Below are 57,671 nucleotides of genomic sequence, written 5' to 3'. Positions count from 1 at the left end.
TATGGCGCAATAATGATCTGTTAGCGCGAATCGATAAAGACTATGGCGTGACTGTTAAAGAAGCAGAAACATTCGCCCGTAGCCTGACAAAACGTGCCGGATTGCGCTCTAAATATTTAGTACCCGCCTACGAGGATACTCTCTACTATTTATGGCGAGAGCAGTCTTTGCCGACTAATGTCGATCCGCGTAAAGTGGATCTTAAAGATGATCTTGAGCGGCAGAAACTCGCTAAAGTATTAACTCAGGGTTTGGGCGATCCGATAGGATACTGCCTGCCTATTGGTTGGAATTATTCGACTAATCACTGGCTTTCCAGTCCGTGGCCATTACGCAGTGAAACGTTAGCGCTGATTCCTGGTGATTCGCCTATGGGCTTTCGCTTACCATTGGATTCTTTGCCACGTGTGGCGGCCGACGAGCGTGATGACCCGCAGCCACGTGATCCGTTCGAACCTGTCGATGCATTAGCCGATGCTGGTGAAAGCGTTAAACAGGCACGTCCGGATAAAAGTGAATCCAAGTCTACTATTGATGTTGAGGTTGTTCGTACCACGTTATGTATTGAACCCCGGGATGGCCGGCTTTACTTGTTTATGCCGCCTACAGAATATCTGGAACACTATGTAGCGTTGATCGAGTTGATTGAAGATACCGCAGCAGAGATGAATCTGCCGGTGGTGATTGAAGGATATGAGCCGCCTAAAGACAGTCGTATGAACTGCTTTAAGGTTACACCCGATCCAGGTGTTATCGAAGTTAATATCCATCCGGCGGCAAACTGGAATGATTTGGTCGAAAATACTGAAATCATCTACGAAGAAGCCCGTCAGGCACGTTTATGCGCTGAGAAATTCATGATCGATGGTCGCCATACCGGAACAGGCGGTGGTAACCATATTACGTTGGGTGCGGTGACTCCTACGGATAGCCCCTTCCTGCGTCGACCAGATTTGTTGCGTAGTTTCGTTACTTATTGGCAGCATCACCCCGGTCTTTCTTACCTATTCTCAGGCATGTTTATTGGCCCGACAAGCCAGTCGCCACGCGTAGATGAAGGCCGTGATGAGATGTTGTATGAATTGGAAGTGGCTTTTTCACAGATGCCAGAGGGCGAAGTGTGTGAGCCATGGTTGGTCGACCGGCTAATGCGAAATTTGTTGGTGGATATTACCGGTAATACGCATCGTTCAGAATTCTGTATCGATAAGCTGTTTGCGCCGGGCTCTGCATCGGGTCGTCAGGGTCTGTTAGAGTTCCGCGGTTTTGAAATGCCGCCGCATGCTCGCATGTCTTTGGTGCAAGCGTTGTTAATCCGCTGCTTAATTGTACGCTTCTGGAAAGATCCGTATCACAAACCACTGGTACGTTGGGGCACTGAGTTGCATGACCGTTTCATGCTGCCTCATTACGTATGGGAAGATCTGCGTGAAGTTGTAACTGACTTGCAAGAACACGGATTTCCTTTCCAGCTTGATTGGTTGGCGCCTTTCGAGGAGTTTCGCTTCCCGCATTATGGGCGCGCGCAGATTGATGATACGAGTATTGAATTACGTTGGGCAATTGAACCCTGGCATGTGCTTGGAGAAGAGGTGAGCAGCTTCGGTACGTCCCGTTATGTAGATTCATCTATGGAACGCTTGCAGGTTAAAGTGGGCGGGTTAACACCAGGGCGTTATGTGTTGGCGTGTAATGGTCGTCGTATACCATTGCGCTCTACCGGTCGGCATGGTGAGTATGTTGCCGGGGTTCGTTATCGTGCCTGGCATCCGCCAACAGCATTGCATCCTATGATTGGTGTGCATTCGCCGTTAGTGTTTGATCTGTTTGATACCTGGAACGGTAAATCGATCGGCGGGTGTACCTATCATGTTGTTCATCCGGGTGGGCGTAGTTATGAAACACTTCCTGTGAATGCATTTGAAGCGGAATCGCGACGTATTAATCGATTCTGGGACTTTGGGCATACGCCAATCAGCCATGAACCACAGCCTGAATTCAATGACATCTGGGAGTTTTTTGTCAATGAGGAACCTCCTCGTGCGATGGAGCCGCCGATGGAAATTCCTTCTGACGAATTCCCGCATACCTTGGATTTACGCAGGCATATTCAAAAATAATCTTAGAATAGCGTAAAAAGGAAGTAGGGCCCCATGTATAATGCAGCACTTAGTTTTAGCCTTGGGGCCCTTTTTTGATGGAAACACCCTCTGTAAAAATGCTTGAAACCTTTGATTATCCGCACTCGGACGATAGATATGATGAGGTATATGGCAACCAGTCAATAATGAACGATCATTGGCAGCACTTGCTTAATGGTTTGAAAACGCTGGGTGTTCAGGGAATTCAAGAACGTCACCTTAAAGCCGAACGTATTTTAAGAGATGATGGTGCTACGTATAACAGTAGTTCTACTCAACTTTCGACTACTTGGCAGTTAGACCCCGTTCCTGTTTTATTGGGAAGTGAAGAGTGGAGTGTTATTGAAGACGGCCTGCTTGAACGTTCAGAGCTGTTTAATCTGATTTTAAAAGACCTCTATGGTGAACGTGAACTCATTCGCCATGGTGTCATTCCCCCTGAGTTAGTGTTCAGTCATCCCGGATTTTTAAGAGCGTGTCATGGGGTTGTCCTGCCTGGTGAGCACCAGCTTATTCTGCATGCTGCGGATATGGTTCGCGATGCTGACGGGAATATGCAAGTCATCTCTGATCGTACGCAAGCACCTAGTGGCGCCGGTTATGCATTAGAAAATCGCACCGTTATGTCTCGTGTATTGCCCTCACTGTTTCGCGATAGCCATGTGCACAGACTGTCACTTTTTTTTCAGACGTTGCGTATTAAATTAAATAATCTGGCTCGACATATAACAACAGACCAGCCTCGGGTAGTGATCCTCACACCCGGTTCGTATAGCGAAACCTATTTTGAACATGCTTATCTTGCAAATTATCTGGGATACCCATTGGTACAAGGTAGTGATCTGCGGGTAAGCAATGGTTACCTTTGGATGAAATCTTTGGGTGAGATGGAGCGGGTTGATGTGGTGTTGCGCCGCATTGATGATGTCTTTGCAGATCCCGTTGAACTGAGAAGTGACTCAAGTCTGGGTGTCCCGGGGTTGCTGGAAGTGGTTCGTTCCGGGAAGGTGATTATTGCCAACCCATTGGGTTCCGGCATACTGGAAAACCCCGTACTACTGCGCTACTTGCCTGACATTGGTATGCACTTTCTGGGTCGAAAGCCACAATTAGCATCCGTTAAAACATACTGGTGCGGTGATCCCCAGGATTTGACTTACGTGCTTGATAACATAAAGAACTTGGTTATTAAGCCTCATTTTCATAAGTCGGGAACACAAAGTATTTTTGGTTCACGCTTGGATGAAAAACAGCAATTGGCCCTTCAGCATCAATTAAAAACATCGCCGTTAAGCTTTGTCGCTCAGGAATATGTCCGACCATCAACTACACCTACATGGAGTGGTAATGAGTTGGTGCCACGGCCTACTGTACTGCGGAGTTTCTCTGTCGCGAGTGAATCCGCGTACCGTATAATGCCCGGCGGATTGACGCGAGTCGGTAATAGCGCCACCAGTGTCAGCCTGAGCAATCAACAAGGCGCTTTTAGTAAAGACACCTGGATTCTCGCTTCCGAAACAGAGAAACAGTCAAAACCTTTGCGTGTAGCTCAACCATGGACGCCTCCGGCAACCAAGCAGCCGCGTGCAGTTTTTCCTTGTCGTGTAGTTGAGAATCTTTTCTGGATGGGGCGTTATGCTGAGCGTGCTGAGTCTGCTTTACGCCTGTTAAGAACGGTATTTGTGCAGTTTAACAGTACCTATCATATGCCGGATCAAACCAGGCAGTTGTTGTTACGAACAGTGACTCAGGTAACAACCACCTATCCTGGTTTTACCGGTGTTGATCCAGAGCTATTCGCCGAGCCTGAATCAGAACTCCTGGCAGTCATTCTTGATACAGAGCGTAACGGTAGTGTCTGCAGTAATCTTAACGCCTTAATCACCTGTTCAGACCAGGCGAGAGATTTATTATCAGCTGATACTCAGCGTGTTATTAATGATCTGCGTGATGAGATGGCTGCTTTGACCGGTGAGTTGCAAGCTGGCCTGAATGCAGCGCCGGAAGAAGCTCTGGACCCGTTAGTGACGACCCTGTTAGCACTGGCAGGTTTGTGGCAAGAAAGCATGGTTCGTGGTTTGGGCTGGCGTTTTATGGATATGGGGCGTCGCGTAGAAAAGGCGATACAAGCGGTCCGTCTGTTGCGTTCGGCGCTGGTACAAGTGTTACCGGAAGATGAGCAATTAAGGGTTCTTGAAGCGGTCTTACTCAGCTCTGAAACCCTCATTACTTTCCGTCGTCGTGACAATTACGATAGCGATATGGAACGTGGCCTTGAACTCTTATTAAATGACAGTAGCAATCCTCGCTCCGTATTTTATCAGGTAGAACTGCTTCGTCAGCATTTGTCTGAATTACGCTCTACCGCTCACGGACCCGGACTTGAGAAGGAAGATCGTTATCTGCTCGAAGCGTCTTCCGTTATCCAGCTTAGCACCTTAGAGGAGCTTGTTATGCACGATGATAATCAGGCCATCCGGGGCGGGCTTGATCAACTGCTGGGGCGTCTTGAGCATCTGCTGCAGGAAACGTCCTCGCAGATAAGCAGTAAATACTTTGATCAGGTTAAGGTTCACCAACAGTTTGTGCGTGCCAATTGGGATGAAGAGTTATGATTTACACTGTTCGGCATGTCACCCATTATGAATATCAAAAGCCGGTATCGCTGTGTTATAACCTCGCACATCTGTTACTCAGAGATACAGATTATCAAAGTTGTCTCAATAGTACGGTGCAGGTTACTCCGTTCCAGACGACGGGGCATCGGCGTATTGACTACTTCGGTAATCAGGCTTATTACTTTTCACTTGAGCAACCGCATCGTGAATTGATCGTTGATGTCCAAACGGAGATCCGCATACATGAATCAAAATACGCTCATGAAATGGACTTAAATCTGGACCTTGGTACTACCTGTGGTGAAGCGTTGGTTTCGCTGCAGCAAAGCCGTGATATGGCTGTGCTGGAAGCCCGTGAATTTATTCTTGACTCACCGATGATACGTGCCTCAGCATCACTGCGTGAATATGCGCGAGCCTCCTTTAGCAGAGACAGGCCTCTGTTATCCGCCGTGCGAGAATTGACACACAGAATCTACGAAGAATTTACATACGACCCTGCGTCTACCAGTATTGCTACACCATTGGCTGAAGTCTTACGGCAAAAAAGAGGCGTTTGTCAGGATTTCGCGCATCTTGCCATTGGCTGTCTGCGTTCACTTGGGTTTCCTGCTCGCTACATCAGTGGATATCTGGAAACGTTACCGCCTCCTGGGGAAGTTAAACTAGTGGGTAGTGATGCATCACATGCATGGTTCTCTGTTTTTTCGCCCGGTGAAGGCTGGTTCGAATTTGATCCTACCAATGATAATATGCCTGCGGAGCATCATATCACAACGGCCTGGGGGAGGGACTATGGTGACGTGTCTCCTATTAAAGGGGTGTTTTTTGATGGAGGGAAAAGCCAGAAATTAAAAGTATCGGTTGATGTAAACCGAATAGAAACGAGTAAATTTTCGAATCCGGTATCGAATACTCGTGGTTAATGCATACAGCATGTCGCAGCGATGATTCGCTGTGATGCTGCTGTGGAAGGACAATAGATAGGAATGTCTATCTCCAGTTATTTTTGAAAACGATTTTATTTTAAGCAGGACGTTTATTAATGAGTACGATTCATTTTATTGGTGGCGAAAAAGGTGGTGTGGGTAAATCAGTTTTGTCCAGGCTTATGTCTCAGTATAGTCTGGAAAATGCGTTGGCATTTAACGGCTTCGATGCTGACCAGTCACATGCAACATTGTCGCGTTTCTATCCGGATTTTACCCAGCCTGTAGATTTAGATGTCTTTGAAAGTACAGATAAAATTATGGAACTGGCACTGGAGACGGATGGGCACGTAATCGTTGATCTTCCTGCCCAGAGTGAGCGTTTTCTCGATCGATGGATTGGAGAAAATGACGTGTTAGACATGTGTGAAGAGATGAAGGTTTCTATCGTTTACTGGTATGTTGTTGATGACGGATTAGATTCGGCTAATCTGCTGGATAATTTTTTACATAAATATAATAATTCACTTGATTTCGTTGTCGTAAAAAACCAAGGTCGAGGCGGTAATTTTTCTGCGATTGATTCGGTACTTGAAAAACATACGGGCAGCACGAAAAAAATAAATCTTCAGCAAGCAGTGTTACCTGGTTTGCACCAGGAAACCATGAGAAAAATAGATAAGTTAAGCTTTAGTTTCTGGGGAGCCAGTAATATAAAAGGCAATGGTATTATGCACTTAAGTTTAATGGAAAGACAAAGAACTAAAGTCTGGCTGAAAAAATCCTACCATATGATGGATTGTATATTTAAAGCTGTAAAAAAATAAATTATGAAAAAAATGCAGTAAAAAAGTAAACGGGGTGCTTAATAAAGCCGTCATAATATTGATTATATAATATGACGGCTTTATTGTTCTTTAGTATGCTATAATTCACCTTCATTGGACATTGTAGATATTAATATATCGCGCTTTACGCTCAGCTTCACCAACGCTAAACGTATTTCACCTGCCACGATAGGACAGTACTCCATAACTGAAACACATTTTATAGAGCTTACAAAGCTTAAAGAGAGAGTACCATGCAACAACTTACCCCCGCAGGCCAAAATCTTGTCAATGATATCGCTTCCCGATATAACCTCAGCACTGATTCTGTTATTAATATGCTGATCGCAGTTAATAATGGTGGCGGTTCTATGGCTCAGTTTAATTGTCCGGAACTCGGTGGTTCAGGTCAATGGATGAGAGGCGGTATGACCATGGTTGGCGATATGTTTAATAATGGTTTGAAAAACACCGTCGACAATTTATGTAATGAGCTTGCGAATGCATTGGCTAATATGGAAGTCTTTCCTAAGGCTCCTGCTGGCACAAGAGGCAGCAACCAATGGTGGCCTTCAGATTTAGGCGTTCCCTTTAGCAGCGGCGCTCAGAATAATCTTCGATACGCTATTTTTCCTAACAGACTTGCGGTTGACATTAATGGTCAGGTTACCGTTTACGACACACTCGATAATAATATCAGTGGTGTAAGTCAGCAGCAGGGCGGCAATACATCGCTTACGTTTAGTAGCCAGTACGGTACTATTTCAGTATCTAGTCTTCCTATTGTTTCAGGTCCGGGTTTTTCACCAGCGCCTGCACCGCAGACAAACTTCCTTGAGCCTCTGCCTCCGGTAAATACGCCTGAGCCAGTTAAACAAAATTTGAATACGCCATCGGCGCCATCAACCTCAGGGAGCATGAATCTGAATTCATCATCAAGTAATGAAATTATACAGCTGATCGAAAAGCTGTCTCAGTTGCGTGATGCTGGGGCGTTAACAGATGACGAATATAATACCAAGAAAACTGATTTATTAAACAGGCTATAAGATTTTTTTATTTAACTTGTTAATATAATCAATATATTACCCCTTGTGTTTAAACGCTGCTAAATAAGCGTTTTAAATATAAGGGGTATTTTTCCTCTGATAAGAATGCCTCGTAGATCTTTATCTATTCAAGATTAAATGTGTATTAATGATGCTTTTTCAGAAAATCTTCATTCGTGAAAACAAAATCATTCTGTGCTGCGACTGAGTGACAACCACTACAAAAAGCATTACTTTCCTCGAGTTTCTCATTATATCCAGCAACCCAACCCCAGTTCTTTGCATCGGGAGAGGTTGAATCTCTTAGCTTAACCATGATCGTCAAATCTGTTGGTTTTTGCGCTTTGAAGGCCGCCAGATCATCAAATTGTTCTTTAACGATAACCGTTCCGGCAGGGTAGTTATAGGGCGCGGTTCCTTGAATGGTCGCCAATCCAGTATCGTTAACATAAACATCCCGATAGCCGTCACGACCTTTATGCACGCCGCTAACCAATCCGGTAGGATCACCGGTACTCGTTCGGTTCTCAGTGATTTTTGTCCAGTTTTTGAAGTTAGCCCAACGGCTGTCTGTATTTCCTGAATAATTAGGCGCTGACGCACATGCTACGATCACACCACTAATTGATAAGATTATGCCTGATTTTATGATGCTTTTGGGTTTCATATTATTATTCCCCGTATTGTTAGATTACAAATGAGATGCTTGTTAAGTATAGCTCTGATTAACAGACTACTATTTTAAGCATAATATTTGTAAATGAATTAAAACTGAAAATTACTGGTTTACGCCGTCGTGCTGATTTTGTGCTGATTGCTGCTCTCTTAGATAGGTAGCCGTTGCCGGAGCGACACCATAGTCGTTAATGGCCCGCCAACCTAATACTTTTGCTAATGTCACCATGAGTGCTAAGTGGTGGATAGTGTGATTTGAGGCAAAGAACAGTTCGCGTCCAAATGAGGTTTGAAATATCGCACTGTGCTTTTCAGAGATGGCGACCTCTGTACTAATACTCACGGAGCGGTTCATATCGTCTGGTGTTAACTGCGTTAGCCATTGGCGGATAGTGTTGAGCGTGATGATAGCGTCACGTCTATTGCTTTCAAGCGGAATACCGCGTAGACGAATATCATAATCAATAATGGTGTCCTGTTTGTTTCTAATAAGAGCCTGGTAAATATCCAGAATATGGCGCAAATGCTGACCAATATTGCTGTCAAATAAAGGGCGTGAATGTGTTTGATAGATATCATCATCGATACTGTCAATGAAACTGATGAGCTGATCGAATACCTCAAGACTACTGTCTATTACTTTTTGCATATTTTTCTGTACCGGTCAGCTTAGTTTGAAAAATTTTTTAAACTTATGTTATGGATGTTTTTAGTCGACTCGCCGTTGCGGTGTTCGATACCAGTGCCGTGACAGGAGCAGGTTCTGTGGGGTTCGTATAGACAAGGTAGATCAAAGCTACAGGGGTGAGTAGCAGATAAAGCATGGATAATGACGCTTGCATATCTGAAAAATAAGCTGCCAGTAGTGCAACACCGCTATAAAAAATGACGATCCCCAATTGTGATAAATAGCTTTTAATCAGCAAGTATTGCAGCGGATTATGCTCTTTAGCATGATCAAAAAAACGCTTATTGAAACTTAAGCGGAAGAAGGTCGTTAAAAAAGCGATCAATAAGATAGCCGGGTAGATCAGGGCGTCCGGTAATTCCGGGTTGAGTACACTTCTCAATACCCATGACGACGCATACAATATCACGGCACTGATATAGACCGTATTGCTATCAAGACTATCAATCCTGTTTTTTAACAGGTAAAAAATGAGGGATAAAAAGACGGTCAATAATACAATAATAATTCCTAACTCTTTGATGCTTTGCCGGGCAATCAGAAACAGTGAAATTACCCAAAAATAGCTTTCCAGGAAAAGGAATATACCGTCCAGGTAAAACACCACAGCAGAGTTTTTCTTATCTTTGAAGCGAAATAGAGGGGTGTTGGAGGCCGGGTTACTGTTAGCCCCCGTCAGCATGATGCTATTAGAAACGGCGAATGAACGCGTTTTTACGGGCCGACAAAACCACATAATAGCGCTAAAAGTGATCAGTGTACTGGCAATCAATAAGAGCCCAAGTGCCTCTTTTTCAAGCAGGAAGGCGCCGATAATAATTCCGAGTTTTAGTAGTACCACGACTAAGATCTGGAAATTACCAAATTGCCTTCCCGTCTGAGTGGCTGTTAAATGAAGAGTTTTTTCTGGCGTTTTCGTTGTCGTTGCAGGTGTAAGTGCCGAAGCAGATACAGGCGCCGTCATTGTGCTGAAGAGCACCCGCTGAGTGCTCCAGTAAAAACAGTTATAGGCACCATTGAGAAGCGCAGATAGAATCAGCAGCCAGTAATTGTCTGAAAATAATAAAGCGATTACCAGCAACAACTCAGCAATAAAAGAAGTGCCGATGATTAGGCGCCAGTTTTGCTGCTTGTAAAGTTTTTCCCATATTTTTAGCGAAAAAATAAACCCTAATCCCGTTAGTCCAATAAACAGGGCTATGCCTTGTATGGACTCACCACGCTGCAATAAAAGCACCGGTATGAAAAAGGGTAGCATCCCAATCAGAAAAGAATGGACACCTGCAAACTGAAAGAAAGAGGCTGAAACAGTTTTCATTAAAAGGTATCTGCGTTGCTTATATCGAGTTGGTTCAGCTTGTCAAAATAGGGCGAAAGATCTTCTTTCTCACCGTAACGAGGATAATCATGCATTTTCAGGTAAGGGCGGGAGTTCACTTCAAGGAAGATACATTTTTGGTCTTTGTAAGAGTGCTCGATCCCTTTTTCGAAAATCACGTCAATGCCTAGTATGTTGGCATCGAACATATCCAGGACATCCAGAAATAACTGTTTGTTGATCTCTGGAATCGTCTCTTTATCTATTGTCCTGACCGTTCCGCCAGGTGCCAGGGAGATGCGATAAAAGAGTATGACGTCTTCATCTTTAGCGGGAATTGTGTCCAGCGTGTAGTTGCGTTTTTTCAGGAAATTGATGGTCTGTTCGTTTTTTTGTATCGGGTAGATGCATGGATGCAGGTGCATCTTTTTGCGGATCTGGTTTTCTTCATCAATCAGCTCGCTGATACTCCGGGTTCCATCGCCTGTTACTGTGGGAGGGTATCTTTCAATCACCGACATCAGCTCACCTTTAATAGCGACTACGCGGTAGTTAGAGCCTTTTAGATATTGTTCTACTACTGTCGTTGGCCACCATATTTTGGCTAACAATATGGCTTTCCATAATTCAAAAAAATTATTAATCGGAAAATAGCTTCCTCTGGAATATCCGCTGACATTGGGTTTTATGACCAAAGGAAAACCGTGCTGTTTTGCAAATCGATGTGCACTGAGTGGATTTAAGAAAATAAGCCCTTTTGCATGCGGAACATTACCCTGGTTAAAAACCGCCCGGGCTTGTTCTTTAGAACGGCAGCTTTTTCTCACTTCAAGATTATTGTAGCTGCTGCAACCATTCATATAACGCTGGCTGATCCAGCTGTAAATAATTTTTTTGATATCTTTCATTGATAGTGCCTAGTCTATGCGCTTGGTGCGTTGAATAAAGCCAAGTTTTTTTAAGAATATAAGCGGCTCATTCTGTTGGTTGGGTATAGTTTTCGTTATTCTGGCAAGTAACCAAGTGCATTGGATGGCTAAATTCAACTTGCGGGTAGTTGCTGTGTTATAGCTCAATAGCACTAAAGGCATGGGGACAAATAAGTTGATTTCAATTACCTTGAATTCACCGGCCAGCAGAGACTCTATCGAATCTGCACGCACGCCAAAACGGGAAATCCTGAACCCACCTATGGTTTTGATATACCCCCATAAGGCATCCATGTTTTCGTTGGTAAGCTGAGGGGTAATATCCAGGTATGCAGTTTGCTGGTTGTAAATGCCGTTGATAGGGAAGGGGTCACCACTGTGATTAATCACCTGTGTCACTGATAGCATCGCATACTGATCGGGTGATGTGGCAGATGGGATGACGAATATTTCAAACTCAATCTTACCTTTCGCCGCGTCCTGAATAAGGTAGTGGACAGGAGCGCGACTGCGCTGTGCACGGATACATTCAAGCTCTGCAAAATTATCGGCTCGCTGAATGCCTTTCGAGTTCTGCCCCCATTCTGGTTTTACAAATACAGGGTAGCTATCAGGCTGAAAATCATGACTATCAATTTGTTGATTTAAGCGCCATTTATCAGGGATAAGATCATTGATATCCTGCTTCGAATAGATGCCTTTACTTTTATTGAAATAGCCTGCGTTCAACTGAAAGTAACGCCACGGCATGACTCCCAGTCTGATACACGACACTATATATGAGCTTACCAGCAGTATTCGAATCATCATAAATATCAGGTCGTCAAAAATTACAAGGTGGTATTTACATTGGCGTGCTTTGAGCGCAAATGTGTGAAGTTTACCAAAGCCATGATTATACCCAGTACTGCTATTGATAGAGCGGCATAAAATAATGAACCATGATCACTTTGGCCGTTGTGCAGCACTACGATACCCAAGGGTGTTGCCAGGTGAAAAAAAGCAGCGCCTGTCATAATGCCAGCGGCTAGTATGCCACCAATGCTATGAATCAGCGCACGTTCTGGTGCATGGCCGATAATATTTAGTTTTTTAAGGAGGAAGAAGACAATAGGCAGCAGTAAAAAAATGGAAACCAGCAGTTCGGCACTGCCGACAGCATAGGCAGCGTATTCAGCAAACCAGATACCTAACCCATTGGAAAGGGTACTGCTCATCCAGGCGCCAATCGTTGAAAATATATGCTGGGTATCCGGGTGTCCGGAAAACTTATAAGGAAGTGAGCTCAAAAAAACTTTACATGTCCAGGCAACCACGACCCAGCTAAATATTGAGATAATTCGGGGCTTCATGCTCGATCCTTAAGATTATTATTAATTTTATGAATTAAATTAAGGGTTTACTTAAAAGTTAAATTATTGGATAACACCCGGCCAGTTTTTGTCAGCAGAGTTGATAAAGCCTTCTTTATCTTTTAACCATTTAGCTTGTATGTCTGTATCGTAGTTAAGGTAAAGTTTGCCATCGTGAACGGTCCACTGATGCGGGTCGCCTTTCGCCGTATCATTCATCGCGACCGCCCATGCACAATAGCCGCCGTATTGCGGCGAGTATTTTTCAGGGTCAGCTTTAAACATTGCTAAATTATCAGCACTCTTAAAACGCCATTCAGCCCCTTTGTATTCTGTGACAAAACGTTTATTGCCTTTTACTGGCTTGTGTTCGGTAAAATAAGCCACTGTATCGTAACCGGCCACGGCCAGGTCACTAAAAAAAGTCGTGTAAATGGGTGGCTTTGCGCTGGCATGTAGAGAAACAATCATCAACATGGCTGCAATAACCGAACCGCATGCTTTTTTATAGTGAAGTAAATTATTCATTGGTCTGCCCTCTATATCTATGCGTTCGTCTTGATCGTTTGATTGCAGTGAATTGAATCGTTTAACAGCAAAAGTAAACTAATCATATATTTTGAAAATGAAATCAAACTGAAATAATTATCCGGACATAGAGAAAAGGCTATATTAATTGAAGAGATACCTCATTCACCACCAATGATTGTTCCTGAGGTGGTTATTTATAAGATATGTATTCCTGGTTGAAATAAAAATTACTGACAATTCATAATCATCAGGTTAAAGCGCTACCAGCCTTTAAATTGTCTGTTAAATCAATATCAGAGATGCATTCGAAAACAGTCGAAGAAAGTGTAAATGTTGATCCAGTGTATTGAAAATAGCTTTATAGATGGTTTTTCATGCGCTAAAAACACAAATCAGCTAATAAAACCCAGGATTGTCGACAATCTGCTTTTTATTACTTTATATTATTCTAGTAAAAACAGCCATATATTGCCTTTTTTGGACATATTCGCCTTATGTCTTAGTTAAATTAAGGTTTATTTTCGTTAAAGTACTTAGATCTTGTAGGCCGACTGTCAACAATAATTAAAACGGCTCACATTGACGTAGTCCTGAATATTAACCTAAAAGCAACAAGGGCCCGCGCTATGTCCTACCAAGCAGAATATAATAAATCGATCGAAACTCCAGAGCTATTCTGGGGTGAAAAAGCAGAAGACATTCACTGGTATAAAAAGCCACAAAAGATTCTGAGTGAAGATGAGAACGGTATCAGTCGTTGGTTCGCTGATGGAGAATTAAATACCGCTTACCTGGCTTTGGATTTCCACGTTGAAAATGGACGTGCTGATCAAGATGCCCTGATCTTTGATTCTCCTGTTACGGATACAAAGATTCGTTATACCTATAAAGAACTGCGTGATGAAGTTGCAAAATTTGCAGGCATTCTGAAAGCACAAGGCGTTGCTAAAGGTGACCGTGTTGTCATCTATATGCCGATGATTCCTGAAGCAGTTATCGCGATGTTGGGTGTTGCCCGTTTGGGTGCGATCCACTCTGTTGTATTTGGTGGTTTTGCTCCACACGAATTAGCAGTACGTATTGATGATGCAGAGCCTAAAGTTGTGGTTACTGCTTCTTGTGGTATCGAGATCGCAAAAGTATTGCCATATAAGCCAATGCTTGATGAAGCCATCGAGAAATCAGCACATAAACCCGGCAGCTGTATTGTATTTCAACGTCCACAAGTGACAGCTGAACTCATTGCTGGCCGTGACATTGACTGGGCTGCAGCGATGAAAACGGCTGAACCCGCTGACTGTGTTCCTGTTAAAGGAACTGACCCACTTTATATCCTTTATACATCAGGTACTACCGGTAAGCCAAAAGGTGTTGTTCGTGATAATGGTGGTCATGCTGTTGCGCTCAAATACAGCATGAAAGCTATTTATAATATGGAAGCCGGTGATGTTTTTTGGGCAGCGTCAGATGTCGGCTGGGTTGTTGGTCACTCCTATATTGTTTACGCACCGCTATTGGCTGGTTGTACTACGGTTGTTTTCGAAGGTAAGCCAATTAAAACGCCAGACGCCGGTGCATTTTGGCGTGTATGCGAAGAATACAAAGTAAAATCACTGTTTGCTGCGCCTACCGCGTTCCGCGCTATCCGTAAAGAAGATCCGGATTCAGAGCTGCTGAAGCCATACGATCTGTCACACCTGAAAGCTATTTTCATGGCCGGTGAGCGTCTTGATCCACCTACGTATACCTGGACGACAGAAACTCTCGGTAAACCAGTTATTGATCACTGGTGGCAAACAGAAACCGGTTGGGCTATCTGTGGAAACCTGACAGGCATCGAAATGAAAGAACCCAAAGCAGGTTCTTCAACACTGCCTATGCCAGGTTTCAACGTACAAATCGTTGATGCCGAAGGTAATGAGCTGCCGGTAGGTGAGCAAGGCAACATTGCTATGAAGTTGCCACTTCCGCCAAGCTGTCTGCCAACGGTATGGGGTGATCATGAGCGCTTCCGTACCGGATATCTGACAGAGTTCCCGGGTTACTATTCAACAGGGGACGGCGGTTATAAAGACGAAGAAGGCTATGTGTTTATCATGGGTCGTACCGATGATGTTATCAACGTAGCCGGGCATCGCCTGTCAACAGGTGAGATGGAGGAGATTGTTGCCAGCCACCCTGCAGTAGCAGAGTGCTGTGTTATCGGTGTAAATGATCCACTCAAAGGTCAGCAGCCGATCGGGTTAGTGCTTCTCAAGAATGGTGTTGAGTTGGACGAGAAAGAACTGGAAGCCGAATTGGTTGCCATGGTTCGTAAAGAGATAGGTGCAGTTGCCTGCTTCAGAAAAGCAATGGTCGTTCAGCGTCTGCCAAAAACCCGTTCAGGCAAAATTCTGCGTAAGTTATTGCGCCAGATTGCTGATGGTGCCGGTTATTCAGTTCCATCAACAATTGATGACCCAGCGAGCTTACCGGAAATCGAGGAGATTTTAACTAGCCACGGTCTCGTGACAGGTCAATAGACCTCGCTTAAGACGCTTAGTAGTTTTCAGGCAGCCATTTGGCTGCCTTTTTTCAATCCCGCTATAGAAGCTTTGTCTTAAAAGTGAATCATAAGATTGATGAAAGTTTATTAATCCCCGTTATTGATCCGTTCCAGACCATCTCATAATGTGCGGCTTGCTGTATCGATTTTACATGCTGCGGAGTCATTAATCCCCAACATATCGCGCCTTGTTTTCGAACCGAGTGGTAGCGAATACCAGAATCTTTGCGTTTTTTTAAAACATGGCCAAGCGCGCGGGCTGCCGTGTAATCTTCAGGTGCGTAGATAGCATCGTCAGATCTGATCGTTAATCCATCTATTATCCTGGCTTCATCAAACACACAGACCAGGCCTCGAAAAACAAAACGCTCATAACAAAGCTCAGGTACATTACTCCAATATAGCTGTTGGTGATGTTTTACTTCTGCAAGGGCGGTTTCCATATAATCAGCCAGATATAATACGCCAAATGACCCATCGCTGAATCGGGAACCGTCCGGGTTTACATGAGTGAACGGTGCGGTTGCATAGGAACAACCGCAAATACCAAACGGAATCTCTGATTGAGGAATCAATTGCAAATCACCGACCTCATTTTTCAGGCGCGGATTGGTCAAAGCCTGTAAAGCATAAAGGCTTTCAAATTCGTCAGCATTAGCCACATCATCAAACAAGCTGATAGGAGGGAATTTAGAATTGACCAGCCGGTAGCTTTTTATCTCGTTGCCGGGTAAAACCGGTAGCTGATCGATATTTACCATTGGCTACCGCGCATCGCATCTATACGCCTGAAAGTTTCATAGACGGCGACAAAATCACCACTGCCCATAATCTCCAGTGGTGTACGGCCTTCAAAGAACGGGTTGTGATTGGCCATCTTCATAAAGCCGTAGAGGTTCTCTGGGTTATCGAAGACGATACGTAAGGCTGCATGGATATTCAGAATGAAGCTGATACGGGTGAGTTGGTCCCGATCCAGGTTGATCTCCACTAAGGCATCTTTCTTTTTCGCGCGGGCATAGGTGCTGTGAGAGACACGCAGAATAGCTTCACCTTGCTCGCCGCTGGCACCCCATTTATCCAGAATAGTGACAGCCGCTTTAAGGCCTGTTGCTGCCGCGGCTTTGTCCGGTGAAAAAGAATGTGGGCTCAGCATAGTCTGTTCCTCTATTGGCTGTCTGAGTCTGTAGATAGGTTACAGTATATTGTATCTGAAGATACTTTGTATCATATTTTGTATCTATAGAAATTTATTTAAGCCGCGATTGAGATTGCGGGTCTCTTTTTTTAACGACCGGCTTAGTGGCAATGACTGAATGACTAACAAGTGATGTTGAGCTGAGGAAGTTGGGGTCGCCTGAGTGATGAATTAAGCATGTCTTTGTTACACTATACCTGAGCCTTACAAGGAGGCTCAGGTATAAAGCATCATCCACTTACGCTGAACAGCCTTTCTCCGGCATCGCTATTGAGTTGCCGGCACCCTTTGGCCATTCATATCGTGCATGACGCGTTTGCAGAGTTTGTATAGCAAGGCGGATCTCTTCAGGCCATGCAGCGCTATGGCGGGTTTTCATATCAACACCGACCAGCAGGCATTCAATGGCGGCCAGCGTTTCAGTACCTTCTACGTTACGTAGTTCGTGCCAGATACGTAAGCGCTTCTTATCACTGGACAGTAGGTGGGAATGCGCCACTACCTTTTGGCCCTGGCGCACCTCTTTAAAGTAACGCAGGTTATTCTGTACAGTAAAAGCGCTGAACTGATACTTATCTCTTTCTTCGGCGTTTAGCCCGGCTGCATCCAGAACGGTATCCGTGGCCAAAGAGAGCATGACAAGATAATAGCCTTCATTAAGATGCCCGTTATAGTCGCAATAGCTCTCTGGAACGGGTGGATACTGGGTGGTCAACATGACGGAATCCTTCTTTATTTTTGTCGATGTGATTCATCAAGACTGCTGGATTAACGCTTGATACAGGCGCATATCAAGTTTCGGATGCGTATAATGCTACGAACCCGTGTCCTTTTCTACTACATGTTAGTAGAACATTAATGAAATCGAGTTTATGTCCAAATCACTTAACCCAGATACACCACCTATTTTATATTCTTTTCGTCGCTGCCCGTATGCGATGCGGGCTCGTTTAGCCATCTACAACTGCAAGATTGATATAGCGTTACGAGAAGTTGTTTTAAAAGATAAGCCTCCCTCATTACTGGCAATTTCTCCAAAGGGCACGGTTCCTGTTTTACAGCTAAGCGATGGACTTATCATTGAGGAAAGCCTGGATATTATGAAATGGGCATTGCAGCAGCGAGACCCCGACCAGTGGTTATCAGCAGCGCTGATTGAGCCGACACAGGAATTAATTCAACAAAATGATAATGAATTCAAATACTGGCTGGATCGCTATAAATATGCAGACCGATATCCGCAGCATCCGCTTGAATTCTATCGATCCTGTTGTGAGCACTGGTTTGCTATTTTAGAGAGCAATTTGATGGTGCATGATGGTTTTTTGCTGGCAGATCGCTATACCCTTGCGGATATGGCACTGTTTCCGTTCGTTCGTCAGTGCGCGCATGTAGACCGTGAGTGGTTTTTGCAAACGCCCTATGTGCATTTGCAAGCGTGGCTTGAAAAACTGATCAACTCAAACCTCTTTGCAGAAGTTATGAAAAAGCACCCACAATGGATCGCTTCCTCATAATCTACTGACTGAGCCACCATATCATATCAATGTCATATCAATGTTATAACACTGCGGCTAGCATTATTTCCTCCAGGTTATCGCTCTAGGCTCTGGAATTACGGGGACAGTTTACTTAATTCAGTCTACTTTTCCAGAATTACGGGGACAGTTTACTTAACTCAGTCTACTTTTAGGCCTAGGCCTTCCTTTACGGGAATTACGGGGACAGTTTACTTAACTCAGTCTACTTTTCGGCCTAGGCCTTCCGTTACGTAAAATACGCTTTGCTTGTCTCACAAGCTTGTTCAAAAAATTATCTTTACTGTCAGGCCTTCCCGCACGGGTATAATTGCGGATAAATTGTTGTATATCGATAATCTATCCAGCATCGGGTTGACCTAAAATAAGCTCATCAAGTGAGCTTGTGTATATAGCTAAGTCCAAAATTCAGGATCTGACACAATTGAGCCTTAACAGAGGCTAGTACAACATATATAGCAGTAGGCATCAGAACTGAGGAATTAAGTAAACTGACCCGTAATTGGAATTAAGTAAACTGTCCCCGAAATCTGGGCTGTCCCCGAAATCTGGGTTATAGCTCTTGGTTATAGCTCTTGGCTCTGCTTTTAAGCATCTCTTTTAATTCCGCTATCTGGTTCGACAAATCCTGAATGGTAGGTTCGCCGTTAGCCATTGCCTGCTCTTTAGCTTCCTGGGCATGTTCTTCCTCCATGACATTGACGACAATGCCAATGACCATATTCAGAAAGGCAAAAGTAGTCAGAAAAATAAAGGTCAGATAATAGATCCAGCTAAACGGATAGACGGCCATGGTTTCGTACATGACATCTGTCCAGTCCTCAAATGTCATGACACGGAAGAGTGTTAGCATTGCGATGGAAATATCTCCCCACAGTGTTGGGTTGATCGACACAAAAAATGACGTACCGACAGCTGCGTATATATAGAAGATGATAAACATCAGCAGGATGACATAACCCAGTTGCGGTAATGCTTTGAAAAGTGAGTTAAGTAACAAGCGCAGTTCAGGAACAATAGAGACCATACGCAGTACACGAAATATACGTATCAAGCGTCCTACAAGGGCAAGCTCGCTATCTTCTATCGGAATCAGACTTACCACCACAATCAGGGTATCGAAGACGTTCCAGGCATTTTTAAAGAAATTGCGCTTTATCGGTTCGCCCATAAAGCGAACCGATACCTCAACCAGAAAAAACAACGTGATGCCGATATCCATCCAGCCGATGAGGGTTAGTATATTTTCAGGAATTTCGTAGGTTTTAGCACCAATAACCAGGGCTGAAAAGACGATAACGGCGATAACAAATATTTCAAAGAAACGATTATGTCGTAGCGTATAAAAACGAGACTGCAGATTGTCGGTATTCATGTGTGAGAGGTTTCAAAAAAGTTAAGGATAATAAGGATAGGGGGTTTAACGTTTGCTAAGTTTGCCAGAAAAAGCGCCATCCAAACAGAAAAATAGCGCTCTGTTCAGATGGCTTGGGATCAGTTACTCCATAGCTTTTTCAATAAATCCGTTGAGCGGGCAGCCGGATTTTGACGAATCAGCTTTTCTTCAGCGGCTAACTTCAAGAACAGACCGTCCAGAGCTGCCGTTGTTACATGACTGGTAAGATCTCCCTCAACCTGCTGGCCAACCAGAGGAAGCTGAGCCGCTTGTGTCGCCAGGCTGTTGTAATATTTTGTAGCGCCGACTTCGCCCAGAGCGCTATCAATTTCGGGTTTAAAAAGAGCGGCTATCTGTGGCCCTGCTTTTTCACGGAAGTATTGCGTCGCCGCATCATCTGATCCCTCATAAATTTTGCGGGCGTCGTCAAAACTCATGTTTCTGATGTTATCAACCAGAATGGCTGTTGCTTGTGGTGCGGCCCGTTCTGCAGCACTGTTGATAGATTGCTCAAATTGATCCACCTGATCCCCCATTCCGAATTGGCGCAGCGGGCCAGCCAGTTTATCCAGCACCGCAGGCATTGGAACACGAATTTGTGGATCATTCAGGTAGCCGCCTTCAGCGGATATCGATTTAATCGCACGCTCGCTTCCCACCACCAGTGCTTCACGTAAACCATTGATAAGCGTATCAGATGAAAGGGATGTATTGCTGACGGCTGAGTTGGTCGTCACCGGTTGTTTAATCAATTCCTCGCCGGTTTTTTTAACACTTTCAACTAAATCGCTCCATCCAGCCTGGCTGCTAGTCGCGATGGCTGCACTGAGTAATAATGTAGTGATTGTTAACTTACGCATGATGAAAGCCTCCATCCTTGTCTTTATAGATACGACTAGTGTAACGGATTATCGCCGCCCAGTAGTCACAAATGAGTAGTTAGTCAGCGTGTGATCATACTATCTTCTATATGAACTCGTAGTTAATCGCGACCGGTTCCTGAGAGTAGCAAAATTAATGTCAGCAGCAACTTTTACAGCTGACACTTGTAAGAGCCCGGCCGCTTCACACAGTTCCGCCGTAACCGTCATGCAGTAATTCAGATTAGTTGTCGTGACGCAAGGAAGCCTGTATCGCAGATGCGCCTGGCCTAGCGGATTATTTTTTCACTGCAGACAATTGGTTGGTCAGTTCCGGCGCCTGAATTGTGCGCACAGGTTCGACCAGCTTGGCATCGGAACTTGCTTTGTGAACTCGCCCGGCATTGAGCCTGCGTGGATCTTTAGGTGACATTGACAACAATCGTCCGCGCTATTATATTGAAAAAACTCCCTGCTTATCGAGGAGGCAACTCAATGTGAGTGAGAAGTCTTTTCATTTCACAATTGTGCTGTGCCCTTTGCGCCACCTTGATCGCATTCGTAAGTGAGCGCTGATTGTGAGTGCAGCATGCGATAGGAGGATTTTACTATGAACGTCATTAGTAAATTAGTTCGCTCCCTGACCGCCGGATCTTTGGTCATCGGTCTCACTGTTGGCTTTGCGTCCGCACAGGATGCACCGAAGCTTACCGAAGTTTTCAAGACACCCCTTGCGACTGCAGCAGAAAATGAAATCGCTGTAATGCACGTGGATTATCCCCCTGGCTACAGTTCGCCGAAGCACTTTCACACAGGCCAGGTGCTCCTTTACGTCCTTGAAGGCACGGGCGCGCTTGAAGTTGATGGCGCCGTTCGTACCGCCAAGGCGGGCGAAGTGATTCAGGAAGCCGCCGGGAAGCCCATGGTGATGAGTAATGATAGCACCTCAGAATGGCTCAGATTCGTCATATTCCAAGTTGGGCCAGAAGGGGAGCCCACCCACGTCAAGGTAGATTGACTACCCGGCTTGTCCGTTATTGATCAGGGGCTCGCTGGAGGCGAGTTCCCCTGATCCACACCTCGCGGCCCGGAAGTGGATACGAGCTAAGGTTTATACTCCAAGCCAAGCACTGCTTGAAATCGTTTTATCGCCAGGCTTATTCGCCCAGACGATCTCTCGCCATTGAAGCGTAGTTTTTGCATGACCAGAGCAACTCTATTTGTTCAATTCCAGGTTAGATCTTCAATAAACGCCTACAAGGTCTCAATTTTTTGTTTCGACAAGTGGCTGATTGTTTTCCGCCATCAGCTCTGCCTCTGCAGTCTCAGCTTCGTAGCCGAACTCATTGACTGGAATTGCCAGGCATTTCTTAAGCCGCCGCTCATCCTGCAACCATGAAGTTGATGTTTCTGCTACACTCTTAGCTTGAAAATGTGCACTTTCCTGAGAATAAAAATGCTACGTCGGTTTCTGTATTTAAAACGTTGTTGGTTGCTCCTTTTCCTTGCAGGCATGACTCCCGTCTATGCTGAAAAGCAGGTCATTACTAATCATGTTCTTGCTGATAAAGCATCTGCAAACCAGATTATCAGAAACCAGGTCATTACATTGGGGACGGGGGGCGTTACCGGCCTTTATTATCCCACGGGCGGGGCTCTGTGCAGGTTAGTTAATCAAGCTCGTCAAGAATACGGTATCCGCTGTGCGGTGCGCAGCACGTTAGGCTCTATAAGTAATCTTGAGCAAGTCATCAATCACGAACTTGATATCGGCATTGCAGAAGCAGGGCAGCTGTATGATTTTGCAAAAGATACTGACAAAAACGCTGATAATCATGGCGATCAGTTGGATCAACCCTTGCGCACGTTAACCAGCCTGTATCCTGAATATGTATCGATATTAGTCAGATCAGATGCCCATATTAATAGTTTTGATGACCTGAAGCATAAGCGAGTCAATATTGGCCAGTCCGGAACAAGTCAGCGTTTAACCATAGAGCTATTAATGAAAACCCGCGGCTGGCAACTGAGTGATTTTTCAGGCGTAAGCGAACTGGAACCGTCAGAGCAGGCCGCTGCATTATGTGATAACCGTATTGATGCGACGCTTTATGTGGTTGGGCATCCCAGCGGTACGATCAAAGAAGCGCTCAGAGACTGTAGTAGTCAACTGATTGGCTTATCAAAGCACGATAGAGAAACACTCATTCTGCAAAATCCCTTTTATCGGGAAATGACAATTTCAGGCGGTTTTTATTCTTCGGATCTTACTGATGTGCTGACCATCGGTGTCAACGCGACTCTTTTTGCGCGGGCGGATTTACCTGATGATGTTGCTTATGCGGTGGTGAAATCACTGTTTGAGCAGTTTGATAACTTTAAAAAACTCCATCCTGCCTTTCGCTTTCTTATTCCCGAGCAGATGATGCAGCCAACGACATTGCCACTGCCAATCCATCCTGGTGCGGCTAAGTATTTCCGGGAAGTGAAGTATCTGTCACAGACACCGCCTGAGTAGCCGCGGGCTTCTTCTCTGTTTTTAACGGCTTAGGTAAAACCTTATTCAGAACCACAGGCAGATCCAGCCTGAAGTGTGCGCCTTCGGCATTGGCTAAACAGTAAATATGGCCCTGCAGTAACTGGCTTACCAGATTAAAGGCGATATGCATGCCTAAACCACTACAGCCTTCGTTACGTTTTGTCGTCATAAAGGGCTCAAACACCTTACGCAGCCAGTCATCAGGGATCCCCACGCCGTTATCACGATAATCGACAATCAGACGATCTGTGTGCGGCTTAACATCAATCGTAATAACGCCACCGGGACGATCTTCAAACCCATGAATTAATGAGTTAAGAATCATATTGGTAAATATCTGATAATAACAACCCGGGTAGCTATCAATAATAAAGTGACTGGGGGCATGAATAACGATCTCGGGTTTACATTGTTTGAGGCGTGGCTTGAGTGATAAAAGCACCTCATCGAGATATTGAATCAGGTCAAATCGGCGACACTGTTCACTCGATTGGTCGACAGACACTCGCTTAAATGCATTAATCAGTTGCGCGGCGCGCTCAAGATTCTGGCAGATCAATTGGCTGCTCTCTACAGCGGTATTCGCTAATGGATCGTCAGGGTTATGTTGCTGATATAAGTTGGCCTGATCGGCGAGGTAAGAGGCGGCGGTAAAGCCAATGCCGATCGGCGTATTTATTTCATGGGCAACACCTGCGACTAATCCACCCAAAGCCGCCATTTTTTCCGACTCGACCAGTTGTTGTTGTGTTGATCGTAATGTGGCTAATGTCTCGTGTAACTCCTGATTACGCTCTTTCAGCTCTTTGGTGCGATCAATAACACGTTGTTCCAGTTCGGTATTCAGCTTAGCTAATGAGCGCTCGGCGTCTTCGCGTTTACTCATATCATGTAGCATCGAACGCCGCATATTGTTCATCGCATCGACTACCTGGCTGAGCTCGTCATCCTTATGTTTGGCATTACGCTTCAATGTCAGCGGCGTATCCAGATGATCAAGCTTGAGGCGACGGGCATAAGTGGCCATGCTCCCCAGGTGTTGAGTGATAAGTCTATGGAATAGAGTGAGTATAAAAATGGAGACTAAAAATGTCTTTATGCCTTGTGAGGCTAGGATCACCAGCACTTTATCACCTAACCTGCTATACACCTCATCAAGACTAAGAATCAAGGTAAGCTGGCCTACAGGGATGGATCCTCTGCCTGCGTCATAATGCTCTAACGGATAATGACGCTCGATAGAGTCTGTCGTTGGTTTATTGCCGGCAACATAAAAATCATTAAAGGGTGACGTAATCTCCAGATAACGTACATCGGGCAACTGTAACAAGCCATCAAGCTGTACCTGAATCTGTGCCGGGCTGATCTCCCACAAACTGTTTGCCAGGCTGTTTAGGGAGCTGGATTCTATCTGCAACAAGCGCTCATCAATCGCCGATAATTCGTAGCGATAATCAAGCCATAATTGTGTGCCGGTAGCGATCAACGTGATGGCAGAGCTGTATAACAAAATCGCTGCCAGTAAGCGTATGCCGAGTGGTTTCTGGTAGCGAAGCTGACGGAAGCGTTGCAGCAATTGCATAGTAATAAGTCTTTCAGGGCCATTAACTGCTTATCATAACCCTACAGGGGCAAGACGAAACCCTCTTGATTAACCTTTTTGCTCTCTCGTAAGGTTGCCACCGGTTTTTTGAAGAGCAGAAGTACAACGCAAAAGATGATTAATTTTTTACTTCTTGATACATGTCAAACACTACATGTAGTGTTTGATATGATAATAATCTCAATATATAGTTATTTGAATATGCCTGTTATATATCTGAGGAACAACCTATGGTCGCCACGTTAGAGAAAATCACAGAACCCGATACCGAACATGTTACAGAAAAAGCGGCAGCAGATATTATTCTGCAAGATACGTCTCTTGATATATGGGATAGCAAATACCGCTTAAAGTCTAAGCAAGGCGAGGCACTGGATAATTCAATTGATGACTCCTTCATGCGTGTCGCTAAAGCGCTGGCGGCAGTCGAGGCTGATGAGAAAAGCCAGGCATACTGGTATAAGCAATTTATATGGGCGTTACGTCAAGGGGCCGTTCCTGCCGGGCGTGTTATCTCTAATGCGGGGGCCCAACAACACAAGCCCGCTACTTCAACCATTAACTGCACAGTGTCAGGCACTATTTACGATTCCATGGATGATATCCTTGGCAAGAACCACGAAGCAGGGCTCACCTTAAAAGCAGGCTGTGGGATCGGTTATGAATTTTCTACCCTGCGACCTAAAAACGCATTTGTCTCAGGTGCCGGCGCCTACACTTCAGGGCCGTTATCCTTTATGGATATCTTTGATCGCATGTGTTTTACGGTATCCTCAGCCGGTGGCAGACGCGGCGCACAGATGGCGACTTTTGATGTGGGGCATCCTGATGTGCTCGAATTTATCAAAGCAAAGCGAGAAGATGCCCGGCTGCGACAGTTCAACCTTTCATTGCTGATTACCGATCAGTTTATGCATGCGGTAACAAACAATAAGGATTGGCCGCTGGCATTTCCTCTGACAGAGCAAGAACAACAACGCGATGTGATAAATCTGAACGACGCCAGTCAGGTACTCTGGCGAGAATGGCCGATACAACAGGGCTATATCACTAATGACGAAGGACTGGTTGCCTGCAAAATCAGTAAAACAGTGAAAGCAACCCATCTATGGAACGCTATTATGAGTTCCACCTATGACTTTGCCGAACCGGGTTTTATCCTGATCGATAAGGTAAACGAACAGAACAACAACTGGTTTTGTGAAAATATCCGCGCGACGAATCCCTGTGGCTTATCCGCTGTGTCAAATGTTAATTTAAGAATATTTCATATTTATTATCAATGGTTTAATACTGAGTGGTTTATTAGCAGTGTAAATATAGAAAATGTAAAGGTTTTACACTGATATTCCAGCCTTATACCTAGTACCGCATTAAGAAAAATTTACATATGTTGAGAATGAAAATGAATCATAAAGCCACAATCACCACAGAATCTGTACACGTTGTTTCTGATCTACAGGAAATTTGTTTTGACGTGCTCCAAGAAAAGTATGCTAAAGGCGAAGAAAAGACGTTACCCGGGCCTGAGATGGCCAAAGCCATTCGTCTTAGGGTAGCAAAGGCACTTGCTGCTGAAGAAAAAGATGCCAAGAAATATCAAGACATTTTCATGCGTGCGATGGAGAGTGGTTTTATACCGGGTGGGCGTGTCAACTCTTCAGCCGGAACCGGTATTAAAAACGTCACATTGATCAACTGCTTTGTACAACCAATTGGAGATTCTATTTCTGATACTGTAGATGGCAAGGAAGGTATCTATCCAGCGCTGCGAGATGCAGCAGAAACTATGCGCCGGGGTGGAGGTGTTGGCTATGACTTCAGTTCAATCCGGCCTAGTGGTGCGCAGGTGAAAGGTACTGCCAGTAGCGCCTCAGGCCCTGTTAGTTATATGCATGTTTTCGATCAGTCATGCAGCACGGTTGAATCAGCAGGTGCGCGCCGAGGTGCGCAAATGGGTGTATTGCGGGTTGACCATCCTGACATAATGAAGTTTGTAACCGCGAAGCAACAATCAGGCAGGCTCAACAACTTTAATATTTCTGTGGCTATCACTGATTCCTTTATGCAGTCTCTTGAAGCAGGATCGAAATTCGAGCTTGTTCATAAAGCAGAGCCCTCAGATGAGCTGATCGAGCAAGGAGCTTATCAGCGGGAAGAAGACGGAAAATGGGTTTATCGTGTCGTGGATCCTGCTGAAATATGGTCTGGCATCATGGACAGTACTTATAACGCTGCTGAACCAGGGGTGCTGTTCATCGATCGAATTAACATTGAGAACAACCTCCACTACTGCGAAGTGATCGAAGCGACGAATCCGTGCGGCGAAATTCCAATCCCGGATTTTGGTTGCTGTTGCCTGGGCTCTATTAATCTGACCGCTTTCATTAATAACCCTTTCAGTAAAAATGCTACTTTCAATTATGAGACATTCGCATGGGTCGTAACCCAAGCAGTCCGCATGCTAGATGATGTGCTAAATGCTACTGCGTGGCCTTTGCCTCAACAGCAGCAGGAAGCGATCAACAAGCGCCGTATTGGATTGGGCTATACGGGTCTCGGGGACGCTTTGATTGAGATGGGAATCCGTTATGATAGCGAACCAGGGCGTGTATTTGGTGGTGAAATAACGCGGTTTATGCGTGATACTGCCTACCGCGCATCTATTGAACTAGCCAAAGAAAAGGGGCCTTTCCCTCAGTTCGATGCCGTCCAATACCTTGAAAGTGGGTTTGCCAAGCGCCTACCGGATGAAATTAAAGAAGCTATCCGTGAGCACGGTATTCGCAACTCGCACCTACTCAGCATTGCACCTACTGGAACCATATCTCTGGCGTTTGCTGATAATACTTCAAATGGTATAGAACCAGCGTTTTCCTGGTTCTATAACCGCACTAAACGGATGGCAGATGGCTCGACTCGGGATTATAAAGTCGAGGACCATGCTTATAGGGTATGGGGGGCAATAGGTAACGATCAGTCTAATCTTCCTGAATGTTTCGTCAGCGCCTTGGACATAAGTGCGCGGGACCACATGCTGATGCAAGCCGCGATCCAGCCATTCATCGATGCGTCAATAAGTAAGACGGTCAATGTTCCAGGGGATTACCCCTTCGCACAATTTGCAGACTTGTATTTGGAAGCGTGGAAAGCTGGCCTGAAAGGCATAACTACTTACCGCCCTAATAGTATCCTAGGTAGTGTGTTGAGTGTGGAGACACCCGTACCTCAAGATCTGGATCAATCTGAGCCTGATCGCAAGATCCGGATTAATGAGACGCCTGAGGTTGCGCTGGCTTCTTTACGCTGGACAAACCGACCTAAACTAAGTGCAGGCAACCCTGGTGTGACCTTCATGGTTGAAAGCTATGAAAGTCGTTTTGCATTGTTCATAGGTCATATTGAAAATGGTACACAGCATCCATTCGAGGTGTGGGTAAACGGTGCTGAGCAACCGCGCGGCCTCACTGCTCTGGCAAAGAACCTCTCAATGGACATGCGAAGCGAAGACCACGATTGGCTGAAAATTAAGCTGGATAGCTTGAGCAAAACGGCTGGATCTCCCTTCAGTATGGCAATGCCACCGGTCGGCGACGAGATGCATGTACCCGGAAATGTCGCCGCCATGGCGCATCTGATTCGTTATCGCTGTGATGAGTTGGGTTTATTCACTGATACTCAGCGTAAAACACCGCTCACTGACGCCATGTTTAGCCGAAAGGAGCCCAAGAGTGGCACTAACGGAACTCTTTCCTGGACGGTCGATATTCATAACCCTACTACCGGAGACGACTTCGCAATGTTTGTGAAGGAGTGCGTGATGCCTGATGGCTCCCATCGCCCATACAGCGTTTGGCTGTCGGGCACCTACCCCTTGGACTTTAATGGCATCACTAAGTCCTTGAGTTTGGATATGCGAGTTCTTGACACAGCTTGGATTGGCAAAAAACTTCGCAGCTTAAAAGACCTACCTGAAGCCCAAGGTGATTTTTTTGCGAAGACACCAGGCTCGGACAAGCAAGAAATACAGCCGAGCACGATAGCTTACATCGCCAGACTACTAATCCACCGTTACCATATGCTGGGAATCCTCGATGAGAAGGGGTTTCCACTGCATCCCATGGGTATGTTGCAGGCTGAAGTGGAGCCTGCAAAGAAGGGTAAAGTGGGCAACATCACTATCGCGGGTAAGGTTTGTCCAGAATGCGGTGTATCAGCAGTAATACGTCGTGACGGCTGTGATTTTTGTAGCGCTTGTGGTCATACGGGATCATGCGGATAGTACCCACCCGCGTTCAACTTTAAAGGCTGCCTGGTATGGCAGCCTTTTTCATTAAGTCTTTTCTTAGACTCCGGTTATATTTTCAAGGGCTAAACAGTTGATCCGTGGATAATACTGTTAACTTTCCACTGCCTAGAATAGTATCTATCCATACTTGATTGATTCCTCGCTCAACAAAGTCACAATTAACGTGACCGTGAACTACTGCATCAATACCTTTTATCGGTTTCGCTGTTTTTGTGAGCGCTCGCTTGTATTGATGGACCGGCCATAGGTAGTCATCCCAGATCACTATATGCTGCTCCATTCAGCAGGCGCTTCAGCATGTATAATTCCAACAGATCCCTTACAGGTTTCGACGGTTATTGCGAGAGGCATATTGCATCGGATTATATCTGCATATGATTCCATCTCATCCGCTGAGAGTGGTTTGACCCATTGACCACCATGCTTAATATGTAACTGCTTGGCTTGTGGATCTTTGATGCTCTTTAAAAATATATCTTCATGATTACCTATGACGGAGAAAAACCAGGGCTTTAACGACAGACCTAGACACGAGGCAGAATCCGGACCTCTATCAATTAAATCGCCTACTGCAAACAGTCTATCTTTTTTGTAATCAAAACCAATTCGGCTAAGCGTTTGATGCAATAAACTGTGCTCGCCATGCAGATCACCGACGAAATAATCTGTCCCTGAATTATTTATCGGGATGTGGCGATGTTGGATCATAGGAGGGCTCCAAAAGTGCGTTCTTCAGTATCAAGGTCATGCCAATCATGATAGATGAAAGCTGCATAGTACGGGATACCCCATCATCAATTAGTGTTTACTGTTTTGATTTTCGATTCAAGGGAATTGGAGTAGTAGACTTGCCTGCGATTCCTGTATGGGGTGTTCGGCGTCAACTATGATGGCCGTCCCTAGGCTTGTCATAGGCATTAAGTGAGGCTGCGCCGCGAAGTCGAAGATTATCTTGGGGTAGTGATGCTCATCCGAGGCGCGTATGCTGCGCTAATGACTAGGGGGTTAAGTGCTGAGCCTGACTATTTTCTATCAAGTTCCTTGCTCAGTGGGCCCCTTTACATTGAACAAGAAAAAACTGATAACTTTTTGATATTTAAGAAAAATGCTTTATGATTGCACTAAAGGAATGAATAACGGTAAGAGTATGGATGCTTCTTTTGTCAGTCGGCATTGTTATCATGCGCTCTTCAAATTATTGATTTATAAAACCATACTCCGAAAGTCTTAGTATTTTTCTTCTTCTTCTTGAAAGAGTCGAAGAATTATAAGGCCTTGGTCTATAAAAATAGGTGTTATGCATTTTGGAGAAAATAGTGGTATCTGATAATTTCGTTAATGATGTGAAAGTATTTTTCGATTCAATAAGGAATATTGGTATTTGTGCAGCATTAACATTGGGTCTACCATTTATAGAAAAAACGATGCCTCTTATTTTTTGTAACAGCAATGCTCTTAAGTTTACAGCTGTTTCTTTTTCTATTGGAGTCATACTTGGTCTTTATGTTTTTAACCTAATCTGGCTATTTAAAAGCCTAAAAAGTAAAGGGTCATCTAAGTTTTCGTATGCAATTAGTTCAATTGTTATTATGTCGCTAATAACATTAGCCATTGGGAGCACTGCATTTATTGAAGTATGGGGCAACTTATATTGATATTATAACGAATAAGGAGAAGTCTCCCCCCTCTCCACAAAAAAATGTGTCCTCCGCGGGATGCAGCAAAGCTGGACGCCCTTTGCTTGGAGTTGAGGCTGTCAGATTAGTCTCACAGCCTTTGGTCTTCGGGCACGCGGTAGGCTAAAATCGAGTAAAGAACTTTACTGCGCAGGATGCAACGGATGGCACGTTATAAACACTACGATTACCAGCAAACCAAGATGATCCCGCTGCGTTTTACAGACCAGGCCCAGCCCGGCACCTTTGAATATACCCTCAACCATGTCGTCGAGAATGAATTAGGCCTTGGTGTGTTTAAATCCCGATATCGAAATGACGACAACGGAGCGCCGGCTTGCTATCCCGCCGTCCTACCCGAGATTGTGTTATTTGCATAGTCGCGTGGCATCACCTCCAATCGTAAATAGGAAATTATAATGACGAAGGTATTATTGGAAGAAATTTCAGAGTGGAAATTAGAGGCGAAATTGGAAAGCAGTCGTCGCTACTTCTATCATACTAGGGTTGTAGATAGGCTCACAAACGGAAAGAGATCGTATGTAATAGGACGAAAGGGAACCGGAAAAACTGCTGTCTGCGAACATATATCGAATCTTGAGAACGATATAGTGTTTACTCAAAAGCTATCCTTCAAAAATTTTCCATTCAATGTTTTGTATGAACAAGTGGACAAAGGGTTTACGGCTCCGAACCAGTATATAACTATATGGAAATATTTAATTTATACCACAATATGTAAAATGCTCGTGCGAAATAAAAAAGTTGATACTGAAAGTCGAATTGAGCTGAACAAAGTTTTCAATGAGGATTTATCAACAGCTTTCCCTAAGGCTGTAACAAAATGGACAGCACTTAAATTTGATATGCAAATTTTGGGGAATGGAGTTGGCGTTGGTGCGGATCGAGATGTTTTCGAAGGTGTGGATATGCCAATCTCAGATAGAGTTTCATTTCTTGAAAACTACATAAAAGGCAAGCTTGGCGGAGAAAGTTACTTAGTAATGTTTGATGAATTAGATGAGGACTATAAAAATATAATAGAGGCAGAAAATCATAAAAAATACACGCAACTATTAACAAGCCTATTCAAAGCTGTTCAGGATGTCAGAGCATTTTTTAAAAGTAGAAAAGTTTATCCAATAGTTTTTCTTAGAGATGATATTTATAGTCTTCTAGAGGATCCAGATAAGAACAAGTGGTCGGATTATATGGTGGAGCTGGAATGGAATAAGGATAGCTTGAAAAATCTTTTGGCCTTCAGGCTATCTCGTGCGCAAAACCCCGATAGTAGTACAAAATCATTTGCACTGATGTGGGGGAGCGTATTTGAGGGGGGCGAAGTAAGGTATGGTGATCGAGGGAACAAGTCTATGCCCATTTTCGACTATATTACTCGAAGCACTCAAAATAGACCTAGGGACTACATCCAATATCTACAGCTTTGTGCCAATCAAGCACTAGAAAAAGGCAAAGTTAAAATTAATCCATCTATTGTTAAAGGGGAGAGTTATGCATTTTCAAACTACCTCAGATCAGAGATGGAGGATGAAATACACGGTGCGATACCAGAAATAAAGTTAATACTTAATTTGTTTACGAAATTGAGGAAGCAGACTTTATCTATTGCGGAGTTCAAAGAATTGTACGAAAGCGAGGTTGCTTCAGGAAATATTCCAAAAAGAGACTATCAATTCATTCTAGAGATGTTGTTCATGTTTAGTGTTATAGGAAATGTCGCAAAACAAGAGAACCATCATATATTCCGATATCAAAACAAGCAGTCTCGACTGAATATGAGCGAGCGCATTTGTGTACATAGAGGCTTGTATCGTGCCCTTCAAATATTTTAAACCACACAAGGGCATTAATTTTATCGCTTTACTCTGCGTTCCAGGCAGCAAATTATTGCGGCATTATACGTCAGAAGTACTATGCAACTAACTATCAAATTGCTATCTGGTTTAGCTCTACTAGTTTCTTTAGGATGACTATATTATTCCGAACCAAATTCTGAGCCATTGTTGACTACGGTTGGTAGCAATACAAAATTATTTCAATCAGCTGGTTAATGAAAAACTAATTAAAATTTCTGGCGATGACGTTGAATATATAAGCTAATAAAGCATTTTATTTTACCTAATTCAGTTGTCGGTGCATGCGTCATCAGTTCCTCATTTTTTATAGCATGAGGATACTATAACCTGAAACAAATCAACATGTATTGGGTGAGTGGCGTTAGAGAAGACGAGGGTAGGATTTGAGTAGGGGCAATGCCTCAAATCAACCGGGGCCTAGCGTGAGCAGACGAGAGCTAGGGCCGTCGTAGTGTAATTAAACAACCGTTATGAATACTTAAGGAAAATACATGCGCATCATCGATGAGATTTTAAAACAGGTTAAAGAACATAAGCACAGCAGAAGCTCTGAAGTTTTAGCCGGTGCTGTGTTAAGCGCCTGTGGCCTGCCCTGTAAGGCTTTCACGCTACTTTCAGTTTCGACGCGTCTCGATGCGCAAGGAAAGACACTAGTAGCAGAATTAATGAATATTGCACAGCAACCTGATTTTTCAAACGCAGATCAAGACGCCGCAATTGTAAAAATAAAAGAATTGATGCCTCACTTGCTGGAATGATCAATAATTCCGCTTTTGTGTAACTTTAAAAAAATAACAAAAAGTGGTTGGGGGGGGACTTTTGTTGCAGATATACGTTGTAAAAAACCGTATATTTTGAGTGGTGCATGAAAAATTAACAACGTGATAAGTTGATAACTATGACTAAAGAGCTGTTTATTAATGATGCGGTGTGGGCGGAAGCATTGGCTTACTATGGGTCAGAGCAGGCGGCCAAGAATTGGCTTATGACGCCGATACTTTCTTTGGGTGCTCAATCACCAGCCGAATACTGCAAAAGTCACCTTGATGGTAATGAGAAGGTTATAGAGCTATTAAATCAACTAAAGCACGGTATGACTGCATAATGGCTAATCCGGCTGTCTCGTTAGCTTTAGGAGGCGAAATGGATTGCTACGTAAAAGGGTACTTTTATTTACTTACCTCTGAATTAACATCAGTAAAGGCAAGAACTGTACTTACAATATCGAAGGAGAAAATAGAGGATGACACAAACCTATCATATGATTTACTTGTCGTTATGATGAATCCTGGATGCTCTACACCTAAAAGTCCCGCTAACTGGAATGATAAGCCAATTCATAACATGGGAGATTTGTCTGAAGCCGTTCCTGATGATACACAGTTTCAAATCATGAAAGTAATGAATAAAACAGGCTACAAGAATGCTATTATATTAAACTTATCTGATGTATGCGAAACGGATTCGAAAATATTTGCTAAAAGCGTTAGCGGTATAGAGTATTCAGGGGTAGTAAATCACTCCATTTTTTCTGACGCTAGAAGTGAAGAGCTATCAATGATTCTTAGTCATTTTAAAGGCAACACTGTTATCTTGGCTTCCGGTGTTAATTTCAAATTACGCTACTTAACTAGGCAAATGCTTAGCAAACTAAAGTACCCAAATTTAATTTCAAAACCCCATGAAAATGGACAGTTTTACCATCCTCTTCCTAGAGGGGGTAAAGAGGCTTGGGTAAAATATATTGTTGATAGGCTTGAAATTTAACACATTCGAGCCATATCAAGTAAATAAGCTAAAGTAGCTCTTATCGGCCACGTCAGCGGCCAGTTATAAAACCATTAGCAAGGCCGTGTCGGCTGTTAATTTCACTTACAGCAAACATACCAGGGGCACATCGACTGCAAGGATGCCGGAGATAGAGAGGCGCAGGAAGCCAGAGCCGAGACATTCATCAGTTAACTTAGGCTGCCCTGACCAGTTAGTTTCAGTCCAGTGTAAGCCCACTTGTTGTAGAATTTAAAGTAGTTTCATGCTTCGTCATTCCTTACTTCAAGGTTGTCTTCGTTTTAAATACACCAATACACATTGACCTTTAAAGAAAGTAGTTTAAGATCATGCTAAAGGAATGAATAACAGTAAGAGCATGGAGGCTTCTTTTGTCGATTGATACTACTCTCATGCGCTTTTCAAATTTTTGATTTTTAAAACTATATGCTGAAATTGTTAGTGTTTTGTCCTTGTGATGGGTGAAAATAATTATAAGGCCACGGTCTTTATAATTAGCTGTTAGCTACTTTGTGCATATCTCTACTGAAGGTTGCAAATGAACAGTTTAGTAGTACGAAAAAATATTGATTTACCTGCACTGCCAGATACAGTCCTACCAGCTATTGCTCAATTAACTACCGCGTTAGGGATTCCTCGTGATGTTTTGGCAAGTGCAGAAGAAATTGAATATGCTTGGCGTGACTTACCTAGAGAATTAAGGGAAATACCAGATGATTTACGTGGTGAACTTGTAGCAAGGATGTGCGTAGCTGTTAGTGCAGGGCTTTTCGATGGCGCAATGAATTATATTTGGAATGCCTCAGTTCTACATTTACGGCAAAAAATAAGAAATTTTGGTCTGGCTGTAGTTGCCCAAATAATTCAAAATGACTTTGAAGAAAAGAATTTATTAGAGTTACAAGATAGTCGATTATTGGATTTGTGTCTTAAATTGAATATCATCAATGAAGACGGTTTTTTCTTTTTAGACCAATGCAGAGATGTACGTAATAATTTTTCTGCCGCCCACCCTACTATGGGAAGTGTAAATGATCGTGAATTTACAATATTTCTAAATAGATGTGTTCGCTATGCCTTAGCTGATTCATCATCACCAACCGGTGTTAATATCGGATCATTTATTTCAGCGGTTAAGGGTACTAGATTTAATGATCACCAATGTCAAATTTGGATACAACGATTAACAGATACACATGCTGCGCAACGACAATTATTATTAAATATGATTCATGGAGTATATTGTGATCCTGCAACCGCCGAACCCGCGCGACTTAATTCTCTTGATATTTGCTGTGGCTTAAAAGGGAGTCTGACAGCATCGATTAAGTCTGAACTAATTAATAACCATTCAGATTATATCGCTAAAGGCTTAGAAGATAAGCACACAGCTTCATTGCAATTTTTTGAAAAATTAGGCTATTTGAGCTTATTAAATGAATCTGAATTACATGTTGTGCTATCGAGAGCGATAGATCGACTATGGAATGCACATAATGGAATGAATAATTTTTATAATGAACCTCCATTTGCAGAGAGGTTATTGGAGCTATCACAACAGAGTGCTATTCCAGAAACAATTCAAGATCATTTCGTACAAACAATCGCTGTTTGCCGAGTAGGTAATGGGTATGGGGTCGCTGATGCAGCAATTCCATATTACAATCAGCTAATACAAGGATTCTCACCAAGAGAGATAGCTACACTTATTCGTTCGGCTATCGGAAAAACATCTTATCTTGGCCGTAAAATTTTAACAAATGGAAGCTGTAGAACAAATTTCAAGGAGGCTTTACTGCTTATTGATCCAGCAAGTATCCCCAGTGGTGTGAAAACTGATTATGACACTTTGATCAGCTAAGCTAAATATATTGCTTTTAAATTGTTGCCAACCAGTTGCTGAACGCGGACTCGAAAAAATTCTTACGGAGTTACTCAGGTGTCATTTCATCAAACTATATATTTAGATAAAGAGTTTATTTCTGACCTATACGAAGAAAGCACAGGTCAGTCACCTTGTGTAAACATAACGAAAGCTGAAAGTGCAAATGCAGGTATCAAAGCTTTATTTTTAAGGGCGGCGGTTAGTTCAACAGAAAGTAAAAGTTATAAAATATCGACATCTAAAATGCTTAAAGAGTTACAAGAAGAGTTAAATGAATATGAAAAACTGGGCTATAAAATTGAAGAGAAGATAGGGTATAGCTCGAAATATTTTTGGGTGTCGGGCTCAATGTCTGTTGAAACAACAACCGTTTCTAGTCGAAAGGAAAATGTTAAAATTGATAGTTCAGGCGTCTCAACAGAAAATGTCGGAGAGCCTCAGATAAAAGGGATAGAAAGTTATTTTTGCATTGAAGATATTAATGGAAATGTCTTTCCATTAATATCCAGCTCTGAATATTTCACATCAAGCCTTTTAGATCTTATTAACCTTGCTGGGACTGTTATTCAGGCTGTGAATTTTAACGTCGAAGCGTTAATTCGAATTTTACCTGCAAGAACTTCATTCAACGGTTGGGTTGCAATCCCTTTAATTATTCGTGAATCCAGTAGTTAACAAGTGACCGCATCACAAGGTTGATCCCTTGCCATTCGCTTCTAGGTATCATCTAATAACGACATAGAATCTCTATGTATGGAGGCCTTCCTACAGAGGATTTTCGCCTGATTAGATTATGCCCATGCTGGGCCGCCAACTCGCCATTTTGGCTTTTTTCTGGCGTCCCATGCTACAAGTGTCAGAGATAAACAAGGAGAAATGTCAATGGCTCTTTCAGACGATGATAAGAAAGATATACAAGAATATCTTCATAAATATCTTAGAGTTAAAGTAATCGCTCTATTTGGTTTAATTGGACTTGGTACTATTGTGGCAATACTTACTGCGGGCTGGAACGCGGCAGAGAAGGCAGCAGAAGCAATAGCAGAAAACCCTTCTCGTATAGCCGATGAGTTATCAAAGATACCCGAGTTTTCTGATGTTATTGCCATGAAAGCTACGGGGGTTCCTGTCGGTTCAATCATGCCTTTTGGTGGCGAAATAACTACAGATGTTCGTAATAAATTGCACGAACTAGGGTGGCTCCCTTGTACTGGAGAGCCAGTAAGCAGAAATGAATTCAAGGAGTTATTTTCTGTAATTGGTACAGCTTGGGGGGCACCCGGTTCGTTATCATACAATCTTCCTGATCTTAGAGGCCGGTTCATTCGTGGTGTTGATGGTAATTCCGGACAAGACCTAGAGTCGACTAAAAGAGTGTCATCAAATAAAGGTGGGAATTCAGGAAACATGGTTGGCAGTTATCAAAACGAATCAACACGTATGCCTACTAATTCTTGGGATATTTCTGATGGGAGCCATACCCATACAACAAACGGAAAACCATGGATTGCGGGTGCATCGAAAGAAGGGTCATTTCCCTCGGGTACTGAGCATCCATTAAGTACACCTTCGATAACAGGAGGATCTCATGGTCATAGCATTAACGGCGGTGATGCTGAAACTAGACCTAAGAATGTTTATGTAAACTGGTTGATTAGATTTAAAGGGCCCACAGTTCAGTCAAATTAAGGCGGATCACAATAGCTGAAATGGTCGCTTAGCTCGGGGATGTTCGTTGGCACCAGTACAAGGCTTTCCGTTAGCCTTGTACTGGCATTGTTCCTTGTTCATGCCAGCATGAATCTACAATTCCAGCGTAATACCGTTTACTTTCAGCCATTCCTTTCGCGCTGCATAATCCGGCAGTACCCGTTCCACTTCTTTCCAGAATTTAGCCGAGTGATCGTGGTGGATCAGATGGCAGAGTTCATGAATGACGATGTAATCGCAGATTCGATTCGGTGCCATGATGATCTTCCAATTAAACAGCACGGCTCCTTTAGCGGAACAGCTTCCCCAGCGTGATTTGAAGGTTTGAATTCCGATAGAGTGTGGCTCAACGCCTACGATTTTGGCGTAACGATGCGCTTTTTCTTGTAGTTTGGTTTCAGCGTGCGTCCTATACCACCGTACAAGCGCGTTACGCACCATATGGGATTCATCTATGCCAGAGGGTAGGCTGGCAATTAAATACCCCTGTATGAGCTTTACAGGGGCGAATGGGGCGCGCTCTACTTTTAGTCTGTAGTTGCGACCCAAATAAGAAAACGATTCGCCGGAGACGAATTCTTTTTGGCTCACGGGCATCGCTTCGCGATAAAGAACCAGTTTCTCGTTGATCCAGCGTTGTTTATCTTTGAGCAGTTTTTCAATGCGTTCTCGCGGTAAATCTTTGGGTACCACTACCGATACCGTGCCTTCTTCCACTCTCAGGTCAGCTGATTTAATGCGGTGGGTGCGTATGATTTCAGCAATGAATCCTTTGCAGTGAATGTATTCAAAGTTTGTCGCTTGTCTGATCATGTTCTGAATGCTCTAGGATAAGATCGGAAAATTTGAATAAAATCGATCTTAGCTCTTCAAATCCTAACTCTGTTTCCCAAGTTTTTTCTCCACTACGAGGTTGAGTGTTCCAAATCTTAAGTGTATCCAGCTTACTTTCACTATCTGCGGTAAATGCAATATTACAGTGAGCGACCCCGTTTCTTAATAGCCGGATAAGATCTTTTAAATCATTAGGTTGAGTGCCATTTATCGTTTGTGGGACAACCCACCCTTGATCTTTTAGCTTGTCTAATGAAGTCGTTGGTATGCTATTAATGTAATTCTCGTGTGGGAGAACTAGTAGACCGAGGCAACTATTGATCAGATGAGTGATCTCGTAGACCTCGTTGCCTTCTTTCTTCCCTTGTTCAATATACTCAAGATTTTTTCGTGTTCGTTTAGCGAAGTCTCGAACTACGTTCTCATAATCCATAATTAATACCCTTATCCAAACTTCACTTTAGCCAGTTCCATAAAGCGATCCATGACCGCTTTACGCAAATCTTTATCATCAAAGTTGCTGTCCACGATGGTGCGCTTTATCTTTTTCTGTACGCCTCTTACGGCATCCTCTTTTTGGAAGAAATCAACGATACCGGTTGCGTCATCCAGCATCTCAACCAGCGCTTGAGTGATGGCTTTAATTTCATCATGCGTCGTTTCATCTAGCAGTTCATCCCCCCGTATGCGGGCCACTTCTGCCATCAGGATATTATAGAACGCGTACTCGGTTTCAGATAAGCCTAACTCTTGCGCGGCTTGCTGGTGTTCTACCTTGATGGTGTCCATCATGCTAAATAACAGATCTAGCTGTTGATCCCACTTGCCTGCTGTTTTCTCGATGATATCGCGTAGGCGTAGACTGAGTGACTTGTAGTACTCAGGATCTTCATCCAGATTGATGGTGATATGGTGCTTAATCGCGCTCTCAATCTCCGATGCTTTGGACTCGTCCGATTGAATGCCATTGAGGTGGTCTTTAAAGTTGGCTGCCAGCAAGTCTATCGGCGGAATCTTGGGATCAACACCGGTACTTAAAATATGTTCATCGACCAGTTGGCGGACTTTTTCACCCGCATCGCTGATATCCAGTTGCTCATCACGGTAACGCAATCGGGCAGCATTATTAACCTTACCCAATAGCTTTAAATCTGCGATGAACGGAGCCGCCGCTTTATCGGGGAGGACGATGTTCATCTGTTTAGCAAAACGCTTAAAGGCCACTTCGAATTGAGCGCGAATGTCTTCGTCTTTCAGCACGGCTACGTAATCATCTACATCGTTTGATGCTACATCTTTGAAAAACGATGTCGCCCGTGTTTGACAGGCTTTAAGTTTGGGTATCTCATCTTTTAGCGTGTGGTAAGTGCCTGCTACATCGTCACTACTAAACAGTTCCAGTGCTTCGGTGAGGTGATCAGATAGCCCGTAATAATCCACCACGTAACCGCAATCTTTACCCTTATAGGTACGATTGACACGTGCGATGGCCTGCATCAATGTGTGCTCTTTGAGCGAGCGGTCGATATACATCACCTGGCAATTAGGTGCATCAAAGCCGGTCAGCAGCATATCTTTAACAATCAGGATCGCGGTCGGGTTTTCACTCAGTGGCTTAGTGAAGTCTTTAATCGTCTGCTTCTGTTTGGTTTTATCGGTGTATTGGGCAATCTCAGGCACGTCGTTATGATTGCCTGAGATAATCACCTCCGATGGTGGGGCGCCCAGTTCGTCCAGGGTCTTCTTAAAGACGGTTGCCGCGTGGCGACTCCCGACCACAATCATGGCTTTAAAACCGTCGGGCTGGATATACTCTCGGTAATGTTTGATCAGATCAAGGCAGACCCAGCGAATGCGGGCAGGCGCTTCACGTACGGCTTTCTCGACACCATACTTTCTTTTAATCTCTCGCTTCTCTTCGGCTGATTTATCCGCAAAATACTCATCAAACAGCGCATCGAGTGAATCGCCCGCCACCTGTGTTTTAACTTGCCGACCTTCGTAGATGATACGTACGGTTGCACCATCTTCTACGGCCTCATTGATTTTGTATTGATCAATATAGCCGCCAAAGGCATCTCCCATCTTCTGGGTTTTTAACAGCGGCGTGCCTGTAAAGCCAATCTTGGGCGCATTGGGTAATGCCGTGTTGATGGTCATGGCCAGACCGCCAAACTGCGTACGGTGCGCCTCATCGGCCAGTACGATGATCTTATCACTTGGGTTCAGATCCGAAAATCCGCCTTCTTTCTCGGCGTCCTGAAATTTTTGAACCATCGCCGTGACGATATCTGAGGTGTCTTTCTTCAGCAGGGTTTTAAGCTCTGCCACTGAACCCGCGTTATAGACGGTCTCCCCCTGAGCATCCCTAAAGGTGGTAGACAGTTGAGCATCCAACTGTGTTCTGTCGGTAATAAAAACCAGTTTATATTGCTGTAGCTCGGGATCACGGCGCATCTTCACCGCCAGCATCACCATCGTGAGTGATTTACCCGACCCTTGGGTATGCCAGATAACCCCGGATCTCTCTTTACGATCTTTGCCGTTTTTAAGGCGTTGAATCACCTTATTGACCGCGCGAAATTGCTGATAGCGCGCCACCTTTTTGATCAGGCGGCCATCGATAGGCTCGTAGAGTATAAAGTTCTGAATCAGATCAAGAAACGCTTCTGGGTTGAACATACCGGCCAGTAAGCGTTGTTGTGCGGTGATATTGGGTGTGTTCTGGGTTGTCGCTTGTCCTGCTAATGTCACTGCTTGTGCCAGGTAGGCAGGTGAGGGGGCGTCGGACACCTTATGTTCAGGCTCGCTCATGGCGAGTAGATCCTTATCCGTCCACGGGTACGCGTCTTTCCATTCACCGTAATGGGTACTAGAAGAACTGATGGTGCCGACTTTTGCGCCGTCACGGGCCGTGGATACCATCAACTGGTTATACCAAAAGAGTTTCTCGGCCCCTTCATCTTCATGCGGATAACGTAGATTAGAATAACGGCGCAACTGGTTGATGCCTTCCGATACAGGGTTGGTGATATAAGGCGACTTGCACTCAATCACCGCCAGCGGTAGACCGTTCACAAAGCAGATAATATCCGGGATGATCTTCTGATTTACACCCTGTACATTGAACTGATTGGTGCAGAGGTATTCGTTATTCTCAGGATGATCAAAATCGATCATCTTAACTGTTTGGCCTTTCCGCCCTTTACCCAGATCCTGCTCCACTGACTGATAGTTCACCAGTGTTTTATAGATCAGATGGTTGGCTTCCATTAGGGTGGCAACCTGTGGGTGGGTGATCTCCCGCATTACTTTGCGCAGATTTTCATCACTGATCCATGGGTTAATGCGCCTAATGGCTGCTTCTAAACGCTTTACCAATACAACATCACTGTTATACACGCGTTCCGCTGCTACCGCCTCCGGAGCCAGCCCTACACCGTTGGTAGCGCCTGCGGCGGGTGCCAGTAGGGCACCGGGTAAATAGGTCCAGCCCAGCTGCTGTAGCTGACTAATCGCGGGTCCTTCAACCTTATCGTGTTCATCCTGATTCATTGATCACTCCCCCCAGTGCTTATCTCTGAGAAGATCCGCAATCTCTGCGCAATCTGGCATCGAATTCTTATCTAAGATATTACTCAAATCGAAGAACTTGGAGCCTATAAGACCTCCTTTGCTGCTCTTGATGAAATCAGTTGAGAAGAATTTATCTACGATAAAAAAATTGTGATTTTGAGATATATTCCAACCCAGCTGCTTCTGAGTATCATCTATCATGGTTGCAATGCGAGATTTGTCTTCATCTGTAATATCACTCCCCGAGATGCAAACAGCGGAACTAAAATGTTGTGACTGGGGCTCATAATTAGCGCTGACGACTTTCAATAGTTTCCCTATTCCACGGATAGATTTTTGCTTATATAACCCTATATAGCTATGGGGGGAAAAGCCTCTGCTTGCTGGGGCGAAATAGATACCATGTTCAAAGTTTTCATTGAAGGAGTCACCCGTTGGCACAGCACGCATTTCCGACTCATGCTTGGCTAGAAGGTATTCTGATACGCAAAAAGCACGATAGTCATCCAGCACTTCCTTCATGGTGAAATCATGGTCGGCTAAGATATCATCTAAAACTGTTATAATTTCTTTGAAAGTGACAGCGCAATAACGAACATCAGTTTGATGAGCCTTATTGTGCTCAGAAACAGCGTGCTGAATAGTTTGATCAAAACTATCAATCGGTGTACTTGGATTGATCAGTAATAACACTTGTATTTCTTCGTTAGCAAAGCCGTCTAAATGGCGAATTAGCTGATCTGTATACTGATTATCGTAAAGCTTTGTTTCAATCAGCACTTTCATGCTGCGCTGGACAATAGCGCCATCTGGAATGCTGCTACGAGAAGAATTTCCCTGCTGTTGTGTAAATGACGGGCCAATGTCGCAGCTGATTTCAACATCACTGAGTAACGTGTTTATAAAAGCTTCGAAGCGATGGGGGTTGTCGTTGTAAAGTCTTGAAAGCAACAGCAATGTATTATTGGTAATCACATTTTCTTTCTGTTGATACCGTTGAAAATAGTGAACTTTACTCACAAATGAATTCCTTTTCCGTGTTATCAGTTTCTTACGTCGTTTTACGACAAACTTGATTTTTTAGGGTTATTTTACTTCAGAGGCCGAACGCGCTATAGCCTGCCGCATTACTAGCTTCTCCCTCTTGCAACTGACTAATGGCTGGTCCTTCAACCTTGTTATATTCATCCTGATTCATTGTCTTAGCTATCCACGTTTACGCGTACTTTACCGGTGAGGAGGTCTTGCATAAGGGCTTTTTTGGTCTTGATTAGTTGCTTATGCTTAGCACTAATCGCTTTTATTCGATCAGTAATTGATTCAATTACATTGGAGATCGCTATCTGCTCTTTGAAAGTGGGTAGTATTATATCCAACTCCCGTTGTGCAGTGATAGGGACTTGATTTCGTGTAGTCTGACCCATAACCGATTGCAGTTGCGAAACAAATGCCGTGGATTGGAAGTAGTAGAAAAGGTATTTATTTAGCAGCTTGTTCGGATCTGTGCGGTAATAAGTCGTTGACGTACTTGCGATAACTTCTGATTTTTCTTGAGGTATGATTGCTGTTCTCCCAATTGTTGCATTGTGCGTTAGGATTACATCCCCTCCAATTGCTGGCCTGATTCTCATTTGGTCTGCGCTTTGTTGACTTAGATGGGGGCAGACCTTGAAATTGATTTCTCCCAGCTCGGAAATATGGGACGCGGCGATATACGGTACGCCTTCTTTTAAAAACTCTTGTGCCCTAGGGTATTGTGAACCGTGATTTCCATCCTGTAGCTTTTCTAGGATTCCTTTCTTGAGTAATTCTTGCGAAGTAAATACTTCCCACTCTTTTGGGATAATCCCAACAGGCGAATCCTTAAACTCCGTATGCCCAATACCCTTGGTCAGCAGCTCCTGCATCATGCCGGTTTTCAGGTCTTTCAGCTTGTTGATCTGGGCCTGTGTTTTATCGATCACGTCATCTGCTGAGGTGAGGATGGCGGCGATTTTTTTTTGTTCGCACTTATCAGGAGTGAGTACCTTCAAATTCATTATTGCAGAAAGACTAAGAGACTTTTGGCTTGACCCGCCAACTGTGTCTTCTATCTGTTCATTGATATTCCTGGTTTGCAAAAAATGATAAAGATAGTCTGGATCGATCGATATAGGATTTATTACAACGGTATTCTGACCTAAACAAAAAGCTTGCTTTGCTTTGACGATTGAACATCGACCATAGCTACCAACTCTGGTCATCAGTAAATCATTATGCGTTGGTGCATACTTCTTTGTAAAAGCTTTAAATACTTCTTTAGACACTAATGCAGTGTTCTCCAGAGTAAGCTTTCCACCTTTAATATCCCCAATCCGAACCATTGGATAACCGCTTTCGGAAAAGGAAGGTGTTTGGTGGGCGGAATCAATTACATTGGTAATTGTATTCAGTTTATGACTTTTCCAACCTTCTGGAACCGTATCACTCATATCCCAGCTCCTTCAGATAGCCTTTCATCACGACTTCCGCGACCACGACTTGCTCATCCAGCTCCTTTAACGATACTTTGTATTTATCCCACCAACGTTCCAACTGAATGATAATGGCGGCTTCTGTCTCACCTGCAACTTCACGGATCTTCTCTTTGCTGTCGATCTCTGGTTTAAAGTCGTAGTAGTCAGCATCGCGTCGGTTAAATACCGTGTTTAAGTCAAAGTCGATAAGGATCTCGTCTTTTATATACGGGCTTTCGACTTCACGTACCGGTACGCCGCCCTGCAAAATGGCGCGCACATCATAGATTTCAGGCGGTAGTGAGGTATCCGCATAACGGCGGATATTCAGGTTAAATTCGTTGTCTCTGATCTCGGCCAGTGTGGCGACTCTGGAGTAGCGATTAATCTCTTCGTAATTATCGAAAGTGGAAACGATCTTTTCGATATCTTGAGGGCGTAGGGTGTTCTGGTTTTTACCCTCCTGGTACTCCAGCTCACTGTTGATAAACAACACCTTGCCTTTACGTACATCCGGTTTGACTTTGTTGATGATCAGAAGGCAGGCGGGGATACCGGTGCCGTAAAACAGGCCTGCGGGTAATCCAACAACCGCTTCGAGCAAATCATCTTCAAGTATTCCTTTACGGATTAGCTTTTCGCTGGAGCCTCTGAACAGTACGCCGTGTGGCATGACAACGCCCATCATGCCTTCGGCATTAAGCGAAGCGATCATATGCTGCACAAATGCCAGATCACCCGCATCTTTGGGAGGAGTACCGTAGGGGAAACGGCCATAACCATCGCTATCGGCTTTGTCTTTACCCCATTTTTTAAGAGAAAAGGGCGGGTTGGCAATGACTCGGTCGAAGTGCATCAACTCACCTTGTTGGGTGTGCTGAGGATCGCGTAAGGTATCGCCTTTACGGATATCGGCATTAATCACGCCGTGCAAGAACATGTTCATCTTGCAGATCGCCCACGTATTCAGGTTCATCTCCTGCCCGTAAAGCGATAGGTTAGCCGGGTTTTCACCATGCGCCGCCAGATAGTTACGGGTTTGTACCAGCATCCCGCCCGAACCGGCGGTGGGATCATAAATACGCTGACCTGCATGGGGTTTTAACAGCGATACTAATAACTGTACGACTTCACTGGGCGTGTAAAATTCGCCCCCTTTTTTACCGGCAGAGTCGGCAAACATCTTGATCAGGTATTCATACGCCGTACCGAGCAAGTCAGGACGTTCAAAATCGCTGTTACGCAAGCGGTACTGGCTAAAGTGTGAGAGTAGATCGCGCAGTTTTTTATCGCTGAGCTTGTTCTTGATGTTGAAATCAATAGAGACCAGTACACCTTCCAGGCTGGGGTTTTGTTCCTCAATCGCTTCGGTCGCTTTATTCAGTTCAGCGCCAATATCATGCTTCAGATCTTTCAGTCGATCCCAACGCGCTATCTCCGGTATATAAAAGGTGCTGTCGTACTCATCTTCATCATCGGCCAGCTCCAGCGCCTGTCCACGACTTTTGCCTTTCTCGATGTAGTAGGTAACGACTTTTTCCATCTCGTCATCGAATGAGTCCGACAACCGCTTTAAGAACATCATGCCGAAGATGTAATCCTTAAACTCAGCGGCATCCATGTTGCCGCGCAGGATATCAGCGGTTTCCCACAATAGTGATTCAAGTTGTTGCAGGGTTAAAATTTTAGGCAGTGTCATGATACGGGAGAAGTCCTTTTGTCAGGCGTATTGAGGAAAGAAGATACTACGCCCTGATACTAGATGCTAAAACGATAGAGTGTAGCTGAATACCTTCAGCAAAATAATAGATAAGCGATGCTTTTGATCCTCATTCATCTGTTTAATTAAATGTATCGGATAAAGCGACTGAGATTACCGCCTGAAATTTGCCAGCAAATGGTTAGAAATGTCCCTCTTATGTACCGGCAGTGCCTAGCTTTTTTTGCGACCCAAAAGATCAGGCTTTATTTATGGTAATGGATCAAATTTTTATAAATTAAACTTACTTCTGTTGGCTGCAATTTAATAGGATTTAGTGTGTTGCGCATGCTGACGATCCCTTAGGCGCGCGCCAATGGATCGCCGGTTTTTTATGCAGGGACGACAGTTACCCTTGCTGTCATTGATTATGCTGGAGCATCTGCGATTAATCACTCCTCGGGTTTTGTAATGGTGTCTACACTTCTAGGATCTCGGGGGTTGATCAAGTCTCGCAGTTTAAATTCGAAGCCATGCCAGCCTTCGCGTTCAGCGAGACGACAGACGGCCATCCATCGAAGGTTGGCCATCGTAAGCTGGCTTTCAAGATTGGCGTTTTGCTTTTCCAGGCGTCGAATCCGCTGCTCGAGTGTAAGCCGCTCTTTCCTTTTTGCTGTGAGCGGTTGATCGCCAAGTTTCTTCAGGCTACCTCGTACTTCGGTATACCGGTCATGAAATTTAGCATTGTTATTAAGGGTCTGGCGGGTTACGCCTACCTCCTTGGCTAAGTTAGCTAGGGTTAATTTAATGTGGATCACGCTTTCATGCCGACGCTCAAAGCGGTCGAGTAGTTCCATGGCTGTTTTAAACCATCTCGGATCACGTTTCATTACCGTGCCTCTGAAGGGTCAAATAAATTAACTGCATGAATTCGGTTTACACTGGCCACTTGGCGTAACTGTGTTCCGTGGCGATCTTTGTGATTACCTGCACTTTTGGTTAGATAAGCCTGTAGGGCTGCTTCACAGCCATGAATTATTTCCACTTGATGTTTGACGTGCATGGCGAGCATAGAATGCCCCCGCTCGGGGTTCCAATCCATTTCTAAATCCGCCAGCGTTTCTGCGACAAGCTCAGGGCTGGTTAAGCGCTCAAGAGCTGAGAGCTGGTATTTAGCGACCCTCAGAGTGTGTTCAATATTGGCCCTAGCAACAGGATCCGCTGGGTTAATATGAAAATTTGCACAGGCCCCATTATATTCACCCTGTTCGCCAAAACCCCGCAGGCATTTGTAATGTTTGGGGCATGGCTCACGATCCAAGTCGCGGGAACAGCCTCCCCAGGGGGTGAGGTGCATGATCTGTAGGGTCTCATTAACTAATGCCTCAATTTCTGCTTGCGTTGACCCGGTCTCCATCATTCGTGCGACATATTTACCCAACGGATCGCGGGGTAAAAGCTCTATCATCGACTGCATGTAAAGCGTTTTATGCTGCTCCGCCGTTTCGGCTGCGGTGCGCTTATCGTAAGCACGGTTCTGTGAAGGGGCACGCCCAGATAGGAGTGCTATTGCAGATTCATTTCCGCCTGCGCGAAAGCGAGCATCGTCTTTCCAGTGGCGGAAAATATGTGTACTTATTCCTGCTCGCAGCTCAAACACTTCAGCATTGTTCTTGCGGATATTGAGTTCCTCAAACGCTGACATCGTGCTTTGTGATGAGCGAAGGAAGCGCTGAATATCTTTTTGGTTCAGTGGGAATGGTAGGTGGGGTTTGGTGGGACGGGCACGATGGAATTGATCATCAAGCTTGATAAATAAGTGCTGCGACAACGGGTGCTGGATCGAATAACCCGCTCGTACCAGTTCTGGCGTGTCAAGTTCTAACTCCTTCAAGGCGTTTTTGAAGTGGTCACTAAGGATGGAGCGGTGATTTTCGCTCGCCCAACTTTCATACGCATCGAAAGCGATAAAAAGTGAGGCTGTTGATTTTAGCACCTGCTCACCGGTCGTCACGAGATTCTGGTGTTTTTCACTGCTATCCGAAAATTTTGGGAGCAGGCCTGCTTCTACGTATTCATTCCATTTGAAGTAACCATTTGAGGGATCCCATAAGTGAGGGTGGTGCTTATAACCTCGACCTAGCACTCTGTCCTTAGCAATAACTTCAAGTTGCGTACGTTGCTGCTGGTAAAGTGTACCGTCCTCCATAGCCATGGCCGACTTTCTGGCCGACTCAGTCAGTAATAATACCTCCTTATGCTGTTTCTTGAGCAGAGTTTCCCAGCCCGCCCCGAGAGGAACGAGGCGCGGTTCGCCTGCTTTTTCTGACAGCACTTTTAGCCATGTTTTATCATTGATGTCGACAAAACAGTCAACGCTCAACGTGGCAGCCTCTCCAATTCGCAATCCTGCGGCCATCATGAAGCTACACATCAAGGCGCGTAGACGAAAATAACCTTCTTTCGGTTCGTTGTTGCCATTTTCGGTTTTAAGCAATACTTCGCCAAGCGCAGTGTCTAATTCAGCAGGAGGGCGTTTATTATTGATTTTTTCGGCCGCTTCAGGACTGGTCGTGTCATTTCTTGCCAATTTGTGTTTATCGGTCAACACGCAATTATAACGGAAAGGCAGGTACAGCATGCCATTGCTTCGCATCCAGCTGATAAGCCCGCCTTCACCCGCAATTCTGGTTTCTATACCATTTGCTGAGCCGCCGCCCTGTTGCTGATAGGCGCGAATGAAGTCCTCGACTGTCTTTTTGCTTAACGTCGCAAGATTATCAATGTTGTTGTCGACTATATGCAGAATAAGCTTCGCGGCCTGGTTGTGTTGTCGCCGTTGGGTTTCGCTGAGCCAAAGTTTGGTCGCGGTATAGGCTTTAATAAACCTCACACAGCGGTCATCAGTATAAGCCTGTCGATTAACAGAGTGTTGGGGCCAGTACTTGTTATTTAAGCCCATTGCTTGGCCGAATAACAGGTCAACTGTAGGTGCAGGCCAACGTTCATCGTCATAACAGCCACCCTCTAAGTGGCCGTCTGCGATCGCTTTTTCGTACAGAATGCACCCCTCATCTTCAAGCTCATTCAGTTTATCTGCGAGCATGTCTTGAAATTGTAATAGCTTGGCTTGTTCCAGCGAGTGCACTGTCATGACGCTACCTCCCAGGCTTCTGCCAATATTTCAGCCGCATCCACTAGACGTTCCCGCTCTGTTAGCATTCCTAGTGGAAACTGGGCCGTGCTGTTCGCCTGCCAAAATTCAAATTCGTCCTGGTTGGTCTTTATTGCTTGAGCGACCAACCACCTAGTGTCATCGGTCATTTCAGATGTGTCGCGTCGGTTGGAGCATGTCGCACAAGATTTCATCGGATCGTATGGGCATTCGGGTACCCCAGGTGGCAACACACATGTGCCGGTCATGGCAATGCAGGCGGCGATTTGGCCATCTTCGCTCTTCGGCAGTTTGTCGACGAGCGCGCCGCTGAGGGCTGCAATCGCTTTCTGTTGTATGGGGCTGGAGCTGAGTGAGAAATCGTGATCCCACCACTCTTGGGCCATTTTTATGTAGAATCTAACCGATTCTTCTCCTTTATGACCCAACCACACGGCGATTTGGCGAAGGCTTGCTCCTTTTTGGGCTAGATGCGTACCTACAGAGTAACGAAAACGATACGCGGTGATACGGACAGGCTTGATGACTTTTTTATTAGTGCGAAGGTCGGTTTCCTTCGTGGTAATCACGTGGTTTTTGGACATCATATAGAACCGCTCAGATACCAACTGAGGAGAAAGGTGATAGTAATATTGAGCATCCCGGGCATCCTTAGGCAATGTGCGATCATTTGTCCGTACCGCTTTAAACATTGGCCGCTTAGTTGGGCATGTGGTATCGATATTTGTCAGCGGACAAGTGAGCGGGTTATCCTGTTCCTCATTAATCAGTCGCTGCAACACGATCGCCACATCATCTGGAATCTTGTATTGACGTATATTGTTGGGGTTTCGTCGACCCGTTGAATGCTTGCCCTTGATGAGATGAATCACCAAATGCCATCTGCCATCTTTTTCTGTTAGATCACATTCGCGCAGTAATGCAGTTTGCGTCGGTCGTAGGCCAATATAGCGGTGCAGGCGTAAAAGAGCTTCATCAAAGGTATTCAGCACCCTACTTTCGAGAAAACGGTCGATGGCTACTCGCTGCGCTTGGGTGAACGGACCATTTACGTCATCAAGCGTCAGGACGTGGATGCCACGCGTGATGCGGTTATTGATCTTCATGCCTAGCAGGCAGCTTGCCACTTCGTCACTGAACCCCCATTCGGATTCCAACTGTCCTGTTGCCAGAAACTGACGCAAGGCCGTTTGACGATGATGACCCGCATCTGTGTTCGGGCTGTGGAGAAAGACATCTCTCGCCCAGCCACGAATCGCTTTTTCGAACACGCTTTCTGATGCATTTTTTGCAACATTTAACTGTGTAAGGGCATCCGATAATTCTACCGTGTACTGGTGTACTTTTGATGCGGAGACAATTTCGCAGCGTTCGATAAACCAGCGCCACGCTACGTAATTTATCACAGGATGCGCATGCCAGCGCTGTGGGGGACAGACATGACGGCGACTAGCATTGGCTTGTCCGACGATGACTTCATTCAGAAAAGCTCCGCCTTCTTGCGTGCGAATCTGCACACTTTCTAACTGCTTGCCTCGTACAGTGGCGGGTATTGGTGCCCAATCGATTTCTAGCTTTGCCAATGCGTTATAATCGCCAATTAAGGGATCTGTATCATATATTGTGATGCTAAAAAGAGTCATTGGCTGATTTCCTTTGATTATCAATAATTGGTACAGCTGAATAGGTTGATTCAGCCTGCATACTGGCGGTTGCTAAATCTGAAAGCAGCGAGTTCAGATCTTCACGCCCATAGTGGTTGGGCATATCAGATCCCTGACTCCAACCGAATTTTGTTGTCAGGATTTCTTGAAGTAATTGGTCTCGACTTAACGCATCAACATGGCTCAGTGCTTTCCTGAGCGTTGCGGCGGACACCGTCACTGCGGTATGGCGGAAGGTATATGAGGTTAAGTAACCAACCGTTGGAAAGGCAGTAGCAATGGTTTTTACAACCGATCTCACCCCACTGGGCGTGATGGGGCCGCCATCCTTGGCTGATAAAAATAGGTAGGTGCTACGCCGCTTACCTGCAAGTAACTTGTCGCGGTGCTCATCTATATAAAGCTGAAGCATTTCAAGCGTCATTTGTGACAGCTTTATATCGCGTCCGCGTGTCTTATGGCCAACTGTGGCTTTGCGGGGAAACTTGCGGCGGCGGCGGTACTCCGCAAGTTGATTGTGATGTGCTTCCATACTATCTGCCGACCACTTGGAAACCCAGATGGACTGCCGTTCTGGAAACAAGTCACTTTTCTCTAGCATGCATAGTTCAGCAGGGCGGATACCGGCTTCAATTAACAAGCTAACTAAAGCAGCGTTGCGGTAACGAATCGCAAGATCATGCTGTGAACTGAATGGATTGTGTGGTGCTTCGGGTGTGATGGCAAACCTCAGCACTGCGAGCTGTTCGTTAGAAAGTGCTGGCGGACTTTGTGTGGCTTCTTGGATATTACCTCGTGTTGGAACCGCTTGTTCTATCCATTTTAGCATCCGCTCCATTTTTTTCTCGGCATAGAGATGCTTTTTTTGATCCGTCACTTTATCCAGATAGCGCTCAAATCCGAATCTCAGATAGATGGATATTGTTCCGAGTCGATGCGCATAGGTCGATAATTTCGCTTTAATTATATTGCCGGATTCTTTTTTCCATGCCAAGGCACTAACTAGTTGATCGACTTCCATGCGTTTGAGCGGCTCTAGCGCTGCGAAGCGACTATCCAGATCGAAGTGGTGGCGATCCAGATATTCGAACAATTGCGTCAGGCTCTGCAAATATGTCTTCACGGTGTTTGCTGTATACTTGAGGCGTAGATCCCAACCCCATAGGTTGGCAATCGGCGGCATAAAGCCATTTCGGGAATCGATCAGGTAATAAAAACCCTCATTCACCCAATCCTTGCGTACAGGTATAGATTGACCATCAACCCCTGTAATTGAAGTTGGCCAAGATCCTTTTCTCACTTGATATGAATTTGGAGGTTCACGAAAGTCATCTAGCCAGTCACTGCTCATATAAAACCCGAGATCATTTTAATTTCAATTTTACACATTTATTTGTACTCAGATAAGTAATTTTTACAATAAAGAATACACACATGATAATGTGGTGAGCAACCGTTACCCCCTTACGGTAGCTGTTTGCTCGGCTCGATCAACCTCACTAAGTTTGTCTTAGATCCTTTTACTCAACAAGCTCGTTTTGATTGGAATCGCTTTAAAACAACCGTGACCATCTTTACCCGCATGTTGGATAACGTTGTTGAGATCAACGGATTGCCGTTAGAAGAGCAGCGCCACGAGATCAATCATAAACGCCGTCACGGTATGGGATACTTGGGGTTGGGCTCCACCATCACCATGCTTAAAATGAAATACGGCGATGCTGCATCCGTCATTTTTACAGAACAAGTCACAAAAGCGTTAGCCATTACCGGCTGGCGTGCGGGGCTTGAATTGGCCAAAGAAAAAGGCGCGGCGCCGATTATGAATGAGCAATTTACGGTGACGGGTGAGATGCTACGTAAACGCCCCGAGATGCTTGATGATGGTTACAAAGTCGGGGACTCAGTCGCGGGAAAAGTGCTGCATGCACGTTACAGTCGCTACATGCAACAGATCGCTAAAAGTGAACCAGAGCTGGTCAAGCAGCTAGCTGAGCAAGGCTGCCGTTTTACTCACCATAGCTCGATCGCGCCAACAGGTACCATTGCGTTATCGATAGGTAACAATGCCAGCAATGGGATCGAACCCAGTTTTGCACATCATTACTCCCGCAATATTATTCGCCAGGGTAAAAAATCCAAAGAAAAGGTCGATGTGTTTTCGTATGAGCTGCTGGCTTATCGTCACCTTATTAATGCAGAAGCGATGCCCTATAGCGATGTGCCTGCCCAACAGTTGCCGGATTACTTTATTTGTGCGGACGACATCCACCCAAAACAGCATGTTGACATACAAGCGGCGGCACAAAAATGGATCGATTCCTCCATCTCGAAAACGGCCAATGTGCCTACTGACTACCCCTATGATGAGTTCAAGGATATTTATCAATATGCTTATGAGCAGGGGCTAAAAGGTTGCACCACTTTTCGCTTCAATCCAGAAGCTTTTCAAGGCGTGCTGGTAAAAGAGCAGGATCTTGAAAACACCCTCTATCAGTTTACGTTGGCCGATGGCAGTGTGGTTGAGCTAAAAGGCAGTGAAGAGGTTGAGTACGATGGCGAGTACCACACTGCTGCTAATCTGTTCGATGCACTAAAAGAAGGTTATTACGGAAAATTTTAAGGAGACACCCGCATGTCATCAACAGCACAGAAGAAAATAGTCCGTATTGATCAAGCTATCATCAGTTACAAAGTGATCACTGCACAAGAAAAAGCAGCAGAAGAAACGGCAGCATTAGCGGCTGACGCTCAACTAGCCGTGCCACAACAGCCCGAACAGAAGCCAGAGCAGAAGCCAGAGCAAAAAGACGAACTCAGCCTGGAAACCGTCCACGAAAACCTGAGTCGTCCGGACTTTCTTATGGGCTCAACTTATAAAATAAAAACACCGATGTCTGAGCATGCGCTGTATATCACCATCAACGACATTGTCCTGAATCAGGATACAGAGCATGAACAACGCCACCCCTATGAGATATTTATTAACTCTAAAAACATGGATCACTTCATGTGGGTCGTCGCACTCACCCGCGTTATCTCTGCCGTATTTCGTAAAGGCGGTGATGTCACCTTTATGGTGGAAGAGTTAAAAGCGGTGTTCGATCCTAAAGGCGGTTACTTTAAAAAAGGCGGAAAATTCATGCCTTCATTGGTCGCAGAAATTGGAGAATCGATTGAAAACCATCTTAAAATGATTGGCCTGATGAAAGATCCATGCATAGATCAGCATCAGCAACAGATTCTCGATGAAAAAAGAGCAGAATATGATCGTCGTACAGCTACGCAGGGTCAGGCAGCTATCAGCAACCTTGATAAAAGTGTCAATGATGATAACGGTGGCTATCCTGCCAATGCTCAGCTATGCAACAAATGCCACACCAAAGCGGCGATCCTGATGGATGGCTGTTACACCTGCCTGAGTTGCGGTGATAGTAAGTGTTCTTAGTGGTTTTTTATATGTAAAAATATGCTTATACAAACGCTATCTATTACATGAGCATCCAATACTGAAAATTATAAAAGGGCCTGTTGGCCCTTTATATTTTGAATAGTAAAGATTAATTCATTAATGAATTTTTTTTCATTAGCGCTCTGTCAATCCCTTTTAACTTCATTTCATCCATCACGAAATTCACGGTATTGAGGAATCGCTGCTCACCCACAGGGATCAGATAACCAAACTGGCTTTTGGTAAATGGGCTCTCATCACGCACCGCTTGTAATGTCTTATCAGTGGTCTCGTAATAAAGGGCCTCTGGCGTTTCGGTAACCATCACATCAACTTTACCTTCGGATACCGCTTTGGGAACATCAAGGTTGTTTTCAAACTTAATTATGGTTGCGTTAGGCAAAAATTCATCAGCAAATTTCTCGTTGGTGCCGCCAATATTCACACCTACCCTGACGCTTGGCAGGTTAACTTCTTCCAGTGTGTCATATTGTGCTTCTTTGCCATTCGCAACCAGGAACACCTTACCAAATGTCATATAGCCCTGAGATTGTTCAGCCGCTAATTGACGAGACATACGACGAGTAATACCTCCCATGGCGATATCATATTTACCTTCCTTAAGGTCACCAACCAAACCCTTCCATGTCGTCTGAACAAAACGTACTTCAACCCCCAGTTCTGTCGCAAGATGATTGGCTACATCGACGTCATAGCCTGAGTAAGTCTCGCCATCAAAGAAGGTGAAGGGCTTGTAATCCCCCGTTGTTCCTACCGTCAAATACCCTTTTTCCTGGACATCCTGGAGGAGATCGGCAAAGGAGCTAAAACTAAGCGTTACCGTTAACAGGAGTAAGGCTTTAGATAGTTGTATCGAAAGCTTCTTAGGTCGTTGTATAAGTTGTTGTATAAGTAGTTTCATAAAATGCCATCTTCCTTATTTTTATGTTTAAATTACACTGCTGTTTTTGGGCGTATATACGCAGCCAAGTGTCACATTAATACTCTTAAACCCAACAAAAAAGAAGTCAGCAAACAAAGAGCACCGTAGATTATGAATACAAGCAGTGGCGAATACGGAGTAGGTGACAATTCCTATAAAGCAGCAGGAGAGTTGGCCGGCATTACCCGCCTTGTCGATGACTTCTACGACAACATGTGTACATTGTCAGAAGCGAAAATAATACGCGATATGCATCCTGGTGACCTGACTGAATCACGCACCAAGCTCGCCTATTTTTTATCAGGCTGGCTCGGCGGCCCAAGGATTTACGCCACCACCTTTGGTAGTCTGAGTATCCCGGCAGCACATCAGCATTTACCGGTAGGTAAGGCAGAGAGCGAAGCATGGCTAACCTGCATGCAAAAAGCCCTCGCGAAGCAACCGTATGAAGAGTCGTTTAAAGTGTATTTAATCACGCAACTGCGAGTGCCCGCAGAACGAATCAGGGCAGTGTGCGCGAGAAATCCCTAAACTAATAAGCCTGTAATTACCTGCTACTGTGGACCCATAACATATTAAGAAGACATATTAAGCAGCCATATATAATAGCTATGCTTCGCAGTCCGCTAAGCAAAGAAAAGCTACAAAGCTGACTTGAAAATTATTCATTCCTCGATAGTTATCTAAAACTCAGTTATTTTGGTTGTATATATTCATCTATTTGGTACGGGCTTTCAGTTGATATGTTTAGCTCACTTAAATCTAGACTTTACATTTTTCTTCTCATTGTTGCTCTGCCTGGCGTTATAACAATTTTTTATCAAGCCACTCAGCAGAGAGCTTCAGCCATTGAGAAACATACTGCTCACGCTATCGAAACGGCAAGGCGGCTTGCGCATGCACAAGCAATAATTATTAAAGATACCGAAAATTATCTGCAACATCTGTCATCCGTTAAAGAGATCCAAAATCCAAGAAGTGACGCTTGTCAGGTCTTTCTGAGTAAAATTATTCAACTGAACACTACCTACATCAATATTGGAATACCTACCTCAGACGGTGAACTGCTTTGTAATGCTTTACCATTAAGCAAAAAGGTTAATGTGTTTGATAGAGCCTATTTTCAGCAATCATTGACGAATAAGGTGTTTTCTATTGGTACTTATCAGCATGACCGAGCGTCGCAAAGCAGCAGTGTTAACTTTTCATATCCAGTCATCGCCGCTGATGGCACAGTTACCGCGATCGCTGTAGCGGTCGTTTCACTGGATTGGTGGAGTCGCCAACTTTCAAATTACAACCTTCCTCCAAGTTCGATTGCTTTTATATCCGATGAAGAGACTTCAATCGTCGCTAATTTTCCGGTTCAGGCCTCTTTACATGGTCTGACATCAGGTGAGTACAACGTAAGCATAGAAGCTGCTCGTGAATACGATCTGCAGACCGAAGTAATTCAAGGTAAGGATGATCTTTTACGGATTTTTACGCATAAAACGCTATATAAAAATGTATGGTTCCCCTCATGATTGCAACACAGATTTGTGATCATGAGGTGGTTTTGCGCTAATGTATTCGGAGTCTTTAATTAGGAATGTGTTATTCCCGCTCCACGATGAGCATCCGCGCCAGATAGCCCTTAAAAAGCCGGCAGCTTTTCACAGCTGTTTTTTATGACAGGTTTGCCACCCGGACGGTCAACCGTTTTCATCATCACGCTCTATTATTGCAAACCCGATTAAACCTGTTGTGCCTGATAAGGCTCATTCTTACTTAAAACAGCATAGGCTATCCGCGACAACTTGTTCGCCAGTGCAATGCATACCACATTAAATGACTTACTTACTCGCAGCTTT

Annotated in this window: 49 protein-coding genes and 2 pseudogenes (1 of these 51 running past the window's edge); 23 read left to right on the top strand and 28 right to left on the bottom strand. The window is 44.5% G+C overall.

Annotated features, from left to right (window positions below; all coding sequences use genetic code 11):
* The 5 genes from BM099_RS10285 to BM099_RS10265 all read left to right on the top strand — a co-directional run.
* Positions 1–2,120, top strand: partial view of a transglutaminase family protein gene (locus BM099_RS10285; RefSeq protein ID WP_090727648.1) — the 3' portion only. It extends 1,213 nt beyond the left edge of the window; only the last 2,120 of its 3,333 coding nucleotides appear in the window; its start codon lies beyond the left edge, outside the window; the stop codon is at positions 2,118–2,120.
* Between the two features lie 77 nt (positions 2,121–2,197).
* Positions 2,198–4,756, top strand: coding sequence for a circularly permuted type 2 ATP-grasp protein (locus BM099_RS10280; RefSeq protein WP_232349091.1), 2,559 nt, complete (start codon positions 2,198–2,200; stop codon positions 4,754–4,756).
* Positions 4,753–5,685, top strand: coding sequence for a transglutaminase family protein (locus BM099_RS10275; protein WP_090727646.1), 933 nt, complete (start codon positions 4,753–4,755; stop codon positions 5,683–5,685). The genes BM099_RS10280 and BM099_RS10275 overlap by 4 nt, the downstream gene beginning before the upstream one ends.
* 119 nt (positions 5,686–5,804) lie before the next feature.
* The gene (locus BM099_RS10270) at positions 5,805–6,515 is read left to right on the top strand and encodes a P-loop NTPase family protein (RefSeq protein ID WP_090727643.1); all 711 of its coding nucleotides are present in this window, start codon (positions 5,805–5,807) and stop codon (positions 6,513–6,515) included.
* Positions 6,516–6,769: 254 nt separating this feature from the next.
* Positions 6,770–7,564, top strand: coding sequence for an SHOCT domain-containing protein (locus tag BM099_RS10265; RefSeq protein WP_090727640.1), 795 nt, complete (start codon positions 6,770–6,772; stop codon positions 7,562–7,564).
* A gap of 145 nt (positions 7,565–7,709) precedes the next feature.
* Here BM099_RS10265 and BM099_RS10260 read toward each other — a convergent pair whose 3' ends face one another.
* The 7 genes from BM099_RS10260 to BM099_RS10230 all read right to left on the bottom strand — a co-directional run bounded on the left by BM099_RS10260 (position 7,710) and on the right by BM099_RS10230 (position 13,054).
* Entirely contained in the window at positions 7,710–8,231 is a 522-nt protein-coding gene (locus tag BM099_RS10260; RefSeq protein ID WP_090727637.1) for a cytochrome P460 family protein, read from the bottom strand.
* A 111-nt stretch (positions 8,232–8,342) separates the two neighbouring features.
* The gene (locus tag BM099_RS10255; RefSeq protein ID WP_090727635.1) at positions 8,343–8,888 is read right to left on the bottom strand and encodes a DinB family protein; all 546 of its coding nucleotides are present in this window, start codon (positions 8,886–8,888) and stop codon (positions 8,343–8,345) included.
* Positions 8,889–8,931: 43 nt separating this feature from the next.
* Positions 8,932–10,245, bottom strand: coding sequence for a hypothetical protein (locus tag BM099_RS10250; RefSeq protein ID WP_090727633.1), 1,314 nt, complete (start codon positions 10,243–10,245; stop codon positions 8,932–8,934).
* The gene (locus BM099_RS10245) at positions 10,245–11,153 is read right to left on the bottom strand and encodes a cyanophycin synthetase (protein WP_090727631.1); all 909 of its coding nucleotides are present in this window, start codon (positions 11,151–11,153) and stop codon (positions 10,245–10,247) included. The genes BM099_RS10250 and BM099_RS10245 overlap by 1 nt, the downstream gene beginning before the upstream one ends.
* Positions 11,154–11,162: 9 nt before the next feature.
* Complete coding sequence (locus tag BM099_RS10240) at positions 11,163–11,984, bottom strand: hypothetical protein (protein WP_090727629.1); 822 nt, start codon at positions 11,982–11,984, stop codon at positions 11,163–11,165.
* A 20-nt stretch (positions 11,985–12,004) separates the two neighbouring features.
* A complete protein-coding gene (locus BM099_RS10235; protein WP_090727627.1) occupies positions 12,005–12,526 on the bottom strand; it encodes a hypothetical protein in 522 nt (173 codons plus the stop codon).
* Positions 12,527–12,589: 63 nt separating this feature from the next.
* Positions 12,590–13,054: a YHS domain-containing (seleno)protein gene (locus tag BM099_RS10230; protein ID WP_090727625.1), complete on the bottom strand. Its 465-nt coding sequence runs from the start codon at positions 13,052–13,054 to the stop codon at positions 12,590–12,592.
* A 599-nt stretch (positions 13,055–13,653) separates the two neighbouring features.
* Here BM099_RS10230 and BM099_RS10225 point away from each other — a divergent pair.
* A complete protein-coding gene (locus BM099_RS10225; RefSeq protein ID WP_280522145.1) occupies positions 13,654–15,579 on the top strand; it encodes a propionyl-CoA synthetase in 1,926 nt (641 codons plus the stop codon).
* A gap of 88 nt (positions 15,580–15,667) precedes the next feature.
* Here BM099_RS10225 and BM099_RS10220 read toward each other — a convergent pair whose 3' ends face one another.
* The 3 genes from BM099_RS10220 to BM099_RS10210 form a co-directional block, all read right to left on the bottom strand.
* Positions 15,668–16,363: an RES family NAD+ phosphorylase gene (locus BM099_RS10220; protein WP_090727622.1), complete on the bottom strand. Its 696-nt coding sequence runs from the start codon at positions 16,361–16,363 to the stop codon at positions 15,668–15,670.
* Positions 16,357–16,758: an MbcA/ParS/Xre antitoxin family protein gene (locus tag BM099_RS10215; protein WP_090727618.1), complete on the bottom strand. Its 402-nt coding sequence runs from the start codon at positions 16,756–16,758 to the stop codon at positions 16,357–16,359. Before BM099_RS10215 ends, BM099_RS10220 begins: the two co-directional genes overlap by 7 nt.
* Positions 16,759–17,038: 280 nt before the next feature.
* The gene (locus BM099_RS10210; protein WP_090727615.1) at positions 17,039–17,518 is read right to left on the bottom strand and encodes a thioesterase family protein; all 480 of its coding nucleotides are present in this window, start codon (positions 17,516–17,518) and stop codon (positions 17,039–17,041) included.
* Between the two features lie 154 nt (positions 17,519–17,672).
* On the opposite strand from BM099_RS10210, the gene BM099_RS10205 reads away from it, so the two are divergent.
* Complete coding sequence (locus BM099_RS10205; protein WP_090727612.1) at positions 17,673–18,317, top strand: glutathione S-transferase; 645 nt, start codon at positions 17,673–17,675, stop codon at positions 18,315–18,317.
* 574 nt (positions 18,318–18,891) lie between these two features.
* Here BM099_RS10205 and BM099_RS10200 read toward each other — a convergent pair.
* From BM099_RS10200 to BM099_RS20805, 3 genes are all read right to left on the bottom strand, one after another.
* Positions 18,892–19,713, bottom strand: coding sequence for an ion transporter (locus BM099_RS10200; protein WP_090727609.1), 822 nt, complete (start codon positions 19,711–19,713; stop codon positions 18,892–18,894).
* 119 nt (positions 19,714–19,832) lie between these two features.
* Positions 19,833–20,594 carry a DUF4197 domain-containing protein gene (locus BM099_RS10195; protein ID WP_090727606.1) on the bottom strand — a complete coding sequence of 254 codons (762 nt, stop codon included), beginning with the start codon at positions 20,592–20,594 and terminating at the stop codon, positions 19,833–19,835.
* A 298-nt stretch (positions 20,595–20,892) separates the two neighbouring features.
* Positions 20,893–21,027, bottom strand: a complete 135-nt coding sequence (locus tag BM099_RS20805; RefSeq protein WP_269750499.1) for a hypothetical protein — start codon at positions 21,025–21,027, stop codon at positions 20,893–20,895.
* 177 nt (positions 21,028–21,204) lie between these two features.
* Between BM099_RS20805 and BM099_RS10190 the strand changes: the two genes are divergently transcribed.
* Complete coding sequence (locus BM099_RS10190; RefSeq protein WP_090727603.1) at positions 21,205–21,612, top strand: cupin domain-containing protein; 408 nt, start codon at positions 21,205–21,207, stop codon at positions 21,610–21,612.
* Between the two features lie 438 nt (positions 21,613–22,050).
* Positions 22,051–23,112, top strand: coding sequence for a TAXI family TRAP transporter solute-binding subunit (locus tag BM099_RS10185; protein ID WP_177201145.1), 1,062 nt, complete (start codon positions 22,051–22,053; stop codon positions 23,110–23,112).
* Here the strand turns inward: BM099_RS10185 and BM099_RS10180 are convergent.
* Positions 23,063–24,715 (bottom strand): sensor histidine kinase, encoded by a 1,653-nt coding sequence (locus tag BM099_RS10180; RefSeq protein ID WP_090727599.1) that lies wholly within the window; start codon positions 24,713–24,715, stop codon positions 23,063–23,065. The genes BM099_RS10185 and BM099_RS10180 overlap by 50 nt on opposite strands.
* A 251-nt stretch (positions 24,716–24,966) precedes the next feature.
* Between BM099_RS10180 and BM099_RS10175 the strand changes: the two are divergent.
* Both BM099_RS10175 and BM099_RS10170 read left to right on the top strand, forming a co-directional pair.
* Positions 24,967–25,968, top strand: a pseudogene (locus BM099_RS10175) (ribonucleotide reductase N-terminal alpha domain-containing protein); the annotation flags it as partial.
* Between the two features lie 173 nt (positions 25,969–26,141).
* The gene (locus BM099_RS10170) at positions 26,142–29,018 is read left to right on the top strand and encodes an adenosylcobalamin-dependent ribonucleoside-diphosphate reductase (protein ID WP_198064204.1); all 2,877 of its coding nucleotides are present in this window, start codon (positions 26,142–26,144) and stop codon (positions 29,016–29,018) included.
* Between the two features lie 82 nt (positions 29,019–29,100).
* Here BM099_RS10170 and BM099_RS10165 read toward each other — a convergent pair whose 3' ends face one another.
* The 3 genes from BM099_RS10165 to BM099_RS20310 all read right to left on the bottom strand — a co-directional run bounded on the left by BM099_RS10165 (position 29,101) and on the right by BM099_RS20310 (position 30,537).
* Entirely contained in the window at positions 29,101–29,325 is a 225-nt protein-coding gene (locus BM099_RS10165; RefSeq protein WP_143083759.1) for a metallophosphoesterase family protein, read from the bottom strand.
* On the bottom strand, positions 29,310–29,753 hold the full coding sequence (locus BM099_RS10160) for a metallophosphoesterase (RefSeq protein ID WP_090727588.1): 444 nt from the start codon (positions 29,751–29,753) through the stop codon (positions 29,310–29,312). The genes BM099_RS10165 and BM099_RS10160 overlap by 16 nt, the downstream gene beginning before the upstream one ends.
* Before the next feature lie 487 nt (positions 29,754–30,240).
* On the bottom strand, positions 30,241–30,537 hold the full coding sequence (locus tag BM099_RS20310; protein WP_143083758.1) for a hypothetical protein: 297 nt from the start codon (positions 30,535–30,537) through the stop codon (positions 30,241–30,243).
* Positions 30,538–30,885: 348 nt separating this feature from the next.
* Between BM099_RS20310 and BM099_RS10150 the strand changes: the two genes are divergently transcribed.
* From BM099_RS10150 to BM099_RS10115, 8 genes are all read left to right on the top strand, one after another.
* Entirely contained in the window at positions 30,886–31,101 is a 216-nt protein-coding gene (locus BM099_RS10150; RefSeq protein WP_090727584.1) for a hypothetical protein, read from the top strand.
* 39 nt (positions 31,102–31,140) lie between these two features.
* Positions 31,141–32,574: a P-loop ATPase, Sll1717 family gene (locus BM099_RS10145; RefSeq protein WP_090727582.1), complete on the top strand. Its 1,434-nt coding sequence runs from the start codon at positions 31,141–31,143 to the stop codon at positions 32,572–32,574.
* A 515-nt stretch (positions 32,575–33,089) separates the two neighbouring features.
* Complete coding sequence (locus BM099_RS10140) at positions 33,090–33,356, top strand: hypothetical protein (protein ID WP_090727579.1); 267 nt, start codon at positions 33,090–33,092, stop codon at positions 33,354–33,356.
* A 140-nt stretch (positions 33,357–33,496) separates the two neighbouring features.
* Positions 33,497–33,703 carry an MbcA/ParS/Xre antitoxin family protein gene (locus BM099_RS10135; RefSeq protein ID WP_090727576.1) on the top strand — a complete coding sequence of 69 codons (207 nt, stop codon included), beginning with the start codon at positions 33,497–33,499 and terminating at the stop codon, positions 33,701–33,703.
* On the top strand, positions 33,703–34,365 hold the full coding sequence (locus BM099_RS10130) for a DUF1643 domain-containing protein (RefSeq protein WP_090727572.1): 663 nt from the start codon (positions 33,703–33,705) through the stop codon (positions 34,363–34,365). The genes BM099_RS10135 and BM099_RS10130 overlap by 1 nt, the downstream gene beginning before the upstream one ends.
* Before the next feature lie 559 nt (positions 34,366–34,924).
* Positions 34,925–36,247 (top strand): hypothetical protein, encoded by a 1,323-nt coding sequence (locus BM099_RS10125; RefSeq protein WP_090727567.1) that lies wholly within the window; start codon positions 34,925–34,927, stop codon positions 36,245–36,247.
* A gap of 78 nt (positions 36,248–36,325) precedes the next feature.
* On the top strand, positions 36,326–36,946 hold the full coding sequence (locus tag BM099_RS10120; RefSeq protein ID WP_090727564.1) for a hypothetical protein: 621 nt from the start codon (positions 36,326–36,328) through the stop codon (positions 36,944–36,946).
* A 207-nt stretch (positions 36,947–37,153) separates the two neighbouring features.
* Positions 37,154–37,960 carry a tail fiber protein gene (locus tag BM099_RS10115; RefSeq protein ID WP_177201144.1) on the top strand — a complete coding sequence of 269 codons (807 nt, stop codon included), beginning with the start codon at positions 37,154–37,156 and terminating at the stop codon, positions 37,958–37,960.
* Positions 37,961–38,074: 114 nt separating this feature from the next.
* On the opposite strand, the gene BM099_RS10110 is transcribed toward BM099_RS10115, so the two are convergent.
* The 10 genes from BM099_RS10110 to BM099_RS10065 form a co-directional block, all read right to left on the bottom strand.
* Entirely contained in the window at positions 38,075–38,794 is a 720-nt protein-coding gene (locus tag BM099_RS10110; RefSeq protein WP_090727559.1) for a M48 family metallopeptidase, read from the bottom strand.
* The gene (locus BM099_RS10105) at positions 38,769–39,248 is read right to left on the bottom strand and encodes a HEPN family nuclease (protein ID WP_090727557.1); all 480 of its coding nucleotides are present in this window, start codon (positions 39,246–39,248) and stop codon (positions 38,769–38,771) included. The genes BM099_RS10110 and BM099_RS10105 overlap by 26 nt, the downstream gene beginning before the upstream one ends.
* 11 nt (positions 39,249–39,259) lie before the next feature.
* Positions 39,260–42,370 (bottom strand): type I restriction endonuclease subunit R, encoded by a 3,111-nt coding sequence (locus BM099_RS10100; protein ID WP_090727555.1) that lies wholly within the window; start codon positions 42,368–42,370, stop codon positions 39,260–39,262.
* A gap of 3 nt (positions 42,371–42,373) precedes the next feature.
* Complete coding sequence (locus tag BM099_RS10095) at positions 42,374–43,411, bottom strand: hypothetical protein (protein WP_090727553.1); 1,038 nt, start codon at positions 43,409–43,411, stop codon at positions 42,374–42,376.
* Between the two features lie 182 nt (positions 43,412–43,593).
* Entirely contained in the window at positions 43,594–44,862 is a 1,269-nt protein-coding gene (locus tag BM099_RS10090) for a restriction endonuclease subunit S (RefSeq protein WP_090727550.1), read from the bottom strand.
* Positions 44,855–46,585: a type I restriction-modification system subunit M gene (locus BM099_RS10085; protein WP_232349093.1), complete on the bottom strand. Its 1,731-nt coding sequence runs from the start codon at positions 46,583–46,585 to the stop codon at positions 44,855–44,857. The genes BM099_RS10090 and BM099_RS10085 overlap by 8 nt, the downstream gene beginning before the upstream one ends.
* A gap of 452 nt (positions 46,586–47,037) precedes the next feature.
* Positions 47,038–47,475, bottom strand: coding sequence for a hypothetical protein (locus BM099_RS10080; protein WP_090727548.1), 438 nt, complete (start codon positions 47,473–47,475; stop codon positions 47,038–47,040).
* Positions 47,475–49,739: a tyrosine-type recombinase/integrase gene (locus BM099_RS10075; protein WP_090727546.1), complete on the bottom strand. Its 2,265-nt coding sequence runs from the start codon at positions 49,737–49,739 to the stop codon at positions 47,475–47,477. Before BM099_RS10075 ends, BM099_RS10080 begins: the two co-directional genes overlap by 1 nt.
* Positions 49,736–51,403, bottom strand: a complete 1,668-nt coding sequence (locus BM099_RS10070) for a tyrosine-type recombinase/integrase (protein ID WP_090727544.1) — start codon at positions 51,401–51,403, stop codon at positions 49,736–49,738. The genes BM099_RS10075 and BM099_RS10070 overlap by 4 nt, the downstream gene beginning before the upstream one ends.
* Complete coding sequence (locus tag BM099_RS10065) at positions 51,390–52,775, bottom strand: tyrosine-type recombinase/integrase (protein WP_090727541.1); 1,386 nt, start codon at positions 52,773–52,775, stop codon at positions 51,390–51,392. Before BM099_RS10065 ends, BM099_RS10070 begins: the two co-directional genes overlap by 14 nt.
* Positions 52,776–52,865: 90 nt before the next feature.
* On the opposite strand from BM099_RS10065, the pseudogene BM099_RS10060 reads away from it, so the two are divergent.
* Together BM099_RS10060 and BM099_RS10055 are read left to right on the top strand one after the other, a co-directional pair.
* Positions 52,866–54,047 (top strand): annotated as a pseudogene (locus tag BM099_RS10060) (adenosylcobalamin-dependent ribonucleoside-diphosphate reductase); the annotation flags it as partial.
* Positions 54,048–54,059: 12 nt separating this feature from the next.
* Positions 54,060–54,872, top strand: a complete 813-nt coding sequence (locus BM099_RS10055) for a TSCPD domain-containing protein (RefSeq protein ID WP_090727538.1) — start codon at positions 54,060–54,062, stop codon at positions 54,870–54,872.
* Positions 54,873–54,984: 112 nt separating this feature from the next.
* On the opposite strand, the gene BM099_RS10050 is transcribed toward BM099_RS10055, so the two are convergent.
* Entirely contained in the window at positions 54,985–55,797 is an 813-nt protein-coding gene (locus tag BM099_RS10050; RefSeq protein ID WP_090727535.1) for a transporter substrate-binding domain-containing protein, read from the bottom strand.
* 132 nt (positions 55,798–55,929) lie between these two features.
* Between BM099_RS10050 and BM099_RS10045 the strand changes: the two genes are divergently transcribed.
* Together BM099_RS10045 and BM099_RS10040 are read left to right on the top strand one after the other, a co-directional pair.
* Positions 55,930–56,349, top strand: coding sequence for a group II truncated hemoglobin (locus BM099_RS10045; protein WP_090727533.1), 420 nt, complete (start codon positions 55,930–55,932; stop codon positions 56,347–56,349).
* A gap of 212 nt (positions 56,350–56,561) precedes the next feature.
* On the top strand, positions 56,562–57,344 hold the full coding sequence (locus BM099_RS10040; RefSeq protein WP_090727531.1) for a PDC sensor domain-containing protein: 783 nt from the start codon (positions 56,562–56,564) through the stop codon (positions 57,342–57,344).
* Positions 57,345–57,671 lie beyond the last annotated feature (327 nt).

The organism is Neptunomonas qingdaonensis (assembly GCF_900113275.1).
Classification (GTDB): Bacteria; Pseudomonadota; Gammaproteobacteria; order Pseudomonadales; family Balneatricaceae; genus Neptunomonas; species Neptunomonas qingdaonensis.
The sequence above is the reverse complement of the archived record's forward strand: the minus strand, read 5'-3'. Positions and strand labels throughout refer to the sequence as shown.

What these genes read in the sequence shown, in the direction of transcription:
- BM099_RS10145 (WP_090727582.1), top strand. Translation starts at nt 31,141, where the DNA reads ATGACGAAGGTATTATTGGAAGAAATTTCAGAGTGGAAATTAGAGGCG.
- BM099_RS10125 (WP_090727567.1), top strand. Translation starts at nt 34,925, where the DNA reads ATGAACAGTTTAGTAGTACGAAAAAATATTGATTTACCTGCACTGCCA.
- BM099_RS10195 (WP_090727606.1), bottom strand. Translation starts at nt 20,594, where the DNA reads ATGCGTAAGTTAACAATCACTACATTATTACTCAGTGCAGCCATCGCG.
- BM099_RS10275 (WP_090727646.1), top strand. Translation starts at nt 4,753, where the DNA reads ATGATTTACACTGTTCGGCATGTCACCCATTATGAATATCAAAAGCCG.
- BM099_RS10055 (WP_090727538.1), top strand. Translation starts at nt 54,060, where the DNA reads ATGTCATCAACAGCACAGAAGAAAATAGTCCGTATTGATCAAGCTATC.
- BM099_RS10160 (WP_090727588.1), bottom strand. Translation starts at nt 29,753, where the DNA reads ATGATCCAACATCGCCACATCCCGATAAATAATTCAGGGACAGATTAT.
- BM099_RS10105 (WP_090727557.1), bottom strand. Translation starts at nt 39,248, where the DNA reads ATGGATTATGAGAACGTAGTTCGAGACTTCGCTAAACGAACACGAAAA.
- BM099_RS10215 (WP_090727618.1), bottom strand. Translation starts at nt 16,758, where the DNA reads ATGCTGAGCCCACATTCTTTTTCACCGGACAAAGCCGCGGCAGCAACA.
- BM099_RS10070 (WP_090727544.1), bottom strand. Translation starts at nt 51,403, where the DNA reads ATGACTCTTTTTAGCATCACAATATATGATACAGATCCCTTAATTGGC.
- BM099_RS10260 (WP_090727637.1), bottom strand. Translation starts at nt 8,231, where the DNA reads ATGAAACCCAAAAGCATCATAAAATCAGGCATAATCTTATCAATTAGT.
- BM099_RS10255 (WP_090727635.1), bottom strand. Translation starts at nt 8,888, where the DNA reads ATGCAAAAAGTAATAGACAGTAGTCTTGAGGTATTCGATCAGCTCATC.
- BM099_RS10230 (WP_090727625.1), bottom strand. Translation starts at nt 13,054, where the DNA reads ATGAATAATTTACTTCACTATAAAAAAGCATGCGGTTCGGTTATTGCA.
- BM099_RS10135 (WP_090727576.1), top strand. Translation starts at nt 33,497, where the DNA reads ATGACTAAAGAGCTGTTTATTAATGATGCGGTGTGGGCGGAAGCATTG.
- BM099_RS10130 (WP_090727572.1), top strand. Translation starts at nt 33,703, where the DNA reads ATGGCTAATCCGGCTGTCTCGTTAGCTTTAGGAGGCGAAATGGATTGC.
- BM099_RS10190 (WP_090727603.1), top strand. Translation starts at nt 21,205, where the DNA reads ATGAACGTCATTAGTAAATTAGTTCGCTCCCTGACCGCCGGATCTTTG.
- BM099_RS10205 (WP_090727612.1), top strand. Translation starts at nt 17,673, where the DNA reads ATGTCCAAATCACTTAACCCAGATACACCACCTATTTTATATTCTTTT.
- BM099_RS10140 (WP_090727579.1), top strand. Translation starts at nt 33,090, where the DNA reads ATGCGCATCATCGATGAGATTTTAAAACAGGTTAAAGAACATAAGCAC.
- BM099_RS10115 (WP_177201144.1), top strand. Translation starts at nt 37,154, where the DNA reads ATGGCTCTTTCAGACGATGATAAGAAAGATATACAAGAATATCTTCAT.
- BM099_RS10265 (WP_090727640.1), top strand. Translation starts at nt 6,770, where the DNA reads ATGCAACAACTTACCCCCGCAGGCCAAAATCTTGTCAATGATATCGCT.
- BM099_RS10080 (WP_090727548.1), bottom strand. Translation starts at nt 47,475, where the DNA reads ATGAAACGTGATCCGAGATGGTTTAAAACAGCCATGGAACTACTCGAC.
- BM099_RS10245 (WP_090727631.1), bottom strand. Translation starts at nt 11,153, where the DNA reads ATGAAAGATATCAAAAAAATTATTTACAGCTGGATCAGCCAGCGTTAT.
- BM099_RS10065 (WP_090727541.1), bottom strand. Translation starts at nt 52,775, where the DNA reads ATGAGCAGTGACTGGCTAGATGACTTTCGTGAACCTCCAAATTCATAT.
- BM099_RS10170 (WP_198064204.1), top strand. Translation starts at nt 26,142, where the DNA reads ATGAATCATAAAGCCACAATCACCACAGAATCTGTACACGTTGTTTCT.
- BM099_RS10075 (WP_090727546.1), bottom strand. Translation starts at nt 49,739, where the DNA reads ATGACAGTGCACTCGCTGGAACAAGCCAAGCTATTACAATTTCAAGAC.
- BM099_RS10200 (WP_090727609.1), bottom strand. Translation starts at nt 19,713, where the DNA reads ATGAATACCGACAATCTGCAGTCTCGTTTTTATACGCTACGACATAAT.
- BM099_RS10045 (WP_090727533.1), top strand. Translation starts at nt 55,930, where the DNA reads ATGAATACAAGCAGTGGCGAATACGGAGTAGGTGACAATTCCTATAAA.
- BM099_RS10270 (WP_090727643.1), top strand. Translation starts at nt 5,805, where the DNA reads ATGAGTACGATTCATTTTATTGGTGGCGAAAAAGGTGGTGTGGGTAAA.
- BM099_RS20310 (WP_143083758.1), bottom strand. Translation starts at nt 30,537, where the DNA reads ATGACTCCAATAGAAAAAGAAACAGCTGTAAACTTAAGAGCATTGCTG.
- BM099_RS10090 (WP_090727550.1), bottom strand. Translation starts at nt 44,862, where the DNA reads ATGAGTGATACGGTTCCAGAAGGTTGGAAAAGTCATAAACTGAATACA.
- BM099_RS10040 (WP_090727531.1), top strand. Translation starts at nt 56,562, where the DNA reads ATGTTTAGCTCACTTAAATCTAGACTTTACATTTTTCTTCTCATTGTT.
- BM099_RS10180 (WP_090727599.1), bottom strand. Translation starts at nt 24,715, where the DNA reads ATGCAATTGCTGCAACGCTTCCGTCAGCTTCGCTACCAGAAACCACTC.
- BM099_RS10150 (WP_090727584.1), top strand. Translation starts at nt 30,886, where the DNA reads ATGGCACGTTATAAACACTACGATTACCAGCAAACCAAGATGATCCCG.
- BM099_RS10280 (WP_232349091.1), top strand. Translation starts at nt 2,198, where the DNA reads ATGGAAACACCCTCTGTAAAAATGCTTGAAACCTTTGATTATCCGCAC.
- BM099_RS10210 (WP_090727615.1), bottom strand. Translation starts at nt 17,518, where the DNA reads ATGTTGACCACCCAGTATCCACCCGTTCCAGAGAGCTATTGCGACTAT.
- BM099_RS10235 (WP_090727627.1), bottom strand. Translation starts at nt 12,526, where the DNA reads ATGAAGCCCCGAATTATCTCAATATTTAGCTGGGTCGTGGTTGCCTGG.
- BM099_RS10165 (WP_143083759.1), bottom strand. Translation starts at nt 29,325, where the DNA reads ATGGAGCAGCATATAGTGATCTGGGATGACTACCTATGGCCGGTCCAT.
- BM099_RS20805 (WP_269750499.1), bottom strand. Translation starts at nt 21,027, where the DNA reads ATGTCACCTAAAGATCCACGCAGGCTCAATGCCGGGCGAGTTCACAAA.
- BM099_RS10220 (WP_090727622.1), bottom strand. Translation starts at nt 16,363, where the DNA reads ATGGTAAATATCGATCAGCTACCGGTTTTACCCGGCAACGAGATAAAA.
- BM099_RS10110 (WP_090727559.1), bottom strand. Translation starts at nt 38,794, where the DNA reads ATGATCAGACAAGCGACAAACTTTGAATACATTCACTGCAAAGGATTC.
- BM099_RS10185 (WP_177201145.1), top strand. Translation starts at nt 22,051, where the DNA reads ATGCTACGTCGGTTTCTGTATTTAAAACGTTGTTGGTTGCTCCTTTTC.
- BM099_RS10240 (WP_090727629.1), bottom strand. Translation starts at nt 11,984, where the DNA reads ATGATGATTCGAATACTGCTGGTAAGCTCATATATAGTGTCGTGTATC.
- BM099_RS10250 (WP_090727633.1), bottom strand. Translation starts at nt 10,245, where the DNA reads ATGAAAACTGTTTCAGCCTCTTTCTTTCAGTTTGCAGGTGTCCATTCT.
- BM099_RS10100 (WP_090727555.1), bottom strand. Translation starts at nt 42,370, where the DNA reads ATGAATCAGGATGAACACGATAAGGTTGAAGGACCCGCGATTAGTCAG.
- BM099_RS10050 (WP_090727535.1), bottom strand. Translation starts at nt 55,797, where the DNA reads ATGAAACTACTTATACAACAACTTATACAACGACCTAAGAAGCTTTCG.
- BM099_RS10085 (WP_232349093.1), bottom strand. Translation starts at nt 46,585, where the DNA reads ATGACACTGCCTAAAATTTTAACCCTGCAACAACTTGAATCACTATTG.